This is a genomic window from Rhodovulum sp. FJ3 (assembly GCF_032918305.1).
Lineage (GTDB): Bacteria > Pseudomonadota > Alphaproteobacteria > Rhodobacterales > Rhodobacteraceae > SAT37.
In genome coordinates, this window is the sequence record NZ_JAWJUU010000003.1 from 57,672 (window position 1) to 115,342 (window position 57,671).

The 57,671-nt window shown below is 61.0% G+C and carries 51 protein-coding genes, 5 tRNA genes and 1 riboswitch (2 of these 57 cut by a window edge); of the genes, 33 read left to right on the forward strand and 23 right to left on the reverse strand.

Going from position 1 to position 57,671, the window contains the following annotated elements:
- On the reverse strand, positions 1–817 hold the 5' portion of the coding sequence (gene metZ, locus R1W00_RS09290) for an O-succinylhomoserine sulfhydrylase (RefSeq protein ID WP_317262465.1). Its footprint begins 362 nt before the window's first position; 817 of the gene's 1,179 nt are visible here — the first part of the coding sequence; its start codon is at positions 815–817; its stop codon lies off the left edge, out of view.
- Between the two features lie 48 nt (positions 818–865).
- Positions 866–942, reverse strand: a riboswitch (SAM riboswitch).
- 114 nt (positions 943–1,056) lie between these two features.
- Here metZ and R1W00_RS09295 point away from each other — a divergent pair.
- Entirely contained in the window at positions 1,057–1,974 is a 918-nt protein-coding gene (locus R1W00_RS09295; protein WP_317262466.1) for an alpha/beta hydrolase, read from the forward strand.
- Between the two features lie 17 nt (positions 1,975–1,991).
- Positions 1,992–2,672 carry a glutathione S-transferase N-terminal domain-containing protein gene (locus R1W00_RS09300; RefSeq protein WP_317262467.1) on the forward strand — a complete coding sequence of 227 codons (681 nt, stop codon included), beginning with the start codon at positions 1,992–1,994 and terminating at the stop codon, positions 2,670–2,672.
- Here the strand turns inward: R1W00_RS09300 and murD are convergent.
- From murD to R1W00_RS09345, 9 genes are all read right to left on the reverse strand, one after another.
- Positions 2,669–4,069, reverse strand: coding sequence for a UDP-N-acetylmuramoyl-L-alanine--D-glutamate ligase (gene murD / locus R1W00_RS09305; RefSeq protein WP_317262468.1), 1,401 nt, complete (start codon positions 4,067–4,069; stop codon positions 2,669–2,671). The two genes, R1W00_RS09300 and murD, sit on opposite strands and share 4 nt — an antisense overlap.
- 11 nt (positions 4,070–4,080) lie before the next feature.
- A complete protein-coding gene (gene mraY, locus R1W00_RS09310; RefSeq protein WP_317262469.1) occupies positions 4,081–5,163 on the reverse strand; it encodes a phospho-N-acetylmuramoyl-pentapeptide-transferase in 1,083 nt (360 codons plus the stop codon).
- A 9-nt stretch (positions 5,164–5,172) separates the two neighbouring features.
- Positions 5,173–6,609: a UDP-N-acetylmuramoyl-tripeptide--D-alanyl-D-alanine ligase gene (locus R1W00_RS09315; protein WP_317262470.1), complete on the reverse strand. Its 1,437-nt coding sequence runs from the start codon at positions 6,607–6,609 to the stop codon at positions 5,173–5,175.
- The gene (locus tag R1W00_RS09320; protein ID WP_317262471.1) at positions 6,609–8,072 is read right to left on the reverse strand and encodes a UDP-N-acetylmuramoyl-L-alanyl-D-glutamate--2,6-diaminopimelate ligase; all 1,464 of its coding nucleotides are present in this window, start codon (positions 8,070–8,072) and stop codon (positions 6,609–6,611) included. Before R1W00_RS09320 ends, R1W00_RS09315 begins: the two co-directional genes overlap by 1 nt.
- A 41-nt stretch (positions 8,073–8,113) precedes the next feature.
- Entirely contained in the window at positions 8,114–9,892 is a 1,779-nt protein-coding gene (locus tag R1W00_RS09325) for a penicillin-binding protein 2 (protein WP_317262472.1), read from the reverse strand.
- The gene (locus R1W00_RS09330) at positions 9,889–10,248 is read right to left on the reverse strand and encodes a cell division protein FtsL (RefSeq protein WP_317262473.1); all 360 of its coding nucleotides are present in this window, start codon (positions 10,246–10,248) and stop codon (positions 9,889–9,891) included. Before R1W00_RS09330 ends, R1W00_RS09325 begins: the two co-directional genes overlap by 4 nt.
- The gene (gene rsmH, locus R1W00_RS09335; protein ID WP_317262474.1) at positions 10,248–11,240 is read right to left on the reverse strand and encodes a 16S rRNA (cytosine(1402)-N(4))-methyltransferase RsmH; all 993 of its coding nucleotides are present in this window, start codon (positions 11,238–11,240) and stop codon (positions 10,248–10,250) included. Before rsmH ends, R1W00_RS09330 begins: the two co-directional genes overlap by 1 nt.
- Before the next feature lie 23 nt (positions 11,241–11,263).
- Positions 11,264–11,767, reverse strand: a complete 504-nt coding sequence (gene mraZ, locus R1W00_RS09340; protein ID WP_317262475.1) for a division/cell wall cluster transcriptional repressor MraZ — start codon at positions 11,765–11,767, stop codon at positions 11,264–11,266.
- Between the two features lie 583 nt (positions 11,768–12,350).
- Positions 12,351–13,442, reverse strand: coding sequence for an Mrp/NBP35 family ATP-binding protein (locus R1W00_RS09345; protein ID WP_317262476.1), 1,092 nt, complete (start codon positions 13,440–13,442; stop codon positions 12,351–12,353).
- A gap of 245 nt (positions 13,443–13,687) precedes the next feature.
- On the opposite strand from R1W00_RS09345, the gene R1W00_RS09350 reads away from it, so the two are divergent.
- Entirely contained in the window at positions 13,688–13,909 is a 222-nt protein-coding gene (locus tag R1W00_RS09350; protein ID WP_317262477.1) for a DUF1127 domain-containing protein, read from the forward strand.
- 505 nt (positions 13,910–14,414) lie between these two features.
- Here R1W00_RS09350 and R1W00_RS09355 read toward each other — a convergent pair.
- Positions 14,415–16,865 carry an ATP-dependent helicase gene (locus tag R1W00_RS09355; RefSeq protein ID WP_317262478.1) on the reverse strand — a complete coding sequence of 817 codons (2,451 nt, stop codon included), beginning with the start codon at positions 16,863–16,865 and terminating at the stop codon, positions 14,415–14,417.
- A gap of 189 nt (positions 16,866–17,054) precedes the next feature.
- Between R1W00_RS09355 and R1W00_RS09360 the strand changes: the two genes are divergently transcribed.
- The 15 genes from R1W00_RS09360 (at position 17,055) to hisH (ending at position 33,626) form a co-directional block, all read left to right on the forward strand.
- Entirely contained in the window at positions 17,055–20,498 is a 3,444-nt protein-coding gene (locus R1W00_RS09360; RefSeq protein ID WP_317262479.1) for a pyruvate carboxylase, read from the forward strand.
- Between the two features lie 163 nt (positions 20,499–20,661).
- Positions 20,662–20,736: transfer RNA gene (locus R1W00_RS09365), tRNA-Gly, on the forward strand.
- A gap of 29 nt (positions 20,737–20,765) precedes the next feature.
- A tRNA-Gly gene (locus tag R1W00_RS09370) sits at positions 20,766–20,840 on the forward strand.
- A gap of 29 nt (positions 20,841–20,869) precedes the next feature.
- A tRNA-Gly gene (locus tag R1W00_RS09375) sits at positions 20,870–20,944 on the forward strand.
- Between the two features lie 29 nt (positions 20,945–20,973).
- A tRNA-Gly gene (locus R1W00_RS09380) sits at positions 20,974–21,048 on the forward strand.
- A 180-nt stretch (positions 21,049–21,228) separates the two neighbouring features.
- Entirely contained in the window at positions 21,229–22,743 is a 1,515-nt protein-coding gene (gene betC, locus R1W00_RS09385) for a choline-sulfatase (RefSeq protein ID WP_317262480.1), read from the forward strand.
- 34 nt (positions 22,744–22,777) lie between these two features.
- Complete coding sequence (gene betB, locus R1W00_RS09390) at positions 22,778–24,232, forward strand: betaine-aldehyde dehydrogenase (protein ID WP_317262481.1); 1,455 nt, start codon at positions 22,778–22,780, stop codon at positions 24,230–24,232.
- Complete coding sequence (gene betA, locus R1W00_RS09395) at positions 24,232–25,908, forward strand: choline dehydrogenase (protein WP_317262482.1); 1,677 nt, start codon at positions 24,232–24,234, stop codon at positions 25,906–25,908. The genes betB and betA overlap by 1 nt, the downstream gene beginning before the upstream one ends.
- A 363-nt stretch (positions 25,909–26,271) precedes the next feature.
- Entirely contained in the window at positions 26,272–27,552 is a 1,281-nt protein-coding gene (urtA, locus tag R1W00_RS09400; RefSeq protein WP_317262483.1) for an urea ABC transporter substrate-binding protein, read from the forward strand.
- 58 nt (positions 27,553–27,610) lie between these two features.
- A complete protein-coding gene (gene urtB / locus R1W00_RS09405; protein WP_317262484.1) occupies positions 27,611–29,566 on the forward strand; it encodes an urea ABC transporter permease subunit UrtB in 1,956 nt (651 codons plus the stop codon).
- 55 nt (positions 29,567–29,621) lie between these two features.
- Positions 29,622–30,860 (forward strand): urea ABC transporter permease subunit UrtC, encoded by a 1,239-nt coding sequence (gene urtC, locus R1W00_RS09410; RefSeq protein ID WP_317262485.1) that lies wholly within the window; start codon positions 29,622–29,624, stop codon positions 30,858–30,860.
- Positions 30,857–31,597, forward strand: a complete 741-nt coding sequence (gene urtD, locus R1W00_RS09415) for an urea ABC transporter ATP-binding protein UrtD (RefSeq protein WP_317262486.1) — start codon at positions 30,857–30,859, stop codon at positions 31,595–31,597. Before urtC ends, urtD begins: the two co-directional genes overlap by 4 nt.
- A 2-nt stretch (positions 31,598–31,599) precedes the next feature.
- Positions 31,600–32,295: an urea ABC transporter ATP-binding subunit UrtE gene (gene urtE, locus R1W00_RS09420; RefSeq protein WP_317262487.1), complete on the forward strand. Its 696-nt coding sequence runs from the start codon at positions 31,600–31,602 to the stop codon at positions 32,293–32,295.
- A 99-nt stretch (positions 32,296–32,394) separates the two neighbouring features.
- Positions 32,395–32,982: an imidazoleglycerol-phosphate dehydratase HisB gene (gene hisB, locus R1W00_RS09425; protein ID WP_317262488.1), complete on the forward strand. Its 588-nt coding sequence runs from the start codon at positions 32,395–32,397 to the stop codon at positions 32,980–32,982.
- A 5-nt stretch (positions 32,983–32,987) separates the two neighbouring features.
- Positions 32,988–33,626 (forward strand): imidazole glycerol phosphate synthase subunit HisH, encoded by a 639-nt coding sequence (hisH, locus tag R1W00_RS09430; protein ID WP_317262915.1) that lies wholly within the window; start codon positions 32,988–32,990, stop codon positions 33,624–33,626.
- 84 nt (positions 33,627–33,710) lie between these two features.
- Here the strand turns inward: hisH and R1W00_RS09435 are convergent, their stop codons facing one another.
- Positions 33,711–34,106, reverse strand: a complete 396-nt coding sequence (locus R1W00_RS09435; protein ID WP_317262489.1) for a DUF2147 domain-containing protein — start codon at positions 34,104–34,106, stop codon at positions 33,711–33,713.
- Positions 34,107–34,232: 126 nt separating this feature from the next.
- Here R1W00_RS09435 and hisA point away from each other — a divergent pair, with 126 nt between their 5' ends.
- From hisA to R1W00_RS09460, 5 genes are all read left to right on the forward strand, one after another.
- Positions 34,233–34,955: a 1-(5-phosphoribosyl)-5-[(5-phosphoribosylamino)methylideneamino]imidazole-4-carboxamide isomerase gene (hisA, locus tag R1W00_RS09440; protein ID WP_317262490.1), complete on the forward strand. Its 723-nt coding sequence runs from the start codon at positions 34,233–34,235 to the stop codon at positions 34,953–34,955.
- 2 nt (positions 34,956–34,957) lie between these two features.
- Positions 34,958–35,290 carry a hypothetical protein gene (locus R1W00_RS09445; protein ID WP_317262491.1) on the forward strand — a complete coding sequence of 111 codons (333 nt, stop codon included), beginning with the start codon at positions 34,958–34,960 and terminating at the stop codon, positions 35,288–35,290.
- An 87-nt stretch (positions 35,291–35,377) separates the two neighbouring features.
- Entirely contained in the window at positions 35,378–35,824 is a 447-nt protein-coding gene (locus R1W00_RS09450) for a DUF2867 domain-containing protein (protein WP_317262492.1), read from the forward strand.
- Positions 35,825–35,886: 62 nt separating this feature from the next.
- Positions 35,887–36,645: an imidazole glycerol phosphate synthase subunit HisF gene (gene hisF / locus R1W00_RS09455; RefSeq protein WP_317262493.1), complete on the forward strand. Its 759-nt coding sequence runs from the start codon at positions 35,887–35,889 to the stop codon at positions 36,643–36,645.
- The gene (locus R1W00_RS09460; protein ID WP_317262494.1) at positions 36,645–36,962 is read left to right on the forward strand and encodes a phosphoribosyl-ATP diphosphatase; all 318 of its coding nucleotides are present in this window, start codon (positions 36,645–36,647) and stop codon (positions 36,960–36,962) included. The genes hisF and R1W00_RS09460 overlap by 1 nt, the downstream gene beginning before the upstream one ends.
- Here the strand turns inward: R1W00_RS09460 and R1W00_RS09465 are convergent.
- From R1W00_RS09465 to rlmB, 4 genes are all read right to left on the reverse strand, one after another.
- A complete protein-coding gene (locus R1W00_RS09465; protein WP_317262495.1) occupies positions 36,959–38,050 on the reverse strand; it encodes a hypothetical protein in 1,092 nt (363 codons plus the stop codon). The two genes, R1W00_RS09460 and R1W00_RS09465, sit on opposite strands and share 4 nt — an antisense overlap.
- Positions 38,051–38,131: 81 nt before the next feature.
- Positions 38,132–38,608, reverse strand: coding sequence for a CoA-binding protein (locus tag R1W00_RS09470; protein WP_317262496.1), 477 nt, complete (start codon positions 38,606–38,608; stop codon positions 38,132–38,134).
- 178 nt (positions 38,609–38,786) lie between these two features.
- Positions 38,787–39,077: a hypothetical protein gene (locus tag R1W00_RS09475; RefSeq protein ID WP_317262497.1), complete on the reverse strand. Its 291-nt coding sequence runs from the start codon at positions 39,075–39,077 to the stop codon at positions 38,787–38,789.
- 3 nt (positions 39,078–39,080) lie between these two features.
- Positions 39,081–39,866 carry a 23S rRNA (guanosine(2251)-2'-O)-methyltransferase RlmB gene (gene rlmB, locus R1W00_RS09480; RefSeq protein WP_317262498.1) on the reverse strand — a complete coding sequence of 262 codons (786 nt, stop codon included), beginning with the start codon at positions 39,864–39,866 and terminating at the stop codon, positions 39,081–39,083.
- A gap of 114 nt (positions 39,867–39,980) precedes the next feature.
- Here rlmB and R1W00_RS09485 point away from each other — a divergent pair.
- From R1W00_RS09485 to R1W00_RS09500, 4 genes are all read left to right on the forward strand, one after another.
- Positions 39,981–40,064: transfer RNA gene (locus tag R1W00_RS09485), tRNA-Tyr, on the forward strand.
- 165 nt (positions 40,065–40,229) lie between these two features.
- Positions 40,230–40,844 (forward strand): hypothetical protein, encoded by a 615-nt coding sequence (locus R1W00_RS09490; protein ID WP_317262499.1) that lies wholly within the window; start codon positions 40,230–40,232, stop codon positions 40,842–40,844.
- Positions 40,845–40,932: 88 nt separating this feature from the next.
- Positions 40,933–41,937 carry a hypothetical protein gene (locus R1W00_RS09495; protein ID WP_317262500.1) on the forward strand — a complete coding sequence of 335 codons (1,005 nt, stop codon included), beginning with the start codon at positions 40,933–40,935 and terminating at the stop codon, positions 41,935–41,937.
- A gap of 74 nt (positions 41,938–42,011) precedes the next feature.
- Positions 42,012–43,304 (forward strand): O-acetylhomoserine aminocarboxypropyltransferase/cysteine synthase family protein, encoded by a 1,293-nt coding sequence (locus R1W00_RS09500; protein ID WP_317262501.1) that lies wholly within the window; start codon positions 42,012–42,014, stop codon positions 43,302–43,304.
- A 65-nt stretch (positions 43,305–43,369) separates the two neighbouring features.
- On the opposite strand, the gene R1W00_RS09505 is transcribed toward R1W00_RS09500, so the two are convergent.
- Complete coding sequence (locus R1W00_RS09505) at positions 43,370–44,068, reverse strand: SIMPL domain-containing protein (protein ID WP_317262502.1); 699 nt, start codon at positions 44,066–44,068, stop codon at positions 43,370–43,372.
- A 159-nt stretch (positions 44,069–44,227) separates the two neighbouring features.
- On the opposite strand from R1W00_RS09505, the gene R1W00_RS09510 reads away from it, so the two are divergent.
- From R1W00_RS09510 to R1W00_RS09525, 4 genes are all read left to right on the forward strand, one after another.
- On the forward strand, positions 44,228–46,924 hold the full coding sequence (locus R1W00_RS09510) for a hypothetical protein (protein ID WP_317262503.1): 2,697 nt from the start codon (positions 44,228–44,230) through the stop codon (positions 46,922–46,924).
- 131 nt (positions 46,925–47,055) lie between these two features.
- A complete protein-coding gene (locus tag R1W00_RS09515; RefSeq protein WP_317262504.1) occupies positions 47,056–49,023 on the forward strand; it encodes a monovalent cation:proton antiporter-2 (CPA2) family protein in 1,968 nt (655 codons plus the stop codon).
- 135 nt (positions 49,024–49,158) lie between these two features.
- Positions 49,159–50,016 (forward strand): hypothetical protein, encoded by an 858-nt coding sequence (locus R1W00_RS09520; protein ID WP_317262505.1) that lies wholly within the window; start codon positions 49,159–49,161, stop codon positions 50,014–50,016.
- Positions 50,017–50,020: 4 nt separating this feature from the next.
- Positions 50,021–50,548, forward strand: coding sequence for a hypothetical protein (locus tag R1W00_RS09525; protein WP_317262506.1), 528 nt, complete (start codon positions 50,021–50,023; stop codon positions 50,546–50,548).
- A 51-nt stretch (positions 50,549–50,599) separates the two neighbouring features.
- Here the strand turns inward: R1W00_RS09525 and R1W00_RS09530 are convergent, their stop codons facing one another.
- From R1W00_RS09530 to R1W00_RS09555, 6 genes are all read right to left on the reverse strand, one after another.
- On the reverse strand, positions 50,600–50,932 hold the full coding sequence (locus R1W00_RS09530; protein ID WP_317262507.1) for a hypothetical protein: 333 nt from the start codon (positions 50,930–50,932) through the stop codon (positions 50,600–50,602).
- Between the two features lie 679 nt (positions 50,933–51,611).
- A complete protein-coding gene (locus R1W00_RS09535; protein WP_317262508.1) occupies positions 51,612–52,124 on the reverse strand; it encodes a CarD family transcriptional regulator in 513 nt (170 codons plus the stop codon).
- Between the two features lie 306 nt (positions 52,125–52,430).
- Positions 52,431–52,769: a ferredoxin FdxA gene (gene fdxA, locus R1W00_RS09540; RefSeq protein ID WP_317262509.1), complete on the reverse strand. Its 339-nt coding sequence runs from the start codon at positions 52,767–52,769 to the stop codon at positions 52,431–52,433.
- A 51-nt stretch (positions 52,770–52,820) separates the two neighbouring features.
- Complete coding sequence (locus R1W00_RS09545; protein WP_317262510.1) at positions 52,821–53,198, reverse strand: RNA-binding S4 domain-containing protein; 378 nt, start codon at positions 53,196–53,198, stop codon at positions 52,821–52,823.
- Positions 53,199–55,976, reverse strand: a complete 2,778-nt coding sequence (locus R1W00_RS09550; protein WP_317262511.1) for a helicase-related protein — start codon at positions 55,974–55,976, stop codon at positions 53,199–53,201.
- Between the two features lie 14 nt (positions 55,977–55,990).
- Positions 55,991–56,554, reverse strand: coding sequence for a tetratricopeptide repeat protein (locus tag R1W00_RS09555; RefSeq protein ID WP_317262512.1), 564 nt, complete (start codon positions 56,552–56,554; stop codon positions 55,991–55,993).
- A 68-nt stretch (positions 56,555–56,622) separates the two neighbouring features.
- On the opposite strand from R1W00_RS09555, the gene R1W00_RS09560 reads away from it, so the two are divergent.
- Together R1W00_RS09560 and R1W00_RS09565 are read left to right on the forward strand one after the other, a co-directional pair.
- Positions 56,623–56,910 (forward strand): SCP2 sterol-binding domain-containing protein, encoded by a 288-nt coding sequence (locus R1W00_RS09560; protein ID WP_317262513.1) that lies wholly within the window; start codon positions 56,623–56,625, stop codon positions 56,908–56,910.
- A gap of 12 nt (positions 56,911–56,922) precedes the next feature.
- Positions 56,923–57,671: the 5' portion of an alpha/beta hydrolase gene (locus tag R1W00_RS09565; protein ID WP_317262514.1), read on the forward strand. Its footprint extends 199 nt past the window's final position; 749 of the gene's 948 nt are visible here — the first part of the coding sequence; it begins with the start codon at positions 56,923–56,925; the stop codon falls past the right edge of the window.

The window sequence follows — 57,671 nt, forward strand, 5'->3', positions numbered from 1 at the left end:
TGGCAAGGGTTGCCGCCGTGTCGGCCTGAGCACGCACGCGCAGGTCGATGGTTTCGATGCCTTTCAGCATGACCCAGGCGTTAAACGGGCTCATCGCGCCGCCGGTGTGTTTCAGATAGGGTTCCAGCGTCTTGCGGATGAAGTCTTGGGTGCCCAGAACCACACCGCCAAGGCAACGTCCCTGCCCGTCGATATGTTTGGTCGTGGAATAGATCACGACGTCCGCGCCATGTTCAATCGCGCGCGAGAACACTGGCGTCGCGAACACGTTGTCCACCACGAACAGAGCATCGGCCTTATGCGCAAGATCGGCCACGGATTTCAGGTCGATCACGTCAAGGGTCGGGTTCGACACGCTCTCACAAAAGACCACCTTGGTGTCCGGACGGATCGCGGCGGCCCATTCGTCAAGGTTGTTGCCGTCAACGAACGTCACCTCAACGCCGTAGCGCACCATGATCTCTTCGAGGATATAGAGGCACGAGCCGAACAGCGCGCGCGAGGACACAACGTGATCGCCTGCGCGACAGATCGACATCAACGCCGCGTTGACCGCCGCCATGCCCGAGGCCGTCGCGAACGCGTCCTCGGCCCCCTCAAGCGCGGCGATGCGTTCTTCGAACATGCGCACGGTCGGGTTGCCATAGCGGGCATAGATGAATTCATCCTCACCCAAGGCGACGAAACGCGCCTCGGCCTGCTCGGCGGTGTCATAGACAAACCCTTGGGTCAGAAAGATCGCTTCGGACACTTCGCCGTACTGGCTGCGGCGGGTGCCAGCGTGAATCTGGTTGGTGCGTTTGCTCCACTTGGTCATTGCGCAATCCTCTACGCGAATAAAAAAACCCCCACCGGATAAGGCGGGGGCGTCAAAACCCTTACCTCTTTAGCGGAATGTTTAACGTGGCCCGCAATCCGGCACAAAGCACCACAGGGGCTGCATACCCCTGCGGCCCAAGGCGGTCAAGCGTTTCATCCCCCTGTCACGGGACCGTCACCGCCCTGTAAACCAAGCCGCCTATGGTCGGGGCAATCAGGTGCAAGTGGAGCTGCCCCATGCCACTGATACGTATGGATTACGACACGGCCACGGACGGGTTTCGCATCGGCGACCCGTCGATGCTGGATACGCCCGACGCCGCGCGCCGCGTGGTGATCATGGTGCACGGGTATAAATTCGACCCCGCCCGCGCCGACAAAACCCCGCACCGCCATATCCTTGATCCCTGCCGTGACCCCGCCCCCGCCCGCGATATGTCATGGCCCCGCGCCATGGGGTTTCACGGCCTGACGGGTGAGGGTCTGTGCATCGCGCTTGGCTGGCCCTCGCTGGGCAGGTTCGCGGCGGCCTATCGCCGTGCGGGCGATGTCGGGCGGGCCTTAGCACTGGAGATCGCAGGCATCCGCGCGCGCCACCCGCGCACCGAAATCACGGTGATGGGCCATTCCCTTGGCGCGCGGGTGGGCCTCAGCGCACTGCCCCATCTGCGCGCGGGTGACGTGGATCGGGTCATCGCCCTGTCCGCCGCCGACCGGATCGACACCGCGCGCGACGCGATGGCCACCCCCGCCGGTCGCACCGCGCGGGTTCTGGCGGTGCACAGCCGCGAAAATGACCTCTATGACGCGGCGATGGAATGCGCCCTGCCCTCTGGTACGTCACGCGCGCTTGGCACCGGATGGGCAGAGGCGCCCGCCAATTGGTGCGATGTTCAGATCGATTGCGCAGAGACGCTGGACGTTCTTGCGCGCATGGATATCGACATTGCCCCGCCCCAGCGTCTGATCTGCCATTGGAGCAGCTATACCCGCCCGGGCGTTTTCGACCTCTATCGCGCGGTGGCCCATGGCGCGATTGATCCCGCCGCCCTGCGCGCGTTCCTTCCCAGCGACAGCGCGCCGCGCTGGTCACGACTTATTGCACCGGCCCGTGCGATTACCCCCTTGTCCTTTGGGGCCAAGCCGTCATCCTGACCGCCTTGGAGGACCTTATGAGCACTGCACCCATCGACCTGTTTTATTGGCCCACCCCCAACGGGTGGAAGATTTCCATCGCGCTTGAGGAAATGGGCCTGCCCTATACCCTGCATCTGATCGACATCGGCAAGGGCGATCAATTCGCGCCCGAGTTCCTGAAAATCGCGCCGAACAACCGGATGCCTGCGATCATCGACCCCGATGGGCCGGACGGGGAACCTGTGTCATTGTTCGAGAGCGGCGCGATCCTGCAATACCTCGCCCGCAAAACGGGTCAGTTCTATGGCGACACGGTGCGCGATCAGTTGATCGTCGATCAGTGGCTGATGTGGCAGATGGGGGGCCTTGGGCCGATGGCCGGACAGGCGCATCATTTCCTGAAATACGCGCCCTTGATGGATCCGCCCCAAGACCTGCCCTATGCCAAGGATCGCTACCGCTCTGAGACGGGGCGTCTTTATAAGGTGCTGAACGAGCAGCTGTCCAAACACGAATATGTCGCCGGTGATTTCTATTCGATTGCCGATATGGCGATCTGGGGCTGGGCGTCGTTGTGGGAGGGTCAGCAGCAAACGCTGGACGACAAACCGCATATGGCGCGTTGGCTGGATACGGTCAGTGCGCGACCAGGCGTTATCGCCGGTCGGGCCCTTGCGGCGGAATTGCGCAACGATCCGACGGCGAAAAAGACCTAGGCCGTCAGCTTGCCCACCTCGGCGATGAAATCCTCGCCGCGTTTTTCAAAGCTGTTGTATTGGTCAAAGCTGGCCGCTGCGGGGGCCAGCAGGACCGTATCCCCCGCCACCGCATCGCGCGCCGCCGCCGCAACCGCCGCCGCCATGGTCGTACAGACCTCATGCGGGGTGTCGCCAAGGTGCAGGGCAAAGGCCGCCGCCTCACGTCCGATGACATAGGCCTTGGCCACATGTCCCAGATGGGGGGTGACGGCATCGATCCCGCCGTCCTTTTCCAGACCGCCGCAAATCCAGCGGATGTTCTGAAACGCCGCCAAGGCCTTGGCCGCGCTATCGGCGTTGGTGGCCTTGCTGTCGTTCACATAGGTGACGCCGTTGATTTCGGCGATCCGCTGGCTGCGGTGGGGCAGACCGGTGAACGACTGAAACGCCTGTTCGATCATGCGCGGCGCAAGGCCAAGCCCGCGCACCGCCGCATAGGCCGCACAGGCGTTTTGGTGGTTATGCGCACCGGGCAGGCCCGCAATCCCGCGCAGGTCGATATTGGCAACCTGACGGCCCTTGCGCCATTCGGCCAAGAACCCCTTGCGCGCGAACACGTTCCACCCCGCACCGGACAGCTTTTGCCCAGACGAGATACGGATCACGCGATCATCGGTCGGCCCCTCGGCCATCTGACCGGCAAGGAATTTACCCTCGACCTCATCCACACCGATCACGGCGCGATCCGGTCCGCCCTCGGCAAAGAGGCGCCGCTTGGCCGCGAAATAGCCGCCAAACCCGCCGTGCCGGTCCAGATGATCGGGCGACAGGTTGGTGAACACCGCAATGTCGGGCGTCAGAGCGCGGGCCAGATCGGTTTGATAGCTGCTAAGCTCTAGCACAACCACACCGCCATCGCCGGGCGGGTCGATGTCCAGAACACCGCGCCCGATGTTGCCGGCCAGTTGGCTCTCATGACCCGCCTCGGTCAGGATGTGATGGATCAGGGCCGAGGTGGTCGATTTCCCGTTCGACCCCGTCACCGCAATCACGCGCGGCATGGTGTCAAAGTAATCCCATTCGCCGCGCGACAGCGACCGAAAGAACAGACCGATGTCATTGTCCACCGGCACACCGGCCTCAAGCGCGGCCAGAACCACGCGGTTGGGCGTCGGATAGAGATGCGGAATACCGGGGCTGACGATCAGGGTGGCGATGTCGTCAAACGCGCCCACACGGGTCAGGTCAACGGGTTCGAACCCCTCGGCCATGGCCGCATCGCGCGCGGCCTCGTTATCATCCCACACGACGGGGATCGCCCCGCCCGCCCGCAGGGCACGCGCCGTGGCAAGGCCCGACCGGCCCAGACCCAGAACCGCAACCCGCGCGCTATCAAAGCCCTGAACCGGTATCATCGCCGCACCCCTTAGCGCAGTTTCAACGTGGCCAAACCGATCAACGCAAGGATCAGCGAAATGATCCAAAAGCGGATCACGATCTGCGGCTCGGCCCAGCCTTTTTTCTCAAAATGGTGATGGATCGGGGCCATCAGGAACACCCGCTTGCCCGTGCGTTTGAAATAGAGGACCTGAATGATCACCGACAGGGCCTCAACCACGAACAGACCACCAACGATGGCCAGAACGATTTCGTGCTTGGTCGCGACCGCAATCGCGCCCAACGCCCCCCCAAGGGCCAGCGATCCGGTATCGCCCATGAAGACTGCGGCGGGCGGTGCGTTGTACCACAGGAACCCAAGACCCCCACCGATCAGGGCCGCGCTAAAGATCAAGATCTCGCCCGTGCCCGGCACATAATGCACGTCCAGATAATCGGTAAAGTCGACGCGCCCCACCGCATAGGCAATCACGCCCAGCGTTCCGGCGGCAATCATCACCGGCATAATCGCCAGCCCGTCCAGACCATCGGTCAAGTTCACCGCATTGGCAGAGCCCACAATCACGATCATCGCAAAGGGCACAAACAGATAGCCCATGTTAATCAACGTGTCCTTGAACACCGGCAGGGCCAGTTGAAACGCCAAACCGTCGGGATGCACCATCGCCGCCGAAATCGACGCCACCGCCGCGATGATCAGGCCCAGCCCCATGCGCACCTTGCCCGGCACGCCCTTGGTGTTGGCCTTGGACACTTTGGCATAGTCATCGGCAAACCCGATCAGACCGAACCCTGCGGTCACCAACAGAACGATCCACACATAGGGATTGTCCAGCCGCGCCCACAGCAAGGTCGCCACCATCAACGCCGTCAGGATCAACAACCCGCCCATGGTCGGGGTGCCTGCCTTGGCGAAATGGGTTTCGGGACCGTCCTCGCGGATCGGTTGACCCTTACCCTGACGACGGCGCAAGAGGTTGATCAGAGGCCGACCAAACACAAATCCGAAAATCAGCGCGGTGAAAAACGCTCCGCCTGCGCGGAACGTGATATAGCGAAACAGGTTGAAGACGTCCCCGCCGTCGGAAAATTCAGTCAGCCAATAGAGCATCTTTATCCCTTATTCATCCGTCGCGACCGGATGTCCCAATTTCCTGAGCGCGTCAACCACGCGTGATACCTTACTGCCCTTTGAGCCCTTGATCAGCAGGACATCGCCCGCATCCACGATGGCGTGGGCCTCTTTGACCATCTCATCGGCAGAGGGCGCATAGTGGCCACGCTGTGCGGTCGGCAAAACGTCGTAGAGCGCGCGCATGCGCGGGCCAACACAATGGACCACATCCACCTTTTTCAGGGCCGGATCATCGGCTACCGCGCGGTGCAGATCCAATTCCTCGGGGCCGAGTTCCAGCATATCGCCCAGAACCGCGACGCGCCGTCCCTTGGCGATGCGCCCCACCCCGTCATCGGGGGTCGCGGCCGCCAGCACCTGCAGCGCCGCCTGCAACGAGGTCGGGTTGGCGTTGAACGCGTCGTCAAACATGTCAAACCACAGGCCGTCCTCGACATCGTCCAGAATGATGCGCTCCCGTGTGCCACGGCCACCCACGGGACGCCACGCGGACAGATCGACCGCCGCCAGCGCAGGGTCGATGTCCCACTGATCCCCGACCGCCAGAACGGCCAGCGCATTCATCGCGAAATGGCGGCCCATCGTGCCAAGCTTGAACAGAAACGGTGCACCATTCAGGGCGGCACGCACAATGGTCGTATCCGCCTTCATATCAACGGCATCAAGGTGATATGGCGCGCTCTTTACCGTGCCGAAATGCACCTTTTTGGCCCCCACCGCATCGGCGGCGGCATCCAAAATCGGCGTCACATCCAGATCGGCATTGATGATCGCGATCCCGTTCGGCTCTAGCCCCTCAAAGATCGTGGACTTTTCCCGTGCGATGCCCGACAGGTCGTCAAACGCCTCTAGGTGGGCGGCGGCAACCGTGGTGATCAGGGCGACATGCGGGCGGGCCAGTTTCGCCAGCGGCGCGATCTCGCCCGGGTTGCTCATCCCGATTTCGATCACCGCATATTCGGTGTCCGCAGGCATCCGCGCCAGTGTCAGGGGCACGCCCCAATGGTTGTTATAGCTTGCCTCGGCGGCGTGAACCCGCCCCTGCCCGCCAAGGACAAGGCGCAACATTTCCTTGGTCGAGGTCTTGCCGACCGAACCGGTGACCGCCACCACGCGAGCGTCCGTACGGTCACGCGCCGCGATGCCCAGACGTTCCAACGCGGGCAACACATCATCCACGATCAACAGGGGCGCGTCGTCCGCCACGCCGTCCGGCACACGGGACACCATCGCGGCCCCCGCCCCGTTCGCCAAGGCCTGTGCCACGAAATCATGCCCGTCGCGCACGTCTTTCAGCGCGACAAACAATTCGCCCGCCGCAATCGTGCGGGTGTCGATCGACACGCCATCCACGGCCCAATCGCCAATCGCCCGTCCGCCGGTGGCGCGCGCGGCCTCTTCAGCCGTCCACAAATGCGTCATCACAAATGCCCATCCAGCGCGGCAACCGCGACGCTGGCCTGTTCTACATCGTCAAAGGGAAACACATCGTCGCCGATGATCTGGCCGGTCTCATGCCCCTTGCCTGCCACCAGTAACGCATCACCAGGGCCAAGCGCATCGACGCCGCGCAAAATCGCCTCGGCACGGTCGGGGATTTCCGTCGCCTCGGGGCAACCACCCATCACGGCGGCACGGATGTCGGCAGGATCTTCGCCGCGCGGGTTATCATCGGTGACAAAGACCACATCGGCGTTTTCGGCGGCGGCTTGGCCCATCAACGGACGCTTGGATGTGTCGCGGTCCCCGCCTGCGCCGAACACGACGACCAGACGGCCCATCACATGCGGACGCAGGGCGCGTAGCGCGGTCGCCAAGGCGTCGGGCGTATGGGCGTAATCGACGAACACGGCGGCCCCATTGTCGCGCGTCGCGGCCAGTTGCATCCGGCCCCGCACGGTGCTGAGATGCGACATGGCGGCAAAGACCTCACCCGGTTCTTCGCCGGACGCGATGGCCAAACCACCGGCCAGCAAGACGTTTTCCGCCTGAAACCCGCCAATCAGGTTCAGGCGCACCTGTTGCGGACGCCCGCGCCAGTCAAAGCGCATGTCCTGCCCCGTGGCATCGAACCGTTGCCCCAACAGACGCAGATCGCAGTCCTCATCCGACCCCACACGCACCACGGTCTGGCCGCGCATCTGGGCGACCTCGGCCATGTCCGCACCGCGCGGGTCGTTGGTGTTGATCACCGCCGTGCCGGTGTCGGGCAAAACGCGACCGAACAGACCGGCCTTGGCGTCGAAATAGGCCTCGAAACTGTCGTGGTAGTCCAAATGATCCTGCGTGAAATTCGTGAACCCCGCCGCACACAGGGTCACCCCATCCAGACGTTTTTGCGCCAAGCCGTGCGATGAGGCCTCCATCGCGGCGTGGCTGATGCCCGCATTCGCGGCCTCGGACAACACACGGTGCAGCGTGATCGGTTCCGGCGTGGTGTGGTGTAAAGGCGTGGTAAAATCGCCCTCAACCCCCGTGGTACCCACGTTGATCGCGGCGCGCCCGTTCAGCTGCCAGATCTGGCGGGTAAAGGTCGCGACGGACGTTTTACCATTGGTGCCGGTGACCGCGATCATCTTGTCCGGCTGCGCCCCGAACCACAGAGCGGCGGCATAGGCCAGCGTCTGGCGCGGGTCCTCGGCGATGATGATGGCGACGTCGGGATGTTCGGCGATGACATCGGCGGCGATGCGCGCGCCCTCGGCATCGGTCAGGATCGCGCCCGCCTCCATCCGCAGGGCATATTGGATGAACTCGCCCCCATGCACCCGCGTTCCGGGCAGGGCGGCAAAGAGAAATCCGGGTTTGACTGCGCGGCTATCGACGGCCAGACCGGTGATCTGCGCCTCGCGCAGGCCCTTTGCGGTCAGTCCGAGTTCAGCCAAGGTTTTCGTACCGACCTGCCCCACGATGTCTTCTCCGTCGCCTAGTTGTTGACCCGTGTTAACTCATAGACGGGGCGGGGTTCAATCTCTGGTCGCAGGCCCAACAGGGGCGCGGTGCGGCGGATGATCTCGGCGGCGACGGGCACGGCGGTCCAACCGGCGGTGCGGCGGGGTTCGGAACCGGAGGTTTCCACCGGCTCGTCCAACGTCACGATCAGGACATAGCGCGGATCATGGGCGGGAAAGACGCTTGCAAAGGTCGCGATGACCTTATCCTCATAGTAACCGCCGTTGGGCTTGGGCTTGTCCGCGGTGCCGGTCTTGCCGCCCACATGATAGCCCTCGACCTCCCCGAAACTGGCGGTGCCGCGCACGACCACCTGACGCAGCATGTCGCGCGCCGCCGCAGAGGTCGCTTCGGAAATCACGCGTTCACCACGCGGACGACCACCGGCCAACAGGGTCGGTTCAACCTTGTATCCACCATTCACAATGGTCGAATAGGCGGCGGCCAGATGCATCGGGCTTGCCGACAGGCCGTGGCCATAGGAAATCGTCATCGCCGACAGCTCGGACCAGTTCGGCGGCAAAAGCGGTTTGATCGACGGGGCCTCGACCATCTCAAGCGCGGTGGGTTCCAACAGGCCCAGCTTGGTCAGGAAGGCGCGCTGATCCTCGGCACCGATCTGTTGCGCCAAACGCGCGGTCCCGATGTTCGAGCTTTTGACGATGACATCGGTCGCGGTCAGCTCGGGCCCATAGTTGTGGAAATCATTGATCCGGAACTTACCCCAACGCAACGGCCCCTGCGTGTCGATCATCGTGTCGGGCGTGATCATGCCCTGCTCCATCGCTTGGGCGACGGCAAAGATTTTAAAGGTCGAGCCCAGTTCATACACGCCCTGAACGGCGCGGTTGAACAGGGGGCTATCGGATTGATCGCCGGTGGTCAGGGGTCGCGGGCGGTCGTTCGGGTCGAAATCCGGTAGAGACACGACCGAGATCACCTCGCCCGTGTGCACATCCATCATGATCGACGTCGCGCCCTTGGCGTTCATCAGTTTCATGCCGCCGTAAAGGATACGGCGCGTCGCGGCCTGTACCGTCAGGTCCAGCGACAGGCGCAGCGGCTCACCGCCATTGGCGGGATCGCGCAGAAAGCTGTCAAAGGCCTTTTCCACACCGGCAACGCCGATGACCTCGGCGCTGTGGACGCCTTCGCGCCCGAAACTGGTGCCACCCAGAACATGCGCGGCAAGGCTGCCGTTGGGATACAGACGCATCTCACGCGGGCCGAACATCAGACCGGGCTCGCCCAGATCATGGACCTGCTGCATCTGCTCGGGGCTGATTTTCTTTTTGATCCACAGGAACTTACGCTTGCCGGTGAAATCCTTGATCAGGCGCTTTTCGTCCAGATCGGGGAAAATCTCGACCAGTTTTCGCGCCGCGCGTTCCTTTTCGATCATGAAGGGCGGCTGGGCATACAGGGAATGCGTGGCGAGGTTCGTCGCCAAGATATTGCCGTTGCGGTCCGTGATATCGGCGCGTTGGGCCAAGATCGAACTGCCGGTATAGGCGGTGCGGGGTTCCTCGGGCGTGCTAGCCGACAGGGTGCCCATGCGCGCGCCCACAGTGCCAAAGGCCATCAGGAACACAGCGCCCAGAATCAACAACCGCCCCTCGGCGCGGCCGCGGGACTGATCGCGCATCTGTTCGTGGCGCACGCGCAGGTTTTCGCGTTCAATCGCATCGGGGTTCTGCCCCTTGGCGCGGGCGTCCAGAATGCGGGCGAGCGGGCGAAGCGGCGTGCGGATCATTGGGCGTCCTCCTCAAACCGGCCAATCACCTCGACCGGATCGCTGATCGGGGGCAGATCGGGCAGTTCGGCGGCAGGAAAGGCCACCTGCCCCACACGACCGAATTGTTGAGGGCGCAGCGGCAACAGGCCCAACCGGTCAAAGTTGATCTCGGCCAGATCCATCAGCCGCTCGGGCCGGTTCAGATAGGCCCATTCGGCACGCAGGATCGCCAAGGTCTGGCGCAGCTCGCCAATGTCCCCTTGCAGGCGTTCGGCCTGACGGATCGCGTTTTGGGTGCGATAGTTTTCCTGATAGGCCCAGAACGCCAACCCCATGACCGCCAACGCCGAGAGAACATAGAACATACTGCGCATTATCGTCTCCCCTTGCCTTTCTTGGGTCCCGACGGGCCCGGCAGGCCCAGGGTGCTGCGATCAACGGGGCCCGACGGGGCCTCGGTGCGGATCCCCACGCGCAGCTTGGCCGAGCGGGACCGCGGGTTTTCGTCCAGTTCCTGATCGTCCGGCCCGATGGCGCGGCGCGATTTCAGGGTGAATTGCGGCGCATCTTCCTGCACCTCGGGCGCATAGCGGTTGGCCCGCCCGCCCCCACCGGAACGCGCTTGGAAAAAGCGTTTTACGATCCGGTCCTCAATCGAATGGAACGTCACAACGGCCAATTGCCCACCGGGTTTTAGCGCGCGCTCCGCCGCCTCAAGACCCGCAACCAGTTGATCAAGCTCTTCGTTCACCGCGATGCGGATTGCCTGAAAACTGCGGGTAGCGGGGTGGCTCTGGCCCGGCTTGGGACGGGGCAGGCATTTCTCAATCACCTTGGTAAGTTGCAGCGTGGTCTCGAACGGCTGTTCCTTGCGGGCCTCGACAATCGCGCGGGCAATCCGGCGCGAGGCGCGTTCCTCACCATAATGATACAGGATATCGGCCAGCGTGGTTTCGTCGGCGGTGTTGACCATATCGGCCGCGCTGGGTCCCGATTGGCTCATCCGCATATCTAGGGGGCCGTCTTTCATAAAGGAGAACCCGCGCTCGGCCATGTCCAGCTGCATCGACGACACACCAAGATCCAGAACCACACCGTCCAGCGGCGCGTCGGGGTATTCGTCGAGTTCGGAAAAGGTGCCTTCGACCAACCGCAACCGGTCGCCATATTCGCCCGCCCACGGGGCCGCCATGTCAAACACCATCGGGTCACGGTCAACGCCATAGACCACATCCGCGCCCGCATCCAAAAGGGCGCGTGTGTAACCGCCCGCCCCAAACGTCCCATCCAGCCACGCCCCCGACACCGGAGACACGGCCGCAATCAACGGACGCAAGAGAACGGGAATGTGCGGATCATCAGACATGGAATTGTCCGCCCCGGTCATACCTATGCCCCTCCGACACCGTCAAGAAAGCTGAGGGGATCAACGCCCTCGGGCAGTTCATCCAGCCATGCTTCGGTCTTGGCCAGTTCTTCTTGTTCATAGGTTTCGGGATGCCAGATCTGGAAGGTGTCACCCGAGGCGATAAAGAACGCCTCTTTGTCCAGACCAATCTTTTCGCGCAGCTTTTGCGGCAGAACCAGACGCCCGTCGCCATCAACCTCGGTCGGGATGGACTGACCGTGGAACAGACGTTCCAGCATGCGTCGCTCAATCGAGCCGCGCGGAAGTTTGGAAATCTTGTCATCGACCTCGTCGATGGCTTCGATGGTATAGCATTCAAGGAACTTGCGGCGATGGTCGCCATAGACGATCACCAGTTGCGGGCGCAGACCCTCGGTCCAGTCAGGATCACCAGCCTCAAGCACACGACGAAAGAAGGACGGGATCGACACCCTACCCTTACTGTCCACCTTGTGCTGGCTTTCGCCTCTGAACCTGCGCGCCACTGTCCCGACGCTCCTCTACACTCGCTGTTAACCGTCGCTGAAACGAAAACGACGGATTGAGCTGCTGCCACTGCCCAATCCGCCGCCCTCGTCCCATTCCTGGGTGTCCGACTGCGCGTGCCACCTGGGGGGATGTCTGCTCGCCCACGCGCCGGATCTCTTTTGTGATGAAAGCGGGTGCCTGTATGAAACCTGACTTTGCCTTGTTCGGGGTCTTGTGCGCCCCAATTAGCCCGTCCTCATCTGATGTATTAGGGATGCCACGGGAATTCATGGAAAGCAATAGGTTTTTATGGGAAGAATCGCGGGGAACCGACGCAAACTGTTGATTTTCACTGACCCTCAGACCGTAAAAACACAACATATAGACAGCCAACAACGAATTATCGCCATATTTTGGCCCATTTTCGCATTCCCGCGATTTCCCAGAAAAATGCAAAAAATTTAGCGCGCACATCGAATGCCTTAAAAATCAGGCGCAATCAACCGCACCCGAACGTGCAACTCCGCCCAAATACGCAAAAGGCCCATGGTTTCCCATGGGCCCAGAGCCAGTTCCATATTTTCCCGGATCAGAGCCGGATCAGACGATCCCGCCGTCAATCAGGCCGCGCGCGATCTGCATATAGGCGTCAGCCATCGGCCCCTCACCCGCCGCGACAGGCTGACCACTGTCACCACCCAAGCGCACCTCAAGCGCAATCGGCAACGCCCCCAGCAAAGGCACGCCCAGCTTTTGCGCCTCGGCCGCGACGCCGCCATGGCCAAAGATATGCGCCTCATGCCCGCAATCAGGACAGACGAACATCGACATATTCTCGATCAAGCCAAAGATCGGCGTCTTCATCTTGTCAAACATGTCCAGCGCCTTGCGCGCGTCGATCAGGGCCACGTCTTGGGGCGTCGAGACAACAATCGCGCCCGACAGATGGGTTTTCTGCGCAAGGGTCAGTTGCACATCACCCGTCCCGGGCGGCAAATCGACGATCAGCACGTCCAATTCACCCCATTCAACCTGCATCAACAGCTGTTGCAGCGCGCCCATCAACATCGGGCCACGCCAGACGACGGCCTGATCAGGATCGACCATCAGACCAATCGACATCATCGTGACGCCATGGGCCTGAAGCGGGATGATGGTTTTGCCATCCGGCGACGCGGGGCGTTTGCTGACCCCCATCATGCGCGGCTGGGACGGACCATAGATATCGGCATCCAGCAGACCGACGCGCTTGCCCTGACGCGCCAAGGCCACGGCAAGGTTCGAGGAGACGGTCGATTTACCGACCCCACCCTTCCCCGACGCGACGGCAATGATCCGGTTCACGCCGGGCACCTTTTGCGGACCACCGGGCGTCGGGTGCTGCCCGATTTTAAGCGACGGCGCCGCGCCGCCCGCAGGTTTCGGTGCAGCAGGCTTTGCCGCACCCGAATGTGCCGTCATGACGATGGAAACGTTTTCCACGCCCGGGATCGCACGCAACGCCGCATCGGCCGCCGCATGCACAGGCGTCATAGCTGCGGAATCGATTCCCTCGGGCACCTCAATCACGAAACGGACCGCAGATTCGTCCACCGTCAACGCGCGGATCATGTCGCGAGAGCGCAAATCACCCCCGCCCGGCACGGAAATCTCAGATAATTTGTCAAGTACGGTGTCGCGATTGATAGCCACTTTGCCCAGCCCCTGTGCCCCGAAGGACATTAAATTTCATTCCAAATGACAAAAGTCACTTTTTCCCGCCGATACAAGCGCCAAACCGCCCCGAATTCAATCACCCAGACGTATGCAGCAAATGCATATCGGTGTTGTCCCTTTGCCCATTGTGCAGGCGCAGCATAAGCGTATTTATAAACACAACGCAGCGGACAACACAGTCCACCGCAAACAAACGACCCGCGACGAAAGACAGAACGACTATGGCACACGCAACCGACATTCGCATCGCCCAAGGTGGCTTTGGTGAATGGGTTCGCCAATCGGTCGAACTGGCGCGCCACCAACTGGCACGTCGCAAGCTGTACAAAACCACGGTGCGCGAACTGCGCGCATTGTCGGGCCGGGAACTGGCAGACTTGGGCATCAACCGCTCGATGATCCGCCGACTGGCGCTTGAGGCCGCGTACGGCGAACCAAAATAAGAATTCAGAGGGCCCTCTCCTCCTCCCTGGGCGTTCTGGAAAATTGGTGGTGATCTCCTCCTCCTCCCTGAGGTCACCACCCCCTAATTCGGGGCATACGCCCCACACAGTTACGGCGGTCCTCCTCCTCCTCCCTGAGGGTCGACGTGAAAATGCGGTGATGTCTCTCCTCCTCCCTGACATCACCGCCCCTAATAACTGGGGCCCGGTCCACATGACCCCGCCCTGACGAATACGCCGGACCTCTTCCTCCTCCCTGAGGGTCGACGTGAAATTGCGGTGATGTCTCTCCTCCTCCCTGACATCACCGCACCCTAATTCGGCAACGCCCGCGGGCCGCGCCACACCGGATCGGACCCCTCCTCCTCCCTGGGTCTGGTACAAAAGAACGGCGGCGCCTCTCCTCCTCCCTGGCGCCGCCGTTTTTTATTGCCCGCACGTCAGATCACACGAAAAAGGCCGCGCAGTTGCCCGCGCGGCCCCGTTGATGCGTCATGTGATGGGTTTAGAACGGAACGTCGCCCGCGCGTTCGGCCGCCACGACAAATTTCGACACGACCTTTTTCGCGCCCGCCTTGTCGAATTCAACGTCCAGCTTATCGCCCTCGATCCCCATGACCGTGCCATAGCCGAATTTATTGTGGAACACGCGGTCGCCCTTGCGGAAGACAGAGACCGCCGTGGCGTCGATGGTGATCCCCTTGGCCTCACGCGGTTGGGACATACTGCGGGCCTGACCACGGTTTTGACTACGCGATTGCAGGCGCTTCCACCCGGGCGAGTTATAACCATCAGCCTTGGAAACGCGCTCTTCGATCGTGCCGCGCCCGTAATCGCCGGTCGTCCCGCCATAGCCACCCCCATAGAGACCCGGCGGCGTCAGAACCTCAACATGTTCGGGCGGCAATTCATCGACAAAGCGCGACGGCATTTGCGATTGCCACTGCCCAAACACGCGCCGGTTAGACGCAAAGGAAATCGTGCACAGCTCTTCGGCCCGCGTGATCCCGACATAGGCCAAACGGCGCTCTTCCTCGAGACCCTTCTGGCCGCTTTCATCCATGCTGCGCTGGGACGGGAACAGACCGTCCTCCCACCCAGGCAAGAACACGGCGGGGAATTCCAGACCCTTGGCCCCGTGCAGCGTCATGATCGTGACCTTTTCGCCGTGCTCGTCCGTCTCGTTGTCCATGATCAGCGAGACGTGCTCAAGAAACCCCTGAAGATTGTCAAAGCTTTCCAAGGCCTTGACCAATTCCTTGAGGTTTTCCAGACGCCCCGGCGCCTCAGGCGTTTTGTCGTTCTGCCAATGGGCGGTATAGCCGGATTCGTCCAGAATCTGCTGGGCCAGTTCGATATGGGAGACCGAGCGTTTCGGGGACATGGGCGCGTCCATATCGTCGATCAGGTCGCCCTCATCCTCATCAATCACCGGCCCCGCGCCGATCACCGCATCATGCCAGCGCGCAATACCATCGATCAGGCGCGACAGTTCCCTCGCGCCCTTACCGCCGATGCCCTTGCTCTCCACCAACAGGCGCGCGCCCTCGAACAGGGACACGCCGTTCATGCGCGCCATCTGCTGGATGTTCTGTTGGGCCTTGTCGCCCAGACCGCGTTTGGGGGTGTTTACAATCCGCTCAAACGCCAGATCATCGCCCGGACTGACCGCCAGACGGAAATAGGCCATGGCATCACGAATCTCCATCCGCTCATAAAAGCGCGGACCGCCAATCACCCGATACGGCAAGCCAATCGTCAGGAACCGATCCTCGAACGCGCGCATCTGGTGGCTGGCACGAACCAGAATCGCCATATGGTCCAGCGACATGGGCGCCATGCCCCGTGTGCCCGATTGCAGGGCCTCGATCTCTTCCCCGACCCAGCGCGCCTCTTCCTCGCCATCCCAATGGCCGATCAGGCGGACCTTTTCGCCGCCTTCGACCGCGGTCCACAGATCCTTGCCCAGACGGTTCGCATTGCCCGCAATCACCGAGGACGCCGCCGCCAGAATATGCGGGGTCGAGCGATAGTTTTGCTCTAGCCGGACGATATGCGCGCCCGGAAAATCCTTTTCAAACCGCAGGATATTGCCCACCTCGGCCCCACGCCAGCCATAGATCGACTGATCGTCATCCCCGACACAGCAGATATTCTTGTGACCACTCGCAAGCAGGCGCAGCCACATATATTGGGCGACGTTGGTATCCTGATACTCGTCCACCAGAATATAGCGGAACCGGCGCTGATACTCGGCCAAGAGATCGGGGTGGTTCTGGAAAATCGTGACCATGTGCAAGAGCAGATCGCCGAAATCCACGGCGTTCAGCGTGCGCAGACGCTCTTGATACTGGGCGTAGAATTCCGTGCCGCGATTGTTATAGGCAGCAGCATCCGCCGACGGGACCTTTTCCGGCGTCCACGCGCGGTTTTTCCACGCGTCAATCACCCCCGCCAAGCCCCGCGCGGGCCAGCGCTTTTCGTCAACACCCGCCACCACAACCAGTTGTTTCAACAGGCGAATTTGGTCGTCCGTGTCCAGAATGGTAAAGTTGGATTTCAGCCCAACCAGTTCCGCGTGACGACGCAGCATTTTCACACAGATCGCATGGAACGTGCCCAGCCACGCCATGCCCTCGGCGCCCTCACCCAGCATACCGGCGACACGGTTTTTCATCTCGCGCGCGGCCTTATTGGTAAAGGTCACCGCCAAAATCTGGCTGGGATAGGCGTTGCCGGTAAAGATCAGATGCGCGATCCGCGTCGTCAGGGCCTTGGTCTTGCCCGTACCGGCACCGGCCAACATCAGAACAGGCCCCTCGACCGTCTCGACCGCCTCGCGCTGTGCGGGGTTCAGCCCGTCCAGATAGGGGGTCGGACGCGCCGCCATGGCACGTTGGGAGAGGGACAGGCGCTCGCTGGCCTCAAACGGGTCTTCGTCATCAATCACGCTCATGCGCCCAATCTATCCGCAGCTATTCCAGAGTTAAAGATTTGTTCGCCCAATGTTCCCGCCATACGCAAGTTTTTTCTTGCGCAGTCGCAGCATTTCAGGCACCACTTGTGTAACGGTTTTGTTAAATACCAAAACTTGTATACAAGACGTGATACACGAAATCAACCCTGTGAGCCGGAAAGGGCCAACATGGCAAACTTCGAAAAGATCCTGATCGCCAACCGAGGCGAGATCGCCATCCGCATCATGCGCGCCGCAAACGAGATGGGAAAACGCACCGTCGCCGTTTACGCCGAAGAGGATAAACTGTCGCTGCACCGCTTTAAGGCGGATGAGGCCTATCGCATCGGTGAGGGCCTTGGCCCCGTTCAGGCCTATCTGTCGATTGCCGAGATCATCCGCGTGGCCAAGGAATGCGGCGCGGATGCGATCCATCCGGGCTATGGCCTGTTGTCCGAGAACCCCGAGTTCGTGGATGCCTGCGCGGCGAACGGAATCACCTTTATCGGCCCCAAGGCCGAAACCATGCGCGCCCTTGGCGACAAGGCCAGCGCGCGTAAGGTCGCGATCAAGGCCGGCGTTCCGGTCATCCCCGCGACCGAGGTTCTGGGCGATGATTTCGACGCGATCCGCAAAGAAGCGACCGAGATCGGCTTTCCCCTGATGCTCAAGGCGTCTTGGGGCGGCGGTGGTCGCGGCATGCGTCCGATCATGAACGCGGATGAGCTTGAGGAAAAAGTCCGCGAAGGTCGCCGTGAGGCCGAGGCCGCCTTTGGCAACGGCGAAGGCTATCTGGAAAAGATGATCATGCGCGCCCGCCACGTCGAGGTGCAGATCCTTGGCGATAAGGCTGGTAATATCTATCACCTGTGGGAACGCGATTGCTCGGTTCAGCGGCGCAACCAAAAGGTGGTCGAACGCGCCCCCGCCCCCTATCTGTCCCCCGCCCAGCGCGAAGAGCTGTGTAACCTCGGCAAACGCATCGCCGAACAGGTGAACTATGAATGTGCGGGCACCATCGAATTCCTGATGGATATGGAAACGGGCAAGTTCTACTTCATCGAGGTGAACCCCCGCGTTCAGGTGGAACACACCGTCACCGAAGAAGTCACCGGCATCGACATCGTGCGCGCGCAGATCTTGATTGCCGAGGGCAAGTCCCTTGTCGAGGCGACAGGCGTCGCCAGCCAATACGACGTGCAACTGGACGGTCACGCATTGCAGTGTCGCGTGACGACCGAGGACCCGCTGAACAACTTTATCCCCGATTACGGCCGCATCACCGCCTATCGCGGCGCGACCGGTATGGGCATCCGTCTGGATGGCGGCACGGCCTATTCGGGCGCGGTGATCACACGCTATTATGACAGCCTGCTGGAAAAGGTGACGGCATGGGCCCAAACGCCCGAGGCCGCGATTGCCCGTATGGACCGCGCCCTGCGTGAATTCCGTATCCGCGGCGTGGCGACGAACATCGCGTTCGTGGAAAACTTGCTGAAACACCCGACCTTCCTGAACAACGAATACCACACGAAATTCATCGACCAGACGCCGGAACTGTTCAACTTTGCGCCGCGCAAGGACCGCGCGACCAAGATCCTGACCTATATCGCGGACATTTCGGTGAACGGGCATCCCGAAACCGAAAACCGCCCGCGCCCACCTGCGGACGCCAAGGCCCCCAAGCCGCCCGCGCTGCATGCCGAGGCACCGGCCAAGGGCACGCGCGACATTCTACTGGCCGAAGGGCCCGAGGGCGTCGCCAAGTGGATGCAGGAGCAGAAACAACTGCTGATCACCGACACGACCATGCGCGACGGGCACCAATCCCTGTTGGCCACGCGGATGCGGTCGCTAGACATGATCAATGCCGCGCCCGCCTATGCGCATAACCTGCCCGGCCTGTTCTCGGTGGAATGCTGGGGCGGGGCGACGTTCGACGTGGCCTACCGTTTCTTGCAGGAATGCCCGTGGCAGCGTCTGCGCGATCTGCGCGCCGCCATGCCGAACCTGCTGACGCAGATGTTGCTGCGCGCCAGCAACGGTGTAGGCTACACCAACTATCCTGACAACGTGGTCGAGAGCTTTGTCAAACAGGCGGCAGAGACCGGCGTTGACGTGTTCCGCGTGTTTGACAGCCTGAACTGGGTCAAGAACATGCGCGTCGCCATGGATGCGGTCATCGACAGCGGCAAAATCTGCGAAGGCACGATCTGTTACACCGGTGACATTCTGGACCCGAACCGCGCCAAGTACGATCTGCAATACTATGTGAATATGGGTAAGGACCTGAAAAAGGCCGGCGCGCATATTCTGGGCCTCAAGGATATGGCGGGTCTGTTGAAACCGGCCTCGGCCAGCATCCTGATCAAAGCGCTGAAAGAAGAGGTCGGGTTGCCGATCCACTTCCACACCCATGACACGGCGGGCATTGCCTCGGCCACGATTCTTGCGGCCTCGGCCGCCGGTGTGGATGCGGTCGATTGCGCGATGGACGCGCTGTCGGGCAACACCTCGCAGGCAACCCTTGGCACGATCGTCGAGGCCCTGCGCCACACCGAGCGCGACACGGGTCTGGACATCGGCAACATCCGCGAGATCAGCGACTATTGGGAGGCCGTGCGCCTGCAATACGCCGCGTTCGAGAGCGGCCTACAGGCCCCCGCCTCCGAGGTCTACCTGCACGAGATGCCCGGCGGTCAGTTCACCAACCTAAAGGCACAGGCGCGCAGCCTCGGGCTTGAGGAGCGCTGGCACGAGGTGGCGCAGATGTATGCCGACGTGAACCAGATGTTCGGCGACATCGTCAAAGTGACACCGTCGTCCAAAGTGGTCGGCGACATGGCCCTGATGATGGTGTCCCAAGGTCTGACCCGCGACGCGGTCGAGGACGCGAAAACCGATGTGTCCTTCCCCGACTCGGTGATCGACATGATGCGCGGCAATCTGGGCCAGCCCCCGGGCGGTTTCCCCGACAAGATCCTGAAAAAGGTTCTGCGCGACGAGAAGCCGAACCTCGACCGTCCGGGCAAGTCCCTGCCCCCGATCGACCTAGAGGCCAAGCGCAAGGAGATCAGCGAACGCCTTGACGGGGCCGAGGTCGATAACGAGGACCTGAACGGCTACCTGATGTATCCCAAGGTGTTTTTGGATTACGCCCAGCGTCACGGCCAATACGGCCCCGTGCGCACCCTGCCCACGCCGACGTTCTTTTACGGCATGGAGCCGGGCGATGAGATCAGCGCCGAGATTGATCCGGGCAAGACGCTTGAAATCCGGATGCAGGCCATCGGCGAAACCAATGAGGACGGGGATGCCAAGGTGTTCTTTGAACTCAACGGTCAGCCCCGTGTGATCCGCGTCCCCAACCGCAAGGCCAAGGCGACCGTCGCCAAACGCCCCAAGGCGGAACTGGGCAACCCGAACCACATCGGCGCGCCGATGCCGGGTTCGGTGGCAAGCGTCGCCGTCACCGTTGGTCAAAAGCTGAAACAGGGCGACCTGCTGCTGACGATCGAGGCGATGAAAATGGAAACCGGTCTGCATGCCGAACGCGATTGCACGGTCAAGGCCGTCCATATCGCACCCGGCAACCAGATCGACGCCAAGGATCTGCTGGTCGAGCTGGAATAAGCGCGAAAAGCACCCACAGACATCGAAACACCCCGCCCCCGTGGCGGGGTGTTTTGCGTTTCGGCCCAAGACACAGGGTTCGATCAAAAAAATTCGACGCCCCTGCAATTTTCCACTTGCAGCCCGCCGCCGTACCTTCTAAATCCGCTCACACCAAAAGGAAGCGGGCGTAGCTCAGGGGTAGAGCATAACCTTGCCAAGGTTAGGGTCGGGCGTTCGAATCGCCTCGCCCGCTCCAATTTGGGACATAACCGGACTGACCGGAATGCGGGCGTAGCTCAGGGGTAGAGCATAACCTTGCCAAGGTTAGGGTCGGGCGTTCGAATCGCCTCGCCCGCTCCAATTTGGGACATAACCGGACTGACCGGAATGCGGGCGTAGCTCAGGGGTAGAGCATAACCTTGCCAAGGTTAGGGTCGGGCGTTCGAATCGCCTCGCCCGCTCCAATTTGGGACATAACCGGACTGACCGGAATGCGGGCGTAGCTCAGGGGTAGAGCATAACCTTGCCAAGGTTAGGGTCGGGCGTTCGAATCGCCTCGCCCGCTCCAGTCAGACCAGTGATCAAAAAAACGCTGCGCATTCGCGCGGCGTTTTTTGTTTTCCACCCCCCGAAATCACAACGATTTTCCCAGTCGGAATAGGGACGTCAGGATTATTGATTGACGAGTCAATAAACCCGTGGCTAGGTCGTAGTCGAACGCCGAAACACCCGCGAATAGGACACCCGCATGACGACGCGCCCCAATATTCTGATCCTGATGGTGGACCAGTTGAACGGGACTTTGTTCCCTGATGGCCCCGCCGACTGGCTGCACACGCCGAACCTGCGCCGTTTGGCCGAACAATCCACGCGCTTTCAGAACGCCTATACGGCCAGCCCCCTTTGCGCGCCCGGTCGGGCCAGTTTCATGTCGGGCCAATTGCCCAGCGCGACCCGCGTCTATGACAACGCCGCCGAGTTCGCCTCATCCATCCCGACCTATGCGCACCATTTGCGCCGCGCGGGCTATCAGACGTGTTTGTCGGGCAAGATGCATTTCGTCGGCCCCGATCAGTTGCACGGGTTTGAGGAACGCCTGACCACAGATATCTACCCCGCCGATTTCGGCTGGACCCCCGATTACCGCAAACCGGGCGAGCGGATCGATTGGTGGTATCACAACATGGGGTCCGTCACCGGTGCAGGCGTGGCCGAGATTTCCAACCAGATGGAATACGACGATGAGGTCGCCTATCACGCCACGCGCAAGATCTATGACTACGCCCGCGGCAAGGATGAGCGCCCTTGGTGCCTGACCGTCAGCTTTACCCATCCGCATGACCCCTATGTCACGCGGCGCAAGTACTGGGACATGTATGAGGACTGCGAACACCTGCACCCGACCGTGTCCGCCCTGCCCTATGACGAACAGGACCCGCATTCCAAGCGTATCTTTGACGCCAACAACTGGCGTGATTTCGACATCACCGAGACGGACATCGAACGCTCGCGCCGCGCCTATTTCGCCAACATCACCTATCTGGACGACAAGGTTGGTGAAATCCTCGACACGCTAGAGGCCACCCGCCAAGAGGCCGTCATCGTCTTTGTGTCGGACCACGGCGATATGCTTGGCGAACGGGGTCTGTGGTTCAAGATGTCCTTCTATGAGGGCTCAGCGCGCGTCCCGATCATGATCAGCGCGCCAGGCCAGATGGATCCGGGCCTGATCACCGCGCCCGTGTCCAACATCGACATCTGCCCCACCTTGTGTGATCTGGCGGGCGTCAGCATGGATGAGGTCATGCCGTGGACCACAGGTGAGAGCCTTGTGCCCCTTGGCAATGGCACCGAGCGCACCTCGCCCGTCGCGATGGAATACGCGGCCGAGGCGTCCTATGCGCCGATGGTGTCTCTGCGCTATGGCAAATGGAAATACAACCGCTGTGCCCTCGACCCCGATCAACTGTTCGATCTGGACGCCGATCCGCATGAGATGACCAACCTTGCCGATGATCCCGCGCATCAGGGCACGCTGAATTCCCTGCGTGCCAAATCCGAGGCGCGTTGGGACCTTGCCCGTTTCGATTCCGAGGTCCGCGAAAGTCAGGCGCGCCGCTGGGTCGTGTATGAGGCCCTGCGCGAAGGGGGCTATTACCCGTGGGACTTCCAGCCCCTGCAAAAGGCCAGCGAACGCTACATGCGCAACCACATGGACCTGAACGTCGTCGAGGAAAACGCCCGTTTCCCGCGCGGTGAATAACGCCGCCCGATCCACACGCATACCAGAGACTGCAATGACCAACGCCCAACCCTCCGCCAGCCATTTCATCAACGGCCAATATGTCGAGGACACCGCCGGCACACCGATCCCCGTGATCTATCCGGCGACCGGTGAAACCATCGCCACCGTCTATTCCGCCACCCCCGCGATCATCGACGCGGCCCTGACCGCCGCCGAGGCCGCCCAAGCACAATGGGCCGCGATGACCGGCACGGAACGGGGTCGCGTCCTGCGCCGTGCGGCCGACATCATTCGCGACCGCAACCGCGACCTGTCGGTTCTGGAAACCATGGATACGGGCAAGCCGTTGCAGGAAACCCTGATCGCGGATGCGACGTCCGGTGCGGATGCGTTGGAATATTTCGGCGGGCTGGCCGCGACCCTTGGGGGCGAGCATCTGCAGCTGGGCGATGATTTCGTCTATACGGTGCGCGAACCGCTGGGTGTCTGTGTGGGCATCGGCGCGTGGAACTATCCGACCCAGATCGCCTGTTGGAAGGCCGCGCCGGCCCTGACCTGCGGCAATGCGATGGTGTTCAAACCGTCCGAGCAAACCCCGCTGGGCGCGCTAAAACTGGCGGAAATCCTGATTGAGGCCGGATTGCCGGCCGGTGTGTTCAACGTTGTGCAGGGTCTGGGCAATGTCGGCGCCAGTTTGATAGAGGACGCGCGCGTCGCCAAGGTGTCCCTGACCGGTTCGGTCCCCACGGGGCGCAAGGTCTATGCCGCCGCCGCTGCGGGGATCAAACACGTCACGATGGAACTGGGCGGGAAATCCCCCATGATCGTGTTTGACGACGCGAACATTGAGGACGCGATCAGCGGCGCCATCAACGGCAACTTTTATTCCAGCGGCCAGATCTGTTCGAACGGCACCCGCGTCTTTGTGCACCGCGCCATCAAGGACAAATTCCTGTCCCGTCTGGTGGAACGCACCAAAACCGCCGTCATCGGCGACCCGCTGGACGAGGCGACGAATTTCGGCCCCATGGTGTCAGACACCCAGCGCCAACAGGTTCTGGGGTTCATCGCCAAAGGCCAGTCCGAGGGCGCGCGCCTGATGCTGGGCGGACAGGCCATTGAGCGCGACGGGTTCTATATGGAACCCACCGTTTTCGCCGATGTCACCGACGATATGACCATCGCGCGGGACGAGATTTTCGGCCCCGTCCTGTCGGTTCTGGATTTCGACGATGAGGACGACGTGATCGCGCGCGCCAATGACACGGGCTTTGGCCTTGCGGCGGGGGTCTATACCAACGACCTGACCTGCGCGCATCGCGTGATCCGCCAACTGCGGGCGGGGACGTGCTGGATCAACACCTATAACCTGACCCCGGTCGAGGCGCCCTTTGGCGGCACCAAACTGTCCGGCGTGGGACGCGAGAACGGCAAGGCCGCGATTGAGCATTACTCTGAACTGAAAACCGTCTATGTGGCCACCGGCCCGACCGAGGCTGCCTTCTGATGTCGATGGATCAAAAAACCGCAGATTTCGTGATTGTCGGCGCGGGCTCGGCCGGATGTGCCATGGCCTATCGCCTGTCCGAAGACGGGAGCAATTCGGTTCTGGTTCTGGAATTTGGCGGCACCGATGCGGGGCCGTTCATCCAGATGCCCGCCGCCCTGTCCTATCCGATGAACATGCGCCGTTATGACTGGGGCTATTGGTCGGACCCCGAGCCGCATCTGGGCGGTCGCCGTCTGGCTTGTCCGCGGGGCAAGGTGATCGGCGGGTCCTCGTCGATCAACGGCATGGTCTATGTGCGCGGCCACGCGATGGATTACGACCATTGGGCCGAGGCGGGCGCGCATGGCTGGGGCTATGCGGATGTGCTGCCCTATTTCAAACGGATGGAGACGTGGCACGATGGCGGTCATGGCGGCGATCCGACGTGGCGCGGCACCGATGGCCCCCTGCATGTGACGCGGGGCAAGCGGGACAACCCACTGGTTCAGGCCTTTGTCGAGGCGGGGCGTCAGGCCGGATACGAGACCACCGGCGATTACAACGGCGAACAGCAAGAGGGCTTTGGCCCGATGGAGCAGACCGTCTACAACGGTCAACGCTGGTCGGCGGCCAATGCCTATCTGAAACCCGCGCTAAAACGTCCGAACTGTGACATCGTGCGTGGACTGGCGCGCAAGGTCATCATCGAAAACGGACGCGCCGTGGGTGTGGAATACGAACAGGGCGGCCAGATCAAACGCCTGATGGCACGGCGTGAGGTGGTCATCGCCGCCTCGTCGATCAACTCGCCCAAGCTGTTGATGCTGTCGGGCATCGGCCCCGCCGCCCATCTGGCCGAGCACGGTATCGATGTGGTCGCGGATCGTGCGGGTGTGGGCCAGAACCTACAGGACCATCTGGAACTCTATATCCAGATGGCCGCCAGCCAACCGGTCAGCCTGTACAAATACTGGAACCTCTTCGGCAAAGCCTTGGTGGGGGCGCAGTGGCTGTTCACCAAAACGGGTCTGGGGGCCTCGAACCAGTTCGAGAGCGCGGCGTTCATCCGATCCCGCGCGGATGTGTCCTATCCCGACATCCAGTATCACTTCCTGCCCATCGCCGTGCGCTATGACGGTCAGGCCGCCGCCGAGGGTCACGGGTTCCAAGCCCACGTCGGTCCGATGCGCTCCAAAAGCCGTGGCGCGGTCACGTTGAACAGCAGCGATCCAAAAGACGCGCCCTCCATCCTGTTCAACTATATGTCGCATGCCGATGACTGGCGCGATTTCCGCACCTGCATCCGCCTGACGCGTGAGATTTTCGGGCAAGAGGCCTTTGCCCCCTATGTCCGTCACGAAATTCAGCCGGGCGCGGATGTGCAAACCGATGACGAACTGGACGGGTTCATCCGCGAACATGTCGAGAGCGCCTATCACCCCTGCGGAACCTGCAAGATGGGCGACAAGAACGATCCGATGGCCGTGGTTGATCCCGACGCACGCGTGATCGGGGTGGACGGGTTGCGCGTCGCGGACAGCTCGATTTTCCCGCGCATCACCAACGGCAACCTGAACGCGCCCTCGATCATGGTCGGGGAAAAAGTGTCCGACAGCCTGCTTGGCCGACCCAATCTGGCCCCGTCAAACGCCAAACCTTGGCTCAACCCGCGCACAGGCACCGCCCAGCGCTGAAAACATAATCACTAGGCGCGTCATTCGCTTAATGCGTGTGCGCGCCTTTTGATTCGTGCAAATCGAATTCACGTTTGCACATGAAATGACCGCACCGCACAATTTTTAGACATTCACATTTGAATGAACGGCGGATTGCGGCAAATGCAGCCCCCCGAAATTGCGCACCCCGACGGATTAACCCAACCGTAAGGGGCCTTCATGAGGGGCCCGTTCAGAGGTCTTGGAAAAGGGGGTGTGTGGCGACCAATCGAAGTGGAGCTCGCAAGCCGCCACACGAAACGCAACAACAGTTGCGAGGCCGATTTAGGCGTGTCCTCCCCAAAGGGCAAGGCGCGACCCGGCTTCGCCAGGAGGGTTAATATGAAATTTGTGAACACCATGCTGGCCGGCACCGTTGCCTTGGGCGCACTGAGCACGGCTGCGATGGCAGCAGACTGCCCGATCAAAGTCGGCGTTCTGCACTCGCTGTCGGGCACCATGGCGATCTCGGAAACGACGCTGAAAGACACCATGCTGATGCTGGTTGAACAGCAAAACGAAAAAGGCGGCGTTCTGGGCTGTGAGCTTGAGGCCGTGGTCGTTGACCCCGCGTCGGACTGGCCGCTGTTTGCTGAAAAAGCACGTGAGCTGCTGACCGTACACGAGACCGACGTGATCTTTGGGAACTGGACCTCGGTTTCGCGTAAATCGGTTCTGCCCGTGATCGAAGAACTGAACGGTCTTCTGTTCTACCCGGTTCAGTACGAAGGTGAAGAGAGCTCGAAAAACGTGTTCTACACCGGTGCTGCTCCGAACCAACAGGCGATCCCCGCCACCGATTACTTCCTGGACGAACTGGGTGTTGAGAAATTCGCACTGCTGGGCACCGACTATGTCTACCCGCGTACGACCAACAACATTCTGGAAAGCTACCTGAAGGGCAAAGGCATTGCCGAAGAAGACATCTTCGTCAACTACACCCCCTTCGGCCACAGCGACTGGTCCAAAATCGTTGCTGACGTTGTTGCTCTGGGTGCAGACGGCAAAAAAGTCGGCGTGATCTCGACCATCAACGGTGACGCGAACATCGGCTTCTACAAAGAGCTGGCTGCTGCTGGTATCTCGGCAGACGACATCCCCGTCGTGGCCTTCTCGGTTGGTGAAGAAGAACTGTCCGGTCTGGACACCTCGAACCTGGTCGGTCACCTGGCCGCTTGGAACTACTTCCAGTCGGCTGACACAGACACCAACGCCGAGTGGGTCGAAGCTTGGAAAGCTCGCATGGGCGAAGAGCGCGTGACCAACGACCCGATGGAAGCACACTACATCGGCTTCAACATGTGGGTGAACGCCGTTGAGGCCGCTGGCACCACCGATGTGGACGCTGTTCGGACCGCAATGTACGGCCAAGAGTTCCCGAACCTGACCGGCGGTACAGCAGTTATGCTGCCCAACCACCACCTGGCGAAACCGGTTCTGATCGGTGAGATCCTGGAAGACGGTCAATTCGACATCATCAGCCAGACCACCGAGGTTCCCGGCGATGCATGGACCGACTTCCTGCCGGAATCGGCTGTCCTGAAATCGGACTGGAAAGATCTGGGCTGTGGTATGTACAACACCGAGACCAGCACCTGCGTACAGATCAAATCGAACTACTGATCTGACCTGACTTGATTGAAGGGGGCCCCGTGCCCCCTTCGACAGTGGACCCTACCCCATGAAAAATCTCTTGATTGCGCTGTTCGCGCTGATCCTGTCGTGTGCAAGTGCCACGGCGCAGGACACCCCGGTTCAGGACCTTTTGCAGGAAAATCGCGCGCTGATCGAAAAAAGCTCGCGCAAGACCATCGGTCCGGCCATCGACGCCCTCGCAAACAGCGGCCTCCCCCAGATGCAGACCGTGCTTGAGGCATGGCAGGCCAAGGAAATCTGGCAACGCCAAGCCGACGGGATTTTCTTTCGCGCCGAAGAGATTGATCGCAAAACCCTGAACCTGTTCGATCTGGACAGCGGGGCCGATCTGGGTCCGACCCCTGACGAAGATTTCAAACAACTGAAACCCAACAGCGGCATCCGTGGCATGATCGGCACGGCCCTTGTCCAGTTTCAGTTGTCCGATCCCGATCCCGCGAAACGCCGTGATGCGCTGATCGCCATTGAACGCGACCCCGAGGCCAGCTTGCTTGCGCCCCTTCGCGCCTCGATTGACAGCGAACAGGACGCCGCCATTGCCGCCCAGAAACGCCGTTTGGAACGGCTGTTGACCATCGGCTATGACGAGGACAGCGCGGCACGTATCGCCGCCATCAACGACATGGCGGGCGATTTGGGTCTGGACGTGCGCGCCACGCTGAACCCGCTGACCAGCAGCAAGATCATGGTCGTCTCGGGCGACGTGCCCGTCGAATGGAACGTGGCCGAGACCCTGAAACCCGGGTCCGAGGACCTGCCCGCCGCAGAGGCCTATGCCCTGTTGGTGGCCGGTGGCGATGCCCTGCCCCGTATCGACAACGATGACATCCGCGCCGCCCTGATCGCCAACATCCAAGGCGGCAGCGTCGGTGGCGTGCCCGTGCATGAGCTGGACAGCGACGACGCGCGCCTGACCGCCTATGCCGCGCTGGCCGAGGCCGGTATCGTCCCCGCCACAGCCACAGACGCCGATATCGACGACCGTCTGGCCGAATACACCTTTGTGCGCGTTTATGACGAAACCGATCCCGCCATCACCACGGCGGTCGAGGAGGCCCTGAAGGCCATTGAGGTCAAGGTCGGGTTGAACCAGACGCTGGACCTGACGCTGGATGCGCTGTCGCTGGCCTCGATCTATTTCCTTGCCGCCATCGGTCTGGCCATCACGTTCGGTGTGATGGGCGTGATCAACATGGCGCATGGCGAATTCATCATGATGGGCGCCTATACCGGCTATGTGGTTCAGCAATTCGTGCCCAACCACACCCTGTCGATCATCGTGGCGATCCCGCTGGCCTTTGCGGTGACATTTGCCGCCGGTGTCCTGATGGAGCGTCTGGTGATCCGGTGGCTCTATAACCGGCCTCTGGAAACCCTGCTGGCGACCTTCGGGATTTCGATTGCCCTGCAACAGCTGGCCAAGAACATCTTTGGGACACAGGCCCGCCCGCTGACCTCGCCCGCGTGGCTGGACGGGTCGTGGGTGATGAACGACATCGTCTCGATCAGCTATATCCGGATCGCGATTTTCGTGCTGGCCCTGATCTTTTTGTGTGTGTTCCTGTTCATCATGAAACGCACGCGTCTGGGTCTGGAAACCCGCGCCGTGACGCAAAACCCGCGCATGGCCGCCAGCATGGGGATCAACCCCAACCGCGTGAACATGCTGACCTTCGGGCTTGGCTCGGGGATCGCGGGGATTGCCGGTGTCGCCATCGGTCTGTTCGCCAAGGTGACGTCGGAACTGGGCAGCGATTACATCGTGCAATCCTTTATGACCGTTGTGGTCGGCGGCGTTGGCAACATCTGGGGCACGCTGGCCGGTGCGGCGATGATCGGGTTCCTGCAAAAAGGCATCGAGTGGTTCAACCCCTCGAACACGCTGGCCGCACAGACCTATATGATCATCTTTATCATCATCTTTATTCAGTTCCGACCGCGCGGGATCATCGCGCTCAAGGGTCGGGCCGCGGGGGATTGATCATGCGATTTACCCCCCTCCTCGCCCGTCCCGCCCTGCATAAGGAGAGCGCGCTATGAACACCCACAAAAGCTTTGTCATGCGCAACCCGTCGGTTCTGTATTTTCTGGCCATGCTGGCCCTGTTCACCCTTGGCGTGACCCTGTTGGCCGAGGGCACGGGCACCGGCCTGATCTCGACCAGCTTTGTCAAAACGCTGGGCAAGACGCTGTGCCTGTGCCTGATCGCCATCGCGATGGATCTGGTCTGGGGTTATTGCGGGATCCTGTCCCTTGGGCATTTCGCCTTTTTCGGTCTGGGCGGCTATATGATCGGCATGTGGCTGATGTATGAGCGCACGCGCCTCATCGTCACCGACGCCTTGGCACAGGCCGAAATCCCCCCCACCCCGCAGGAAATCGTCGATGGCATCGGCACCCAGATTTTCGGCGTGGTCGGCAGCAACGAGTTCCCCCTGATCTGGTCCTTTGCGCATAGCCTGACGATCCAGTTGATCCTTGTCGTTCTGGTACCGGGTATTCTGGCGCTGGTCTTTGGCTGGCTGGCGTTTCGCAGCCGCGTCACCGGCGTTTACCTGTCGATCCTGACACAGGCGATGACGCTGGCCCTGTCGTTGTATCTCTTCCAGAACGAAAGCGGCCTGCGCGGCAACAACGGTCTGTCGGGCCTGCAGAACCTTCCGGGTCTGGATGACGTGCCCCAATCGACCGTGTCGATCTGGTTCCTCTGGGCCTCTGCGGTGGCTCTGGGTCTGGGCTATATCCTTGCGGCGTGGATCGTGTCGGGCAAGTTCGGCTCGGTCGTGCGCGGCATTCGCGACAATGAGGCACGCGTGCGTTTCCTTGGCTATTCGGTCGAGACGTACAAGCTGTTCATCTTTACGGTCACCGCCTGTATCGCGGGGATTGCGGGCGCCCTTTATTACCCGCAGGCGGGCATCATCAACCCCGCCGAGATCGCACCGATTGCGTCGATCTATCTGGCGGTCTGGGTCGCCATCGGTGGCCGTGGACGTCTCTATGGCGCGGTGATCGGGGCGGCTTTTGTGTCGCTGATCTCGACGTGGTTCACCGGCGGTCAGGCCCCTGACATCAACCTTGGGTTCTATACCGTGCAATGGGTGGACTGGTGGCTGATCGTGCTGGGCATGTCCTTTGTTCTGGTCACGCTGTTCGCGCCCAAAGGCATTGGCGGTCTGGTGGATCTGTGGATCGACCGCCGCGCCCCTGCGCGCCACGGTGCCGACCTTGGCCCCGATGACGGCTCCCTACGTGAAAAGGAGGCCAGCGAATGAGCACCCTTCTCGAAGTTTCCGGCGTTTCTGTCACGTTTGACGGGTTTCGCGCGATCAACAACCTGTCGTTCCAGATCGGCAAGGCCGAGTTGCGCGCGATCATCGGCCCCAACGGCGCAGGCAAAACCACGTTCATGGACATCGTGACCGGCAAGACCAAACCCGATGAGGGCCGCGTCTTGTGGGGCGAGAAATCCGTGTCCCTGCTCAAGATGTCCGAGGCCAAGATCGCCCAAGCGGGCATTGGCCGCAAATTCCAGAAACCCACCGTGTTCGAGGATCAGAGCGTTCAGGACAACCTGATGATGGCCCTGAAAAAGAACCGCAGCCCGATGAGCGTGCTGTTCTTCCGCGCAACGGATGCGGATATGGATCAGGTCGCAGACTTGGCGGGCCAGATCGGTCTGGGGGATCAGCTCTACCGTAAATCGGGCGAGCTATCGCATGGACAAAAACAGTGGCTGGAGATCGGGATGTTGCTGGCACAGGACCCGCGCCTGTTGCTGGTCGATGAACCCGCCGCCGGTATGACGCTGGCCGAGCGGGAACAGACCACCTCGATCCTTGTCGAGGCCGCGAAAACCCGCGCCGTGGTGGTGGTGGAACACGATATGGAATTCGTGCGCCGCCTGAACTGTAAGGTGACCGTCCTGCATGAAGGATCGGTTCTGGCCGAGGGCAGTCTGGACCACGTGACCGCAAACCAAGACGTCATCGACGTCTATCTTGGACGATAAGTATGCTTGAGATCGACAATCTGACCCTGCACTACGGGCATTCCCAAATTCTGCACGGGATTTCGATGGCGGCTGAAACCGGTCAGGTCACCTGTGTCATGGGCACGAACGGGGTGGGCAAGACCTCGCTGCTCAAGGCGATTTCGGGCACACATCCACGCTCGGGCGGGGTGGTGCGTCTGGATGGGCAGGATCTGGGCAAGATGCCGCCGCATCTGTTGGCGCAGGCGGGGATCGGATATGTGCCGCAGGGGCGCGAGATTTTCCCGCTGTTGACGGTGCGCGAGAACCTTGAGACGGGGTTCGGGTGCCTGCCGCGCGGGGATCGCGAAATTCCCGATGAAATTTTCGAACTCTTCCCGATCCTGAAACAGTTCCTGCACCGCCGTGGCGGGGACCTGTCGGGCGGGCAACAGCAACAGTTGGCCATCGCGCGAGCTTTGATCACGCGACCCAAGCTGTTGCTGCTGGACGAACCGACCGAAGGCATTCAGCCCAACATCATCCAACAGATCGGCGAGGTGATCAGCCTGCTGCGCGATCGCGGGGATATGGCGATTGTTCTGGTCGAGCAGTATTTCGAATTCGCCTACAAGCTGGCCGACCAATTCGTCGTCATGAAACGCGGCGAGGTCGTCCTATCGGGCGCCAAGGGCGAGTTGGCCAAAGACACCTTGATGCAAAACGTGTCCGTTTAACCCCAATGCACAGATGGGCACGGGCGAAATCACCCCTGCCCCCTAGCCCCCGCGCGCGCCACGCCGTATAAGCCGCCTGTATCACAGCGGAGACAGGCCATGCGGACCGCCACCATTACGCGCAAAACTTCGGAAACAGAGATCTCGGTCACCATCGATCTGGATGGCACCGGCAGCTATGACAACCAGACCGGCGTGGGCTTTTTCGACCACATGCTGGATCAGTTGTCGCGCCATTCGCTGATCGATTTCACCATCCGCGCCAAGGGCGATCTGCACATCGACGACCACCACACGGTTGAGGACACCGGCATCGCGCTGGGTCAGGCCTTGGTGCAGGCACTGGGCGACAAAAAGGGCATCCGCCGCTATGGGTCCTGCCTGTTGCCGATGGACGATACGTTGGTGCGTTCGGCGCTTGACCTGTCGGCGCGCCCGTTTCTGGTGTGGAACGTTGATTTCCCCAGCGCCAAGATCGGCACATTCGACACCGAACTGGTGCGCGAGTTCTTTCAGGCCCTCAGCACGCATGGCGGCATCACGCTGCACATCGACGCGCTGCACGGGTTGAACAGCCACCACATCGCCGAGGCCGCGTTCAAATCGGTGGCCCGTGCCCTGCGAGAGGCCGTGGAAACCGATCCGCGCAAGGCCGATGAAATCCCGTCGACCAAAGGGGCGCTGTGACCGGAATGCTGACGGCGATTGTTGATTACGAATCCGGCAACCTGCACTCGGCCCAAAAGGCGTTTGAGCGGGTTGCCAGCGAGACCGGTGCGGGCACCGTGGTGGTCACCTCGGACCCCGATATCGTGCGCCGTGCGGACCGTGTTGTCCTGCCGGGCGACGGGGCCTATCCGGCCTGCTATCGCGAGCTGTTTGAGCACACCGGTCTGTTTGAGGCGATTGATGAGGTCGTGACCAAGGGCGGGCGTCCGTTCATGGGCATTTGCATCGGGATGCAGATGCTGGCGACGCGCGGTTTGGAATACGAACCCACCCCCGGTTTTGACTGGATCGGCGGTGAGGTCGTGCGCATCACGCCGCAGGACCCTGCGTTGAAGGTGCCGCATATGGGGTGGAACGATCTGGTGATCGACCACGCGCACCCCGTGTTTGACGGCATCGAGACCGGCGATCACGCCTATTTCGTGCACAGCTATCATTTCAAGGTTGCCGATAGCGCGCATCGTTTGGCCCATTGCGACTATGGCGAAGACATCACCGCCATCGTGGGTCGCGACAACATGATCGGCACGCAGTTCCATCCGGAAAAGAGCCAAGCCGTCGGCCTGCGCCTGATTGCGAATTTCCTGAGCTGGGCGCCGTAAGCGCCGTTGCACCTGTTATTCAATTGTCAAAGGGGCCATTCGGCCCCTTTGTTTGTTTAAGCGGATTGGCGCGGGATGGCGGCGTTATTTCAAACGCGTCCATGTCCCGCCATCGCGGCAAATCCCGAGGACACAGCCCGATACCGACAGTTTGTCGCCGGTAAGCTGCATCTTGGACGAATAGGTTTTGTCGCGGTCGGGCGACCAGACCTTGCCCTTGCCGTAAGCCCCCTCGCCCAGCGCCACCATGTCCCAGATGATCGCCTTGCCGACGTTGTCGCTTGGGATTTCCTGCCCCGCGCCATTGAACGCCTTGGTCAGGGTGCCGCAGATTTTCGCGCCACAGGGCTTCACCACGATATGGCCGAAATTGCCGTTGTCGTCGGGGGTCGTTTTCCAGATCCCTTCGATCGGATCAGCGGCCAGAGCCGGTCCTGCCCAAAGAGCCGCGGCCATCACGATGGATGCGAGTTTTTTCATGATCTCCTCCCTTGATCGTGATCACCTTGACCCAATGTTCCCCAATCGGGCAAGCCTAACGTGAGGTCCGTTGCATTCCGCGCCCGCCCGTGCATAACAGCGCCAGAAACCAAAGGAGACCGCGACATGATCCTCTATCCCGCTATCGATCTGAAGGATGGCCAGTGCGTACGCCTGTACAAGGGCGAGATGGATCAGGCGACCGTGTTCAACGACAACCCCGCCGCGCAGGCGCAATCCTTTGTGGATGCGGGGTGTGAGTGGTTGCACCTTGTGGACCTGAACGGGGCCTTTGCGGGTGAGCCGGTGAACGCCAAGGCGGTTGAGGACATCCTGAGCACGACCAAGGTGCCCGCGCAGTTGGGCGGCGGTATCCGCGACATGGCCACGATCGAGATGTGGCTGTCCAAGGGGTTGCAGCGTGTGATCCTTGGCACCGTCGCCGTGGAAAACCCCGATCTGGTCCGTGAGGCCGCCAAGGCGTTTCCGGGCCACGTGGCCGTTGGCATCGACGCGCGCGATGGCCGTGTGGCGACTAAGGGCTGGGCCGAGGAAACCAACGTGATGGTCACCGACCTTGCCAAATCGTTTGAGGACGCGGGCGTTTCGGCCATCATCTATACCGACATCAACCGCGACGGCGCGATGCAGGGTCCGAACGTGGACGCCACCGCCGCGCTGGCCCATGCCGTGTCGATCCCCGTGATCGCCTCGGGCGGTGTGTCGTCGCTGGACGATCTGCGCAACCTAAAGGCCTGTGGCGCGCCTCTGGACGGGGCGATCTCGGGCCGCGCCCTCTATGACGGGGCGATTGATCTGGCCGAGGCATTGGCGATCCTCAAGGCATGACAATGGAACAGCTGATCTATGGCCTTGTGCCGGCAAGCATTGCTGGTGGCCTGTTGATCAGCGTCTGGATGAAAACGCGATGGGCGCGGCGGGCTGTTCAGCTTGTCGCGCTTTTCTTTGTGTTGTCGTGGGGCACGCTCCTTTGGGCCGGTGCCGATTGCGACGGGCACGCGTTCATCGGCTATGCCCACTGCGCGCACACGCCGGATGGGATAGCCGCGGTTTTGTCCGGCCTGCACGAATTTGCGGTGATTGCGTATCTCTATGCGGCGGGGCCGCTGGTGCTGCTGCTCCTAGGTGTGGAGGCGATCAACCGGAAACGGAACCGCGCCTAGACCTGCGCCAAGATGTCCCTTTGCGGGCGCGGGGATTTTCGCGCCTGATCGCCGCGTCAGTATCAGTACCCATCGCGGAGACATCCGATGCCTGTTGAAAAATCCACCTTGCCCGCCACGTCCAACCTGTGGACCCTGTATCAGGACGGCGATTTCCTTGATTGCTATAGCTGTCGCAGTGATCTGCCCGCGCGTCCCGCCGCCGATTTGGCGATGCAGATGCCGACGTGGGCCAACGCCCTGTTGAGCCTGCGCAACCGGATCGTTGCGCCCCTTGGCCTGCGGACCGAGTTTGAGCAGAACGGCGCGATGTTTCCCGTGACCTATGACACGGAAAATGAGCTGAACATGGGGTTTGACGACAGCCACCTGAATTTCCGCATCACCGTGATGCAGGATCAGGGCCGCGTCTACATGGCGACGTGGGTGCATCGCAACAACTGGATCGGGCGCGTGTATCTGGCCGCCGTGATGCCGTTTCACATTCTGATGTCGCGCAGCGCCGTTGCCCAGATCGCCAAGGGCACGCCATAAACCCCATAGACGCCCCGCGCCTTTCTTGGCATAGAGGCGGCATCACCAAAAAGGCGTCGATCATGCTGAAAACCCGCATCATTCCCTGTTTGGACGTGGCCGATGGCCGTGTTGTCAAAGGTGTCAACTTTGTCGATCTGATCGACGCGGGCGACCCTGTTGAGGCGGCCAAGGCCTATGACGCCGCTGGCGCGGATGAACTGTGTTTCCTCGACATCCACGCGACCCACGAAAACCGTGGCACGATGTTCGATCTGGTGACCCGCACGGCCGAGCAATGCTTTATGCCCCTGACCGTGGGCGGCGGTGTGCGCACCGTTGAGGACGTGCGCGCCCTGCTGCTGGCCGGTGCGGATAAGGTCAGTTTCAACTCGGCCGCCGTGGCCAATCCCGACGTGGTGCGCGAGGCGTCCCAACATTTCGGCAGCCAGTGCATCGTCGTCGCCATCGACGCGAAAACCGTGGCCCCCGGCAAATGGGAAATCTTTACCCACGGCGGGCGCAAACCCACGGGCATTGACGCGGTTGAATTCGCCAAACTGGTCGAATCCAAAGGCGCGGGCGAAATCCTGTTGACCAGCATGGACCGCGACGGGACGCGCGCGGGCTTCAACCTGCCCCTGACCAAAGCGATCAGCGACGCGGTCGACATCCCGGTTATTGCTTCGGGCGGGGTCGGTACGCTGGACCATCTGGTTGAGGGCGTGACCAAGGGCGGGGCAAGCGCGGTTCTGGCCGCCTCGATCTTTCACTTTGGGGAATTCACCATCGGCGAGGCCAAGGAACACATGGCCGCCGCAGGGATCGGGGTGCGTCTGTGATGGATATTCTGCGCGAACTGGAAACCGTGATCGCCTCGCGCAAAGGCGCCGACCCCGACAGCAGCTGGACCGCGAAATTGCTGTCCAAAGGTCCCGAAAAATGCGCCGAGAAATTCGGTGAAGAAGCGATCGAGGCCATCATCGCCGCCGCCAAGAACGACCGCGAAAACCTGACATATGAGGCGGCGGATGTTCTGTACCACATGCTGGTCATGCTGGCGGCGCGGGACGTGGCCCTCGATGATGTGCTAGGCGAACTGGCACGCCGTCAGGGCCTGTCGGGCATCGCCGAAAAGGCCGCCCGCCCCAAGGGTTAAAAGACGAAATCGTTCGCTTCAAGCTCGGCCAAGGTCAGGCCGATCAGGGTGATCGAATTGCCCTGCCCGTCGTCGATCACGACATTGCCGCCCTGTTGCACCATGTGGTTGTCGCGCAGGTCGGCATAGTCGGTGATTTCGGAATTTCCCGACAAAACAACGACATCGCCTGTGCTGGTCGGATCGAAATCCAGCACGCGATCGTTGCCGTCCCCGTCGTTAAAGTAAAACAAATCCGTGCCCGCGCCGCCGATCAGGATGTCATCGCCCGCGCCGCCGGAAATCTCGTCCCGACCGGCCTGACCGACCAACAGATCACGGGACGCGCCGCCAAACATCGTGTCGCCCCCGTCTCCGCCGATCAGGAAATCGAACGCATCGCCCCCGGCCAGAACGTCGTCCCCCTCCCCGCCCAGCAGCACGTCAACACCGTCCCCGCCGTCCAGATCATCATCCCCGTCCAGTCCCGACAGACGGTCGCGCCCGCCATTGCCGGTCAGGATGTCGTCGTTGTCGGTGCCGCTTAGGTCATCATCGCCCGCATCCCCGATCAGAACCACACCGGGGATCAGATCGCCGGGCTCTTCGCCTGTATCAAACGGCATCTCATATCCCGAAAACAGGGCCAGATATTCGCTAATCGGGGTGCCGTAGCCGTCGTAAATCTCAATCGTGCCGCCCGAGTTCAACCACGTCGCAACCCCGCCCGCGCCCAGCAGATGCGCACCGGCGATGATCGCGCTGGCGGTGATGTAGACGCCCCCGACCGTCTGGCCCAGATAGGCGTCCAGATCCAGCGCAACGGCATAATCCCAGAGCAGTTCAAACCACTCATCCGCAGCCGCCTCTTGCGCGGCTGGGCTGTTCAGGAAATCGGCGGCGGAATTGATCCCCATCTTGCCGGTCCAGCCGCCGTTAAAGTCGTTGTCATAGGGATTGTCGTCCAGAACAACGAACCCCAGATCGACCAGAGCGGCCTCACCGAACTGATAGGCCCCCAGATAGCCGAAGGAATTGACGGCGGTGTAATCGCCACCGGACTCACGGGTTTTCAGGGCGGTTTTGAACGCCTCATAACTGTTTGACATGTGACTGGCCTGACTGCTCTGCGCGGGTTTATGCGTCGTGTTTGGCCCAGTTTAGCAGAAAAATACGGCGATTTTGAGGTGTCAGAGCTTGGACGAAATGATGCCTGTGTTGAACCCGCCCATGCGCAATTCCCCAAACAGGCGCTGCATCTCGATCTTGGGGCACCGGTTCTGAACAACATCCACACCCGCCGCCGTGGCACGCGCTGCAGCCTCGGCGTTCTCGACACCGATCTGCATCCAGACGGTTTTGAGTTTCGGCAAGTGCTCTAACGCCTCATCCACGATGGGCGGCACATGCTCGGAGCGACGGAAGATATCGACCATATCGACCGGAATAGAATCAGGGATCGAGGCCAGATCGGGATAGATCGTTTCCCCGAACAGGGTTTTGCCCGCATGGCCCGGATTGACCGGAATGATGCGTTTCCCCTTGAGCGAAAGGTACCGCGCCACATAAAAGCTGGGCCGGACAGAGTTCATGGACACGCCCACCACGGCAATCACCCGCGCGCGGTTCAGGACAGACTTGAGAAAATCATCGGTATATTCGGTCATATGCGCAGCTATGCATAAAAAAGCGCCCGATCCAAGAGGAACGGGCGCCAGTACGGAACGAGGGACAGTGAAGAGAGTACGCAGAGTTCCGGTTCCGCGTCTCTTGACCATGACATAGGTGTCATTCGCGTCTAAAAAAGAGCTTGTAATAAACCCGTGAAGACAAGGTTAACGGCGTTCAGTCGAAAATATCGTCCAGAACGTCCCAGATCTTGCCCGCCGCATATCGACCCAAGCTCTTGTTTTTCTTTTTCTTTTTGGATTTCTTCTTGGGTGGGGCGGCAAATTCCTGCCGATCCGCATATTTTGCACGTTTTGGTGCAGGTGCGACCTCTGACCTCAGGGATTTGAGGTTGTGCAAAGGTGCCCCGCAGGACGAACACGCCAATTCATGACGCGCCTGATCCACCACCAAGGCCGCCCGCGTTCCGCAATAACAACAGGTTGCGATCTTGGGCGTATGGGGCATGGGTCACTCCTGCTTGCTGTACCGTGTAGCATATAGGCCCACCGCCGCCGCATTGGAGACGTTGAGCGAGCCGAAATCGCCAGAAAACGGGATTTTCACCAATTTATCGCAGGTTTCGCGCGTTTTTTCGCGCAGGCCCGGCCCTTCGGCCCCCATGACGATGGCGACGGGGCGGTTTTTCACCTGTGCAAGGGCCTGATCCAATGTCTCTTCGGCCTCGCCGTCAAAACCGAACAGAACATAGTCCAGCTCACGTAGTTGCTCCATCGCGACGGACAGGTTTTTGACGCGCAGATAGGGTTGGCGCTCCAGCGCGCCACTGGCGGTTTTGGCCAACGCGCCGGTTTCGGGCGCGGAATGGCGGTGCGGCGCAATCACGGCGCGCGCGCCAAACACCTCGGCCGAGCGCAGAATCGCCCCCACGTTATGCGGGTCCGTCACACGGTCCAGCATCACCACATGGGGATTCTCCAAACCGGGCTGACAGACATCCATGACCGTGCCCCAGTTCAACGGTTTGACCTCCAACGCCGCCCCCTGATGCACCGAGCCAGAATCAATCGGCACGCTGAATTTGCGCGGATCGGTGATTTCGGGGGTCATGCCACTGACATCAATCGCCTCTTGCAGCTTATCCGCCGCGTTTTTCGTCACCACCAGACGCAGGCGCGTGCGGTTGGGGTTCATCAGCGCGTCGCGCACCGCATGCAGGCCGAAAAGCCACACGGTTTCTTGGGCAGCGGCCCGTTTTGCCCGTTCTTTTTCGATGACCCAAGTCGGTTTTTTCATGTCGCAGCGCGCCCCGTGTTTGTCAGGCGGCGAACATGCGCAAAGCAATGCGTCAGTGCAAGGGATTTTCCTGTTGACGCCCCCGAACAGGGTGGGTATTCACCGCCCCACGTCGGGCGACGTGCTGCAAGGTGCGGCAGCGGACTGTAACTCCGCCGGGGAGACCCATGCCTGGTTCGATTCCAGGGTCGCCCACCATTCCCCCCTTGGGGAATGGTGTCGGGACAAGAGCTTAGCCAGAAAATTTGATCCCCCTAACACCGCGCACCGCGCGTGTCGTTTAGCGTTTTGCGCCCCCCGTATTTGGGAAATCCTGTCGGATGGCGTAAGATCGTCAAACCGCAACCAATCCGGTGTTCTGTAATGCGTACTGTCTGGGCAATGTGTTTCTGTCTCTGTGCCGCCCTGCCGGCCCGTGCACAGCAGACCTATATCACCGGCACCGACGCATTGGGCCTGATCGAGTTCAGTGAACTGTCCCTGAACGATATGGTTGAGGGGGGATGCTGGACCGAGGGTGAGCGCATCAAAACCAAAACCCGTCTGATGTTTCAACAAAAGGGCCTACAGGTCATCGACTATAAGGCCGCGTTTTACGGCTATGACGTGGTGTTGTCGGAACTCACGGCCCTTGGTGTGCGGACCAAGGCGGGGATTTGCGCGGTTAATGCGGAATTCCGCGTCGTCACCCGCAGTTTTTCCAACATCGGCACCACGTTTTACAACGACAGCTATACCGCCGTCGGCATGGTTGAACTGTTCAGTTCCAACACCTTACTGACCGGCGCGGGCGATCTGGACGACGAATTGGACCGGTTCTTTGATCGTGCCGTGTCCGAATTTCTGGCCAAACGCTATTTCGCGCGCGGATCGGACAGCGTCATCGCCTTTCGCACCGACAACCCCAGCACCGGCCGCCCTCCGATGCCGTTCAGCGACTATCAATCCTTTGCCGACATCGAAAATGGGTCACAGTGATCACACAGGTGCCCTGTCCTGCGGCTAGGGTCTGTTATTTCGCCCCGTTCGCCATATACTTAGGCCAAAATACCGGGGCAGGACCGAGATGGCCAAGACCAAAGCCAAAAACGGCGCATTCAACATCGTAATCATCGGGCAAAAGGGCCGCCTGCAATATGAGGCCCTGTTGTTTGCCGCGTCCTTGCACGCGAGCGCGCCGGATTTCGCGGGGCGTCTATTCGTGGCCGAGCCGCAGAAGAACGACCGCTGGTGGAATGATCCCAGAATCACCAATGCCGATGTGCGCGCCGCCCTGACCGAGTTGGGGGCCGAAATCCTCCCGTTCGAGAACCGCCATTTCGGTGAATCCTACCCCTATGGCAACAAGATTGAGGCGCTTGCCGCCCTGCCCAAAGGTGAGCCGTTCGTCTTCTTTGACACCGACACCTTGATCACCGGCCCGATTGACCAGATCGCGTTCGATTTTGATCGCCCCTCGGCCTCGATGCGGCGCGAAGGGACTTGGCCCACGATCGAACTCTATGGTCCGGGCTATACCGAGATTTGGAAATCGCTCTATGATCGGTTCGGTCTGGATTTTGAGGCCACGCTGGATCTCAGCCAACCCGACGAATACTGGCAGCGGTACATGTATTTCAACGCGGGCTGGTTCTTTGGCCGCTGTCCGCATGAATTCGGCGAACGGTTTGTCGAATATGCCACGTCGATCCGCAACGATCCGCCCGCGCCCTTGGTGTGTCAGCCGATGGACCCGTGGCTGGACCAGATCGCCCTGCCCCTTGTGATTGCGTCGCTGGGCGGCGGACGTCCGGGGCCGGAGTTAGACGGGCTGGACGGGGATATGACGTGCCATTGGCGGGTTCTGCCCCTGATGTACGCCCGCGAGAGCGACCGCGCGATTGAGGTTCTGGAAACCGTCGCCGCGCCCAACAAGTTGAAAAAGCTGCTCAAACAGCATGAGCCGATCAAGCGCATGGTCTATCAGAAACGCGGCCACAAGGCCCGCGATATGTTTGACCGAAACGCCCTGCCTCGGCGCGAACAGATGATCCGCAATCAGTTGAAAAAGGCCAACCTTTGGATGCGCTAGGGCGCGATCACAGACGCGTGTTGTGAGGGCGTAAAAACCGTCATAGGGTGCCTGCATATCCAGAGGAGGACCCCATGACCGACACCCCAACCTACGGTTTTGACACCCTGCAAATCCACGCAGGCGCCCGCCCCGACCCCGCAACCGGCGCGCGCCAGACCCCGATTTACCAAAGCACGTCCTATGTGTTCCGTGACGCCGATCACGCGGCCGCGCTCTTTAACCTGCAAGAGGTCGGCTATATTTATTCGCGCCTGACCAACCCGACGGTTGCGGTATTGCAGGAACGGATCGCCACACTCGAGGGCGGCGTCGGCGCGGTCTGTTGTTCATCGGGCCACGCGGCCCAAATCATGGCCCTGTTCCCCCTGATGGCGCCGGGGTGCAATGTGGTGGCGTCCACGCGTCTTTATGGCGGCACGATCACCCAGTTCAGTCAGACGATCAAGCGGTTCGGCTGGTCCGCGACATTCGTCGATTTCGATGACACCGAGGCGCTTGCCGCCGCGATTGACGACAACACCCGCGCGGTGTTCTGTGAATCGATCTCGAACCCCGGTGGCTATGTGACCGATCTGCCCGCCGTGGCGGCGATTGCCGACAATGCGGGCGTGCCCCTGATCGTCGATAACACCTCGGCCACGCCGTACCTGTGCAACCCGATTGCCCATGGCGCGACCTTGGTTGTGCATTCGACCACCAAATACCTGACCGGCAACGGCACAGTGACGGGCGGTTGTGTCGTGGATTCGGGCAAATTCGACTGGTCCGCCAACGACAAGTTCCCGTCCCTGTCCCAGCCCGAGCCCGCCTATCACGGGCTAAAGTTCCACGAAACATTCGGCCCGCTGGCCTTTACCTTTCACGGGATTGCCATTGGCCTGCGCGATCTGGGCATGACGATGAACCCGCAGGCGGCGCATTACACGTTGATGGGGATCGAAACCCTGTCTCTACGGATGGCGCGTCACGTTGAAAACGCGGGCAAGGTCGCGGCGTGGCTGGAAAACCACCCCGCAGTTGAGAGCGTCACCTATGCGGGCCTCCCGTCCAGCCCCTATGCCGATCGCGTCGCCGCCCTCTATCCGCGCGGCGCGGGGGGCCTGTTCACCTTTGCCCTGAAGGCCGGATATGAGGCCTGCGTCAAATTCGTCGATAGCGTTGAATTGTTCAGCCATGTGGCGAACCTTGGGGACACGCGGTCCTTGGTGATCCATTCCGCATCCACCACCCACCGCCAGTTGACGCCCGAACAACAAGCCGCCGCAGGGGCCGCGCCCAATATGGTGCGTGTGTCCATCGGGATTGAGGACGCCGATGACTTGATCCGCGATCTGGATCAGGCGATCGCGCGCGCCACGGCCTGATGTGAAACGGAAAACGGGCGCGGGGATGATCCGCGCCCGTTTTGCATTACTCTTGGTATGGGGCGTTACTGGGCGATTTCGTAAACCATGTTCACGGTGACGCCAAAGGTCAATTCGCCCTCGGCCACGGGCACAGCGGACTCAGCGAAATCGGCGGCCATCGCGAAACGCGGCGTGGGTTGATATCCGCCGCCGCCCTCACTGAGGCTCAGGAGTTTGCCCAGATCGACCCCCGCCGCATCGGCATAGATATCCGCGCGCGCCCGCGCCTGTTCCACTGCGTTGCGCCGCGCCGCGTCCAGCAACGGCGCGCTGTCCTGCACGCCAAAAGACAGACCGCTGAACGTGTTCGCCCCGTCCCGCAGAACCAGCCCCATCACATGACCGAGCAGGTCCAGATTACGCACCCGTACCGACAGGGTGTTTGACGCCACAAACCCCTGAATTTCCGGCTCGCGATTGGCGCTAGATGTGCGGTTCGCCCAGATCGGGCGCAGGTCGATGCCGCGCGTTTGCAGGTCCTTGTCCTGTAGGCCTGCGTCGCGCAGCGTGCTCAGGATCGCGGCGACCTTGGCGCTTGTCTCATCCATGGCCTTGGCGGCGTCGGCGTTCGTGCTGGTGACGCCCAAGGTGATCGTCGCCATATCGGGCACCGCCGTCACCTCGCCGCGCGCGGACACAGTAATCGTTGCGGGCGTTTCGGAGGCGGCCACCGGCACCACCATCATCAACAGGCCCAAGGCCGCGTATATCGCGTTTTTCATGGTAATCTCCCTATCGCTATCTATCAGATTGGGCGATCACGCGATTTTCGCAAGGAAGTCCTTGGCAAGCGGGTCCCTGATCGGCAATATCCTGCTGCCTGTAGATGGGTGCGCAACACCACCTGTGCGTGCCGTGAAAAGATGTTGTAAGTCAACGGAATGAAGCCAAGTTTCGCCTTAAACCTGTCGCATGATGGGATCGACCTGTTGCACCGCAAAAATGGCGGTTGGCATATGGTTGGCACCGTGCAACTGGACGATCCGCAGATGGCCGAAACGCTGGCCCTGTTGCGCGGCACCGCGAGTGAGCTCAGCAGCGGCGGGATCACGTCGAAACTGATCATTCCCGAAAGCCAGATCCTCTATACCACGGTCACGGTCGGTGCCACCGAACCTGAGGCACAGCGCACCGAAATCCGCGCGGCCTTGGATGGGCGCACGCCCTATGGCGTTGATGAGTTGGTGTTTGACTGGCATCTGGACGGGGATGTGGCCCAAGTGGCCGTTCTGGCCCAAGAGACCTTGGGCGAGGCCGAAGGGTTCGCGACCGAGCACGGGTTCAACCCCGTCGCCTTTGTCGCCGCACCGACCTCTGATCAGTTCCCGCGCGAACCGTTCTTTGGTGCGACCGCGTCTGCCGCCTCGATCCTCGGGAACGATGTTCAGGTGACGCCGGATGAGGTCGCGATCGACGTGGCGCGGATCACCGCCCTGCCCGTCTCGGCCCCCGTGCCTGAGGTTGAGGTTGAACCCGAGTCCGCGCCGGAACCTGCGCCCGAACCTTCCCAAGAGGCCGAGCCGCAAGCGGCCCCCGAGCCGGACCCGACGCCCGAACTGATCGCGCCCGCGCCGCCCCCTGTGGTAGACGACGCGCGCCCCGCCTTTAGCACCACACGGTCCAAGGACGCGCCCGCCACACCAACCGCGCGCAAGTCCGCCCCCGAGGGCACCGTCGCACCGCGCCTGACCCTTGGCATGGCCGAGCAGAGCGCCGCCCCCCGCCTAAGCGCCGCGAAACGCGACGCCGGTGTGACCTCGGCCGAATTGCCCGACGTGATTGCGCCCGTTCTGGCCGACCCCGCCGAGGCCCCGAAACCCGAGGTGCCCGCGAAAAAGGCGAAGGCCCCGAAATCCAAACCCGCCAAGGCCAAAACCGGCAAAAGCTGGATGTTGGGCCGCCCCAAATCGCCCGATCCGACCGACAAACCGGCCAAAACCGCCACGGTCGAACCGGTAAAGACCACCGACTCTGCGCCTGTGCCGCCGGTGCCGGATGCCTCGCCCGCCGTGGCCAAAATCGCCGCTAAGGTGGTCAAGGCAGAGGCACCTGCACCCAAGCCCCCCGCCAAAGCCGACAAGCCCCCCGCCAAAGCCGACAAGCCCCCCGTCGCAACCGCCATTGCGCCCCCGCCCGCACCGGTGGATGAGGCCGAGGCGATGACCGTCTTTGGCGCGCGCCGCAAAGACACGCCCGTGGGCGGCAAGCCGAAATACCTTGGGCTGATGCTGACGCTGGTGTTGGTTCTGACGATGGGGGCCGTGGCCCTGTGGTCGGTGCTGTTCAACGCGCAGGACACGGCCACCCTTGATCAAGACGCGCCTGCCGAACTGACCGATGGCGCAGGCCCCACCGCCCAGAGCGAGGGCACCATTGCCCTGTCCGAGGACGGCACGATCTCGACGGTGGATGACACCGAACTGGCCGATATCGAACCCGAAAGCGACCCCAACGCGGTCGAGGACACGTTTGAAATCACCCCCTCGGTGGCCCAAGCGATCTATGCCACGACCGGCGTTTGGTCCCTGCCGCCCGAGGTGCCCGATGCGCCCGGCACGGACACGTCGGATGACGTTTATGTCGCCAGCCTTGATCCCGTGATCACCAGTCAGGACGCCATCGCCCTGCCCCCCAGCAGCCAGATCGGCGCGCCCCTTGCCCCGATCCCGCAACAGGCCCTGCCGCCGCGCCCGGGTCAGGTGTTTGCGCTGAACTCGGACGGCTTGATCCTACCCGAGGCGGAGGGCGTGGAGACGCCCTATGGCGTCACGGTGTTCTCGGGCAATCCCGGGATCGCACCGCGTCCCCGCCCCGTCACCGAAGAACCGGTTGAGACGCCCGCGACCGATACCCCACCCGAGGACGGCACCGAGGCCCCCGCGACGGATGAGGCCCCTGTTGCCGCGCCCGCCGCTGACCTGCCGCCCGCCCCGCCCGAAGGTGTCAGCCCCCGCGCCCGTCCCGATGATTTCGCCGAAAACCTAGAGCGCGCCCAGAACGGTGGCCTGACCCGATCCGAACTGGCCCAGTTCCGTCCGCGCCCGCGCCCCGCCTCTCTGCAAGAACAGGCCGAAGCCCTGCGCGCGCAGGAACTTGCCGCCGCAGAGGCCGCTGCGGCGGCGCTGGCCAATGCGCCGACGGCGGCGGATGTTGACCCCGCCACGGATAGCGATCCGTCCAATCTGGGCGAGTTGCAACTGGCCAGTGCGCCGATCCCCCAATCGCGCCCCAGCAATTTCGATGATGCTGTCGCCAAGGCGTTGAAAGAGGCCGAACAGGTCGCCGCAGCCCCCGCCGTTCCGGCCGCCGCAGTTGTAACGCCATCGATCCCGTCCTCGGCCTCGGTCGCGAAACAGGCGACGTTTGAAAACGAGATCAACCTTGGCAAAATCAACCTGATCGGGGTTTACGGGTCTTCGTCCGACCGCCGTGCGTTGGTCCGCCTGAGCAACGGCAAATACGTCAAGGTACAGGTCGGGGACAAGCTTGACGGGGGTCAGGTCGCCGCGATCAGTGACGACGCCCTGCGCTATGTCAAACGCGGCCAGAACGTCGTTCTTGAGGTCCCACAGGGCTAGCCCCCCCGACCATCGCATTGATTTTCAAAAAATTCATCGTTCCGGCATTTTAAATCGCCGGACAAAACGTAATTATAGTCCTAGGCCCAAACGGACCCGCGCCGCGTCCCGTTTCAACCCAAGGATTTAATATGGAATCATTCCTGTTTTTCGCCGCGATTTACCTGACTGCCGCCGTGTTGGCGGTACCTTTGGCAACGCGGTTCGGGATGGGATCGGTTCTGGGATATCTGTTGGCGGGGATCATGATCGGGCCGGTCTTCGGCCTTGTCGGATCGGAAACACAGGACCTGCAGCATTTCGCGGAATTTGGCGTGGTGATGATGCTGTTCCTGATCGGTCTGGAACTGGACCCAAGGGCGCTCTGGAATATGCGGCACAAACTGCTGGGCCTTGGCGGTTTGCAGGTTGTGGTGACCACGGCGGCAGTCAGTTTCGGCGCGCTACAACTGGGGTATGCGGGGCAAACCGCCCTTGCCATCGGTTTGATCCTTGCCCTGTCTTCGACCGCGATCGTGATGCAGACCCTCAGCGAAAAGAACCTGACGCGCACCTTGGGTGGACGCTCGGCGTTTTCGGTCCTGTTGACCCAAGATATCGCGGTGATCCCGATGCTGGCGCTTGTGCCGCTGTTGGCGGTGGCGCGCGCGCCCTCCATTGCGCCGGACGGGTCTCTGACACGCACGGTGGGTGAGCACGCCACCACCGCCGCAGACGGGCATCACGGCTCGCCGTTGGCATCGCTGGTCGCCGATATGCCCGCGTGGGGCGTGACCCTGATGACCATCGGCGCGATTTTGGCGATCATCCTTGTCGGCCATTACCTGACCCGTCCCCTGTTTCGGGTGATCCACGCGACCGGCCTGCCCGAGATGTTCACGATTGTCGCCCTGCTGATCGTGGTTGGCATCGCCGTGGTGATGAACACCGTCGGCCTGTCGCCCGCCTTGGGGACGTTCTTGGCCGGTGTGGTTCTGGCCAACTCGGAATTCCGCCATCAGCTTGAGAGCAACATCGAACCGTTCAAGGGGCTGTTGCTGGGCCTGTTTTTCATGACTGTCGGCGCGGGGATCAACTATCACCTACTGTTCTCCAGTTTCGCCCAGATCGCCAGCCTGACCATCGCCCTGATGCTGATCAAGGGCGTGATCCTCTATGCCATCGGAACACTGTTCAAGCTGCGGGGCGAGCATCGCTGGCTCTTTACCCTTGGCCTTGCACAGGCGGGGGAATTCGGCTTTGTGCTGACGTCCTTTTCGCTGCAGACCAACGTGATCGAAACCGCGCTGGCCGAGCGTCTGCTGCTGATCATCGCCCTGTCGATGCTGATGACACCGCTGTTCTTTATCGTGCACGGCATCCTTGCACGGCGTAAGGCTGTCCATGGTGACCACACCGCCGATGCCGACGAGATCGACGAACGGCAACCCGTGATCATCGCCGGTGTCGGGCGGTTCGGGCAGGTGGTGAACCGGATGCTGCAGATGTCGGGGTTCCGTGCGACGGTTCTGGACAACGACCTACGCACGGTCGAACTGATGCGCAAATTCGGGGTCAAAAGTTTCTTTGGCGACCCGACCCGCCCCGAGCTGTTGCACGCCGCCGGTCTGGCCGAGGCCAAGGTGCTGGTCGCAGCACTTGACGACAAGGACATGAACACGCGTCTGGTCGCCTTTGCGCGGCAGGAACGGCCCGATCTGAACATTGTAGCCCGCGCCCGAGACCGTCTGCATGTGTATGAACTCTACAACGCGGGCGCCGATCACATCGTGCGCGAATTGTTCGACAGCAGCCTGCGCGCAGGCCGCTATGTCCTCGAGGATCTGGGCCTGTCCGAGTTTGAGGCCCACGCCATGGAAACCGCGTTCTATAAACACGACCGTCAGGCCCTGCGCGATCTGGCCGACCTGTGGAAACCCGGCGTGCCCGTGGATCAAAATCACGCCTATGTCGAACGATCCCGCGAGTTGAACCGCGATCTGGAAACCGCGCTGGTCCAGATCGGCGAGCAACAAGAAACCGCCGCCACAGGCGTCAAAGCCCGCGTCGAAGCCGCCGTAAACGCCACCGGCAAAACACCCCCGATGACGGATGGGTAGGCGGCGATAGGAATTTCGTTGGGTTGTGTTGAACGTCTCTGCAGCGCGGACAGTGCTGCCGTCGAATTCACTGAACGAAAAGTCCGCTCTGGCGTCCGACTTGAAATCGTTTTTGCGTTCTGACTAAAAATGGGGATGAAACTCTTAGATGAACGCGCCCGAAAAATCTTGCTGAATACACACTGGGGGTCCGGGTGGCCGGGTGAGCAACCACAAGGGGCGACAGCCGAAGACATCTCGTATGCTAAATCCAAAGGCTACTTGTTCGACGAGGTAAGATATCGGCACGACGAGTTCGTCAGGAAACTGATCGACGTTAGGAAAGAAATCACCGCCAAAGACGTCGGTAATGCGTTCCTAGCCAGCCTTTCTACAAGGCGCCTCGAACTCAGGTCTGCTCTGGCAAGTTTTGCTTTCGCCAGCCATTTCCCAGACCATCAAATCGAACACAGCGAAAGGTTCCGAGTACCTTCCGGCGCGACCCTATGCCCGGTCTGTGGCTTCTTTGAATTTGAAAAACCGCAGGCGCAAAACCTAAACGTCTTGAACTTTGAAAGGCATAAGTGGGGCGGCGTCAGGCATGATGACCTCATTTATGCATGGTTCGACTTGTCTCAGTTTCGTCTCGAGACGCAGATTGAGCCAACAAAGGATGACGTGGAAATACTGCGGAATATTCTAAGGATAGCGGCCAGCCTGCCAGATGAGGCGCGACCGGGTGTTTTGGCCAAGGAACTGGGCGGGGCTCTTAAGTCCAACTTGAACGAGCGACGCATGCTCATCGAGATATTGAGCAAGGCTGGCGTTTTGAAACCTTGGGGTAGGCCAAGTTACGACAACGAATTTGTTTATCTATCTCAGCGAGAGGTGACCTTCGAACACAAGAACGATTGGAGATATCCAGCAATCTGGTGGCGCGGGTCCGATGGCGTGAACGCAAGTGCCTTGGCAAAATTTTTCCCTGACATCGAGTTCGCCGGGGGCGGAAGCTAACAGCATGAAGCCAAACAAGAAGCTCTTTTTGGGCGTCGTAGAGCAGGTGTCGGCGGCGTGCCGTCCCGAAGGATTTGTCGAACACCCAGCCTATGATCCAGGTTGGGAACCTGCGAACCAAGCATATGAAGCAAGCCTCATCCGCCTCGTGAACGCCGAATTCATAGATCAGCTCGAGATCTGTTTTTACCCGTCTCTTCGATCCTTTTCGTTTGATGTCACAAGGATAGTGAACAGTTTTGGCTTTACGTCGGTAGACGACATTCCCCAAGATGCCGGCCTCTGGACAGAGTCCTGGCTGTATCAGCCGTTCGACAGATACTCGCTCTTGAGTGGCCAGAAATGGAACCCGTTCTCGCATTTCCTCCAATTTCGCATTGGCAAGCGTCAACCGATCGATGTGGACGTGGAGGCCGCCAAGATCAGCCAGAGATTTGTGCGTAATTCAAAGTATTTGTACGGCGCACTTTCCGGGACTTACAAGGGCCAGATGGTCCACGTTGCGCACCATGAAATTGAACGCCCGCAATAGGTCTAAACCACCCACAGGGCCTCGCCGCTTTCAACGACAGGCCTCCGCGCCCTAGGTGTGATCGATCCTGACCTCTTGCCCCGTCATTGCCGCCAGAATGGCTGTCGCGTCTTCTTGGATGTAGAGGGCGATGATTGGTGCCTCATGGTCGGCCTGTCGCGGAATATCCACGCTGACGAGTGTGGCGGAAAATGCGCCAACCTGTACCCGCGCAGACGCCGGAGCATCCCCGGTGAAACTCTCAACGATTAAGACGGTCCCATTCGGTATCCGGAAGACGTTGCCGAGAGTTCCTTTAAATCGGTGGTAGTCGGTTTTTCGCATTTCAAGAGCAAGAATTCGATTTTTCCAATCGGACTTGCTCCATGTCAGAGCCTTGCACACGTGCGATACCTACAATCTCAAATCTCGCTAGCAGGCTCAGGGCAATGTATATCGATGCGCAGATCAGAAGGAAGCCAACAAAGTTCGGCTCATAGGCTCCCCTTGCCTCTCGATAGACATTCAGCCCCTCAACGTTTCTCACAGTTAAAAAAACGAAACTCCCAACTCCAAGAAACGTGGTAAGGCCCAGTATAAGAAAACGCCGCAATCGCCCGTCGCCGGTCAAATAGAGTAGTGTTCCGCAGCCACCACACATGTGGAAGTCCATCCGATTGCGCCCGCGATGTGGATTGGTTGCACTCATTTTTCGCGGCGACTGATGGCGACCACATTCGGGACACCTAATACCTACGACCCGTGACCACAAAGTTGGCCGCTCTCCAATTCGCAGTGTGCTTATTCTGGGCGGGTTACTGATACTTCGTGCCAAATGCCTGCAAATTCCCACTTTAATTACGTTTCTTTGAAAGATTGTTGGGAAACAACCGCAACCTATGAAAGCCAAGTCAACATATAACACGAACACCAAGATCAAACTGACATCGAAAAACGGACTTTCAGAGCAATCACAGCGTCTTGATCGTTATGGGCTCAAAACGATACCCCGAACCCGCGTAAGATACAAAAACAGCCGCGGGATGACCCACGGCTGTTTCTGTAATGATTGGTGCGGCGGACCTTAGGCGGCGGCGCGCGAGACGAGAACCTCGTCGACTTGGGCTTGGGCTTTGCCCTCGTCCAGACCGCTGACGGCGGCAACTTCGCGGGTCAGGCGTTCCAGAGCGGCCTCATAAAGCTGACGCTCGGAATAGCTCTGCTCGCGCTGATCGTCGGTGCGGTGCAGGTCGCGCACGACCTCGGCAATCGCAATCAGATCGCCCGAGTTGATCTTTTGTTCGTATTCCTGCGCACGGCGCGACCACATGGCCTTTTTCACCTTGGCCTTGCCTTTCAACGTGGTCATGGCGCGGGTGACGACGTCGGGCGAGGACAGCGAGCGCATGCCCACCTCGGTCGCCTTGTTCGTCGGAACGCGCAGGGTCATTTTGTCTTTCTCGAACGAGATGACAAAAAGCTCCAGCGAGATGCCCGCGATTTCCTGTTCTTCGATCGACATGATCTGACCCACGCCATGGGCGGGGTAAACAACGTAATCGTTGGGGCTGAATTCAGATTTCTTGGTCTTGCTCATGCAATGGCTTCCTCGACAGTCACCGGACTTTTAGCGAAAAAAACACCCCCGGAAACACGGTGATTTCCGGCGGGTTGGTGTGTTGTCCGCTAAAAAACCACACGACAGGCGTTCAGGCGCTGTGTGTGGATAATCAGGTCTGCTTGTTGTTCATGAGGGGAACATAGCAAAAAAAAAGGCAAATTTAAAGTGCCGCGTTGCGGCATCCACAAAACCCCCTGAAAACACAGGGTTTTGAGCTATGTCACCGCACAAAAAGAAACCGGGGCATGTACCCCGGTGTCCTTGTCTTGGTCGCGAATCGGTTTAGCCGCCTTCGCCGGGCGCCTCGGAAAAGTACTTGTCGACCTTGCCGCTCTCGCCGTCGCGCTCTTCGGCTTCGGGCAGCGGGTCTTTCTTGGTGATGATGACCGGCCACAGTTCCGAATATTTGCGGTTGAACTCAACCCACTTTTCCATGTCCGGCTCGGTGTCGGGGCGGATCGCATCGGCGGGGCATTCGGGTTCACACACGCCGCAATCGATGCATTCATCGGGGTGGATGACCAGCATGTTCTCGCCCTCATAGAAGCAATCTACCGGGCACACCTCTACGCAATCGGTGTATTTGCAAGCAACACAGTTGTCGACAACCACATAGGTCATAGGAACGGCCTCATTTCAACATCTAGCGTCTAGCTAGACCAGCTTTTGCGATCATTCAAGCGGGCCATGGCGGTTAAGGTCGAGACTGCGGCGATCTTTCTTTGTCGGGCGTCCTTTTCCGTCAAATCGCGGTGCAGATGGAATTTTTTCCTGCTCTGGCGACATGTCGGCATACAGCATTTGCGCTTCGGGCGCAGGGCCGCGCCGTTCCCCGGGGGCCAGAATGCGCACCACACGAATCCGTGACCCTTGGGCGAATGTCAGAACATCGCCCTCGCCCACCTTATGGGCCGGTTTCGCGGTTTTAGAGGCATTGACGCGGACATGCCCCCCCGAGACGATCTTGGCGGCCAGGGTGCGGGTCTTGAAAAACCGCGCATGCCACAGCCACTTGTCCAAGCGGATCGTGGATCGGGGGGGCGTATCCAATTAGGTCTTGTCCCGCAGGCCCATCAAAGCGGCCGCAAACGGGTTGTCGGGATCAATCGGCTTTTCCTTTTTCGGCGGACGGGCCGAATAGGTCTTGGCGCCCTGACGGTCGTTGCCGCCACGGTTGCCACCCGGTTTACCCTTGCCACGCGGTTTGCCCTGCGCACGATCGCCACCGCCCTTACGGCCACCGGCGTTGTTGCGCGGACCTTTGCCAGCAGGACGACGCGGGGCCCATTTGAACGTGTAGAACACCTCGATCTCGGGCTCGCCCTCGGGCTCTGCGACCGGTGCCGCCTCTGCCTCAGCGGCAGGGGTCTCGTCCGCCACGGCGTCAGCCGGGGCCGCGTCGGCGTCGCTCGATGCGGCGTCCGGCGCGGTGTCGCTTTGCGGTGCGGGCTTTACCTTGGCGCGCTCACCGCGCTCGGCACCGTAGCCCAGACCGCCCATCAGATCGGCGAACTGTTCCAGCGTCATACCGGTGATCGACAACATGTCGGGCGTCGCTTCGAACCCGCCACGCGTGTCCTGACCGCGCAGCAAATCCGCCAGACGCTCCAGCATATCGATACGGATCGCACGCGCGCCCGCGGCGCGGTAGCCGGACATGGTGTAATACCCGTCCTGCACACCCTCAACCACGGGGATCGTCACCAGACCCGGAGGCGGGCTTTCGGCGAATTCGTCATGCTTTTCGGCCAGCGCCCACAGAACCAGACGCAGACGCGTCGGCGCGGGCTTCAGCAACAGCGGCATGAACACAGTGAACTGACCAAAGCGCACACCGTGCTTGCGCAATGCGCCACGGGCGTCCTGATCCAGATCCTTGACCTCGGCGGCGACCTGATCGCGCGACACAATGCCCAGCCCCTCAACCAGACGGAACGCGAACCCGCGCGCCAGACCGGTCAGCGCTTCATCGCGCGACATGCCCAACAGCGGCTCAAACAAGGTTGCGATCTTGCGGTCGATGAAATGCTGCAACCGGCGGCGCACCTTTTCGGCGACATCTTCACCGGCCTCGTCGTCGACAAAGGCCTCGACCGTGGGTTTCAGCGGCTCGGAACCCGCGACCAGCTTGCCCACGGCATGCTCGCCCCACATCAGGCCGCCCTGATCGGTGAAATCAATCTCGGTATCCGGTGCGTTATAAAACCGGTCCGCCCGCAGGTTAAATTCAGGCGCCAACGCCGCCAGACTGGCCTGACGCAGGGTCTTGGCCTCATCGGGGGTTTTGCTGCTGTCCTGACGAAAACGGAATCCGTCCAACCGACCAATGAATTGATCTTCGACCGTCACTTCACCCTTGTCGTTCACATCGGCCACAAGGCTCTCCTTCTGCTTCAACCGGCGAAGCAGGACACTGGTCCGCCGGTCAACAAATCTTTGGGTCAGCGCCCCGTGCAGGGCATCTGACAAGCGGTCTTCTACAGCGCGAGTCGCCTCACGCCAATGAGATTCGTCACGTACCCAGCCTTTCCGCTGGGCGACATATGTCCACGTGCGGATATAGGCCAGACGTTTCGACAATGTGTCAATGTCGCCGTCCGTCCGGTCAAGTCGTTTTAGCTGACGTGCCATCCAATCGGCGGGAACCGCGCCATCTTGGTGCAAAAACTCAAAGATTCTGGACAAAAGGCTGGTGTGTTCCGCCGAAGAGATGCCTCGGAAATCGGGCACACGGCACACATCCCACAGCAATCTCACATCCGCAGGCTGCCCCAAACGGGCGCGAATTTCCGGCGTGTCGGCCAAATGTCGCAACGCCAATAAATCGTCGGCATCGCGCGCACGGACCAGATATTCGTCGTTGGTGCCTTGCTCTAGGCTCTGGATCAGGCGGTCCACGGTCCCGAATTCAAGACGGGAGTTACGCCATTGCAGCTTTTTCAGCGGAGTGAACCGGTGATTGACGATGGCCTCGGCCATACCGGGGTCCAGCGGCGAGACCTCACCGGTTACGCCAAAGGTCCCGTCGCGGGTGTGGCGCCCTGCCCGCCCCGCGATCTGGGCCAGCTCATTGGGGGCCAGATCGCGCATCCGGCGGCCATCGAATTTGCGCACGCCCGCGAATGCGACGTGGTGAATATCGAGGTTCAGGCCCATCCCGATCGCATCCGTCGCGACCAGATAATCCACCTCACCATTCTGATAAAGGTCCACCTGCGCGTTACGCGTGCGCGGGCTGAGCGCGCCCATGACCACCGCGCAGCCGCCTTTTTGACGGCGGATCAGTTCGGCGATGGCATAGACGTTATCGACCGAAAACCCCACGATGGCAGAGCGCGGCGGCATGCGGCTGATCTTTCGCGAACCAGTATAAAGGAGTTGCGAGAACCTTTCGCGGCGCATGAACTGCACCCCCGGCACCAGCGCGGCAATGGTGGACCGCATCGTGTCCGCGCCCAGAAACAACGTCTCGTTCAACCCGCGCGCATTCAACAGGCGTTCGGTAAAGATATGGCCGCGCTCGGGATCGGCGCAGAGCTGAATTTCATCGACGGCCAGAAAATCGGCCCCGATGTCGGTCGGCATCGCCTCAACCGTGCAGACCCAATATTGGGTGCGCTCGGGAACGATGCGCTCCTCCCCCGTGACCAAGGCCACAACCGAGGGGCCGCGCATTTCCACGATGCGGTCATAGACCTCACGCGCCAACAGGCGCAGCGGCAGGCCAATCACCCCTGTACGGTGGGCCAGCATCCGTTCGATGGCGTAATGTGTTTTGCCGGTGTTCGTCGGTCCCAAGACCGCCGTCACCTGTCCCCTTTGGCCCATGGGTGGCCCGCCTTCTACAGTGTGATGCCAGACACCTGTGGTTCCAGCCGCTCTAGCGCGTCTTTTAGGTCGGGTTCGTTGGGATGTATAGCGATAGCGGCCTGATAGGCGGCAAAAGCGCGATCAATGTCGCCCGCCTCTTCCATGATGGCCCCAAGGCCGATCATCGCGCCGAAATGGTCGGGGTTCAGGGTCAGGGCCGTGCGGATATCATTGAGCGCAGGACCAAGCAGGCCCAGTTGATAATAGACACTGCCACGGATTGAATATCCTTCGGCAAAATCGGGCGCATGATCGGTCAGCGCGGTCAGATGATCCAGCGCCGCCTCAAGCTCACCCTCTTCCAACGCCTCACGCCCACGGCGCAGCAGCAGGTCCATTGCGGGCGAGCCGGTCTTGGACCACTCAACCCACAGCTCCTGTTCAACAATTTGCCAGTTCGGCAGGTCGGGGTTGGCCAATTGACGTAACAAATCCGCCGCGCGGTCGCTCTGTTGCGCATGTGCCGCGCCAAACGGGGCCAGAACAATCCAGCCTGTCGCAACGGTAGCATTGAGATATCTGCGCAGAGTACCCATAACAGGAATAACAGTAATACCTCGCGGGAAAAAACCAAGCCCCCGCCACTCACATTCGGAGGAGTAACATGAGCGACGTTATCACCGCGGCTGTGGCCGCCCTGAGCGCCAAGATCGAAGACGGCTTTGACGGATCGGCGAAATTCGTGATTGAGGGCGAAGGCGCCATCATGGTTGACGCCGACGGCGTGCGCGCGGGCGACGAAGATGCCGACGTCACCCTGACCGCCGATGCGGACGTGTTCCAAGCCATGCTTGAGGGCGACCTGAACCCCACCGCCGCCTTTATGTCGGGCAAGCTGTCGGTGGACGGCGACATGGGTCAGGCGATGAAACTGGGCGCGGCTCTGGGCTAGGAACCGCGACCCGTGGACAGCGCACCGATTGATAACATCACCGCCGACGGTCCCGCAGGGGCCGCCGCGTGGTGGCTGACGACATCTGACAAGGTGCGCATCCGCATTGGCGTCTGGCCCGCCACCATCGGAACGGCGGCCAAAGGCACCATTCTGATGTTTCCGGGCCGGACGGAATACATCGAAAAATATGGCCGCACGGCGCGTCAATTCGCCGATGCGGGCTTTGCCACACTCGCGATTGACTGGCGTGGTCAGGGTCTGGCGGACCGGTTGTTGAAAAATCCGGCCATCGGTCATGTGAACCATTTCCCCGATTTTCAAAACGACGTCGCCGCTGTGGTGCAGGCCGCAAAGGACCTGCGCCTGCCCAAACCGTGGTTCGTGATCGGCCATTCCATGGGCGGCGCCATCGGTCTGCGCACGGTGATGGAGGGCCTGCCGGTCAACGCCTGTGCCTTTAGCGCGCCGATGTGGGACATTGCCCTGAACCCGCTGTCGCGCAGGATTGCCCTTGGCCTTGCCGCCGTGTTGCGCCCGCTGGGTCTGGCGGATGGCTATGCGCCGACGACGACGCGCAACCGGTCCTATGCCGCGACCGTGCCGTTTGAGGGCAACCGCCTGACCACGGACCCCGAGATGTTGAATTTCATGCAGGATCAGGCGGTCAAACTGCCCGGCACGCATCTGGGCGGGGCCAGTTTGCGATGGGTTCAGGAATCGCTGCACGAATGCGCGGACCTGGCCGCGCGCCCCTCGCC

Bases quoted from the DNA above. Each gene is read 5' to 3' on its own strand.
- R1W00_RS09295 (WP_317262466.1), top strand. From the start codon at position 1,057: ATGCCACTGATACGTATGGATTACGACACGGCCACGGACGGGTTTCGC.
- R1W00_RS09300 (WP_317262467.1), top strand. From the start codon at position 1,992: ATGAGCACTGCACCCATCGACCTGTTTTATTGGCCCACCCCCAACGGG.
- murD (WP_317262468.1), bottom strand. From the start codon at position 4,069: ATGATACCGGTTCAGGGCTTTGATAGCGCGCGGGTTGCGGTTCTGGGT.
- mraY (WP_317262469.1), bottom strand. From the start codon at position 5,163: ATGCTCTATTGGCTGACTGAATTTTCCGACGGCGGGGACGTCTTCAAC.
- R1W00_RS09315 (WP_317262470.1), bottom strand. From the start codon at position 6,609: ATGACGCATTTGTGGACGGCTGAAGAGGCCGCGCGCGCCACCGGCGGA.
- R1W00_RS09325 (WP_317262472.1), bottom strand. From the start codon at position 9,892: ATGATCCGCACGCCGCTTCGCCCGCTCGCCCGCATTCTGGACGCCCGC.
- R1W00_RS09330 (WP_317262473.1), bottom strand. From the start codon at position 10,248: ATGCGCAGTATGTTCTATGTTCTCTCGGCGTTGGCGGTCATGGGGTTG.
- rsmH (WP_317262474.1), bottom strand. From the start codon at position 11,240: ATGTCTGATGATCCGCACATTCCCGTTCTCTTGCGTCCGTTGATTGCG.
- R1W00_RS09350 (WP_317262477.1), top strand. From the start codon at position 13,688: ATGGCACACGCAACCGACATTCGCATCGCCCAAGGTGGCTTTGGTGAA.
- R1W00_RS09355 (WP_317262478.1), bottom strand. From the start codon at position 16,865: ATGAGCGTGATTGATGACGAAGACCCGTTTGAGGCCAGCGAGCGCCTG.
- R1W00_RS09360 (WP_317262479.1), top strand. From the start codon at position 17,055: ATGGCAAACTTCGAAAAGATCCTGATCGCCAACCGAGGCGAGATCGCC.
- betC (WP_317262480.1), top strand. From the start codon at position 21,229: ATGACGACGCGCCCCAATATTCTGATCCTGATGGTGGACCAGTTGAAC.
- betB (WP_317262481.1), top strand. From the start codon at position 22,778: ATGACCAACGCCCAACCCTCCGCCAGCCATTTCATCAACGGCCAATAT.
- betA (WP_317262482.1), top strand. From the start codon at position 24,232: ATGTCGATGGATCAAAAAACCGCAGATTTCGTGATTGTCGGCGCGGGC.
- urtA (WP_317262483.1), top strand. From the start codon at position 26,272: ATGAAATTTGTGAACACCATGCTGGCCGGCACCGTTGCCTTGGGCGCA.
- urtB (WP_317262484.1), top strand. From the start codon at position 27,611: ATGAAAAATCTCTTGATTGCGCTGTTCGCGCTGATCCTGTCGTGTGCA.
- urtC (WP_317262485.1), top strand. From the start codon at position 29,622: ATGAACACCCACAAAAGCTTTGTCATGCGCAACCCGTCGGTTCTGTAT.
- urtD (WP_317262486.1), top strand. From the start codon at position 30,857: ATGAGCACCCTTCTCGAAGTTTCCGGCGTTTCTGTCACGTTTGACGGG.
- urtE (WP_317262487.1), top strand. From the start codon at position 31,600: ATGCTTGAGATCGACAATCTGACCCTGCACTACGGGCATTCCCAAATT.
- hisB (WP_317262488.1), top strand. From the start codon at position 32,395: ATGCGGACCGCCACCATTACGCGCAAAACTTCGGAAACAGAGATCTCG.
- hisH (WP_317262915.1), top strand. From the start codon at position 32,988: ATGCTGACGGCGATTGTTGATTACGAATCCGGCAACCTGCACTCGGCC.
- R1W00_RS09435 (WP_317262489.1), bottom strand. From the start codon at position 34,106: ATGAAAAAACTCGCATCCATCGTGATGGCCGCGGCTCTTTGGGCAGGA.
- hisA (WP_317262490.1), top strand. From the start codon at position 34,233: ATGATCCTCTATCCCGCTATCGATCTGAAGGATGGCCAGTGCGTACGC.
- R1W00_RS09445 (WP_317262491.1), top strand. From the start codon at position 34,958: ATGGAACAGCTGATCTATGGCCTTGTGCCGGCAAGCATTGCTGGTGGC.
- R1W00_RS09450 (WP_317262492.1), top strand. From the start codon at position 35,378: ATGCCTGTTGAAAAATCCACCTTGCCCGCCACGTCCAACCTGTGGACC.
- hisF (WP_317262493.1), top strand. From the start codon at position 35,887: ATGCTGAAAACCCGCATCATTCCCTGTTTGGACGTGGCCGATGGCCGT.
- R1W00_RS09460 (WP_317262494.1), top strand. From the start codon at position 36,645: ATGGATATTCTGCGCGAACTGGAAACCGTGATCGCCTCGCGCAAAGGC.
- R1W00_RS09465 (WP_317262495.1), bottom strand. From the start codon at position 38,050: ATGTCAAACAGTTATGAGGCGTTCAAAACCGCCCTGAAAACCCGTGAG.
- R1W00_RS09470 (WP_317262496.1), bottom strand. From the start codon at position 38,608: ATGACCGAATATACCGATGATTTTCTCAAGTCTGTCCTGAACCGCGCG.
- R1W00_RS09475 (WP_317262497.1), bottom strand. From the start codon at position 39,077: ATGCCCCATACGCCCAAGATCGCAACCTGTTGTTATTGCGGAACGCGG.
- rlmB (WP_317262498.1), bottom strand. From the start codon at position 39,866: ATGAAAAAACCGACTTGGGTCATCGAAAAAGAACGGGCAAAACGGGCC.
- R1W00_RS09490 (WP_317262499.1), top strand. From the start codon at position 40,230: ATGCGTACTGTCTGGGCAATGTGTTTCTGTCTCTGTGCCGCCCTGCCG.
- R1W00_RS09495 (WP_317262500.1), top strand. From the start codon at position 40,933: ATGGCCAAGACCAAAGCCAAAAACGGCGCATTCAACATCGTAATCATC.
- R1W00_RS09500 (WP_317262501.1), top strand. From the start codon at position 42,012: ATGACCGACACCCCAACCTACGGTTTTGACACCCTGCAAATCCACGCA.
- R1W00_RS09505 (WP_317262502.1), bottom strand. From the start codon at position 44,068: ATGAAAAACGCGATATACGCGGCCTTGGGCCTGTTGATGATGGTGGTG.
- R1W00_RS09510 (WP_317262503.1), top strand. From the start codon at position 44,228: ATGAAGCCAAGTTTCGCCTTAAACCTGTCGCATGATGGGATCGACCTG.
- R1W00_RS09515 (WP_317262504.1), top strand. From the start codon at position 47,056: ATGGAATCATTCCTGTTTTTCGCCGCGATTTACCTGACTGCCGCCGTG.
- R1W00_RS09520 (WP_317262505.1), top strand. From the start codon at position 49,159: ATGAAACTCTTAGATGAACGCGCCCGAAAAATCTTGCTGAATACACAC.
- R1W00_RS09525 (WP_317262506.1), top strand. From the start codon at position 50,021: ATGAAGCCAAACAAGAAGCTCTTTTTGGGCGTCGTAGAGCAGGTGTCG.
- R1W00_RS09535 (WP_317262508.1), bottom strand. From the start codon at position 52,124: ATGAGCAAGACCAAGAAATCTGAATTCAGCCCCAACGATTACGTTGTT.
- fdxA (WP_317262509.1), bottom strand. From the start codon at position 52,769: ATGACCTATGTGGTTGTCGACAACTGTGTTGCTTGCAAATACACCGAT.
- R1W00_RS09550 (WP_317262511.1), bottom strand. From the start codon at position 55,976: ATGGGCCAAAGGGGACAGGTGACGGCGGTCTTGGGACCGACGAACACC.
- R1W00_RS09555 (WP_317262512.1), bottom strand. From the start codon at position 56,554: ATGGGTACTCTGCGCAGATATCTCAATGCTACCGTTGCGACAGGCTGG.
- R1W00_RS09560 (WP_317262513.1), top strand. From the start codon at position 56,623: ATGAGCGACGTTATCACCGCGGCTGTGGCCGCCCTGAGCGCCAAGATC.